This is a genomic window from Nocardia asiatica NBRC 100129, from assembly GCF_000308415.1.
Classification (GTDB): Bacteria; Actinomycetota; Actinomycetes; order Mycobacteriales; family Mycobacteriaceae; genus Nocardia; species Nocardia asiatica.
Genome location: NZ_BAFS01000465.1, coordinates 1 through 45,672, shown reverse-complemented (window position 1 = coordinate 45,672; position 45,672 = coordinate 1). Strand labels below are relative to the sequence as shown.

The following is a 45,672-nucleotide window of genomic DNA, read 5'->3' as shown; positions in this document are numbered from 1 at the left end:
CCGCTGGCGGACCGTCCGTTGTGGCGGCCGGCCGTTTCGCTCCGGCGGCTGCGCTGTCTTCAAAGGATCGGGAAGCTACGTGGGGACAGCAGTTGTCCTCGTGGCGCACCGACCACGGGATGACGCAGCTGGAACTCGCCTCTGCGTTGGTCGATCACGGCAAGGCTCTCGGCATCAGTGTGTCGTGTGATGCCCGGCGCGTCCGTCAATGGGAGACCGAGGGCCGGTTGCCGCGACCCGCGTACCGCCAACTCCTGACGGAGTTGGGCGCCCCAGCTCCCCCGCGTCGCCGCACATCGAGCGTTCTCGGGCGAGTGCCGACAGATGATGAGTCGCGTAGGAAGTTTCTGGGAGAGATCGCAGCAGCGGTCGTCGGCTCCCCTGCCGGTTTGGGGCTGTGGCGTCCACGCTTGCCCAGCAGCCAGGCACGCTTGCCCCTGCACGTGGGGTTGAGTGACGTCGCACGGTTGAGCCAGGCGACCGACCATTTGCGAGACCTCGACAGCAAACTCGGCGGAGGCTGCGCGCTGGATCCTGCCTTGGGCGCGCTGAGCCGGGGCGTCGGGCTGTTGTCCCGCTGCAGCGGCGTTGTGCAGCAGCGCATGCAGCTGGCCCTGGCAGCTTTGTCCGATGTGGTCGGGTGGGCTCATCATGACGCGGGACAGCAGCAGCAGGCGCGCCTACATTTGGCTCAGGGGCTTGGGTGGGCGCTGGACTCCGGCACCTCGGAAGGACTCAGCCTGGCAGCGGATCTGTTGTTCGGCCTCGCACGGGTGGAATTGCATGAACGCGACGCCGAGACCGCGTTGACGATGGTGCAGTTGGGGCAGATCGCCGCTACGAAAGCCGAAGATGTCGGCGCCGCGGCGCAATTGGACGCGACGGCGGCGTGGGCATATGCGTTGATGGGGAAACATCGAGAGGTTATCGACAGTCTGTCGCGGGCCGAGCACAGGATGGGCATGGTGGACGCTGCTTCCAGCGAGCCGTGGATGCAGGTCTTCTTCTCGGCCGGCGACTACGCGGGCCATCAGGCCCTCGTGCACGGCGTGTTGGCCGCCAACACCGACGACACCAAGGTGGCCGCCGCGAGTGCAGTGCGAGCAACCGAACTCACAGCCACCTCGCTGGCGTTGTCCGGGCCGGATCGCCCCCCACGGAGCATTCTGTTCGATCGGATCGTTGCCGCTACGAACCAGTTCCGGGTCGGTGATGTCGACACTGCTGTGTCGCTGACTCAGCGGGCAGTTGCCGACCTCGAGGTGATCGCTACCCACCGCGGACTCGAGCGGATGCCCGAGATCATCGCGGCGGCACAGCCGCACGCCGCTGACAGCACCGTCTCCGGCGCGCTGCACGAGGTCGAGGTTCTGGTGTCGTCATCGTAGATTCGATGGGATGACACAGCTGTCGGATGCACGCGAACACGAGCTGCGATCAGCGCTGCTGACGATCTGCGATGTGGTGGGGCTTGATGCCGAAGACGCCACGCTGATCAAGTACACCAACAACGTCGTCTGGCGGCTGGCGTCGCCCGTAGTCGTGCGAATAGGTGTCGGTGCGATAGGACGTGCACGCGCTCCACGTGTCGCCCGCTTGGCGCGCTGGCTGACCGAACGAGCGGCGCCGGTTCCGCGGCTGATGCCAGAGCTCGCACAACCAGTGATCCTGGACGACTTCGCGGCGACGTTCTGGGAGTGGTTGCCGGGGGCAGACGACCAGTGGGAGGTCACCGACCTGGCGGCTCCGATGCGGGCGATTCATGGTTTGGACGTGCCTGCTGACGTTGAGGCAGGGTTGCCCCATTGGAACCCCTTCGCCGCGGCACGGCAACGGCTCGAGGCCGCCGACCCGATACTGCCCGCCAGCGACCGTGCATGGCTCAGCGAGCAATGGGAGCACGTCGAGGGCTTCTACAGTCAGTTGCCGCCGAGTCCACACGGCATCATTCACGGTGACGCCCACACTGGCAATCTTCTTCGCGATGATCACGGACGCGCCATCCTCTGCGATCTCGACAGCGCCGGGATCGGACCGTTGCCGTGGGATCTCGCGATAAGCGCAGTCGACGCGCTGCGATTCGGACCTCGCCACGACTTCGCACGCCTCACCGCCGCATACGGTCGAGACTTCACCACTGAACCAGCATGGCCGGCGCTTCTGCGTATTCGCGAGCTCGGACTGGTCACCAGCGTGCTACCCGACCTCGCTCGCCGTCCCGACGTAGCCGCCGAACATGCCCGCCGACTCCGCGCCCTGCGCGATGGTGATTCAACCGAGCCGTGGCGACCGTATCAATGAAGACCACTCCCCGAAGATCAGTCGTCCGCGGCCCCGAGTCGGCTTGAACGCCCAACCCAAGGCCCGCCAGCTAGAGGCAACACCTCGCGGGCTGTATTCCATACGCCCTGAGACTTCAGGTCGAGCCGAAAGTGCCGACAAGGGCTGCCGAATAGCCGGTCGAATAGCCGGTGAATGACCTGTCGACAGCCGGATCACCGCTTGTCCGATGGCACCGTGATCGCCACGATCACCTGCGTCGTCACCGATGCCCCGCTCACCAGCCATCGACCACAACCTCGTCGGCGCCTACCAGCAGCTGCGAACACAAACTCGCTCCGATAGTCACACCAGCTGGGCGAACAACCACCCCACCGCCCACGCTGACCGATCAGGATCGACACCACCCGCCGGACACCACGCCACAACCTCACCTACGCACCGAACCGCAGCCAGCCGACTACATCCGCCGCAACCGACGAGGACTTCATGACCAGCGACCCTCCCGACCCGAAAGCTCCAACCCTCAACGACTCACCGCGGTGGTGGCACGTGCGCATTAACGGTGTGGAAGTGCGCACGTTGTTCCCGCCTCCGTTCAGTGAAGGCACCTACGACGGATCCGTCGTCGACGGCGAGCTGACACAGCAGCAACAACGAACCCAACGTGCCGTCCACGAGGCCGGACACGCCGTTGTGGGAATGGCACTGAAACTAGACGTTCTCCGTGCCGAACTCCACGAAACACCGAGGGCAACGCGGAGATTCAGTCAACAGCACCTGCACGAGAGAGGACGCGTCCTGGCCCACACGAATGGGGCACCTCTCGGCGACATCCTCACAGTGCTCGCCGCTGGAGTGCGGGCCGCGCACCGCTGGCTCGAGGACAATGGCCTCCTCAACGAGATCACCGCCTTCGGTAACGACGCCGTCCACGGTTTGAGCGACCAAGCCGCCATGCACGCCGTCGCCTCCGGCCACGCCACCACGCTCACCTGGGGCCAGGGGCGCGCCGACGGCCGCATCGACATCACCGATGTCTACCAGCACGCCGACACCCTCATCACCCAGCATTGGCCTGCCATCACCCGCGTGGCCGACCACCTGTTCACCTACGGCCATGCCAACCAGCACGAACTACAGGCTCTGACGCGCCGCACACAGCACAGCCGCCCGAACATGCCCGAGCTGGCCGCCGCCGCACTCGCCCAACCCGCAGCCGACCGCACAAGCCTCAGACCCGAACAGCAGCCAGCCGAGGACACCGCCGCACCAGACCTTCTCCAACGCCTGGCTGCGCTGTTGGAACGCCGCGACACCCCCACCCAGGCCACCGCCCTCTCACCGGCACAAGCATATGCCCGTTTCCTCGTCAACCTCGACACACCCGACTGGACCAGTTGGTCGACCATTTCCGCCGCCCACGCCGAGCCAACCGACACCCCCGGACTCTGACCCAGCGCCACTCGCGAGCGCCGAAAAACGACTGTGACCGGCCCGAACATCCGCTCCACTACGCTCGCGCACTACAACAGACGCACCGCGACCTGCTTGCCGTCAGGGCCGCCGCCAACACCCCGCACCTGCTTCGTCCGATGAGGACTTCGATCCCGCAATCCGTCACCGGGCTGGCCGCAGAGCTCAACGCACGCTTCGCTGCCGCCGAGGCAGCCTTCACCACCCACCACGAAGTCATCGAGGCCTCGCGCACTGCGCAAGGAAGCACGAACTCCTCGACCGCATCCCCGATCCGGCCCACGACGACCCCGACGAACCGCCCGTCACCGCCAGCGTCTCCCCTCCACCACAAACCGACACCAGCGTAGGCATCTACGTCGACCTCCTACATCCGAAAGAAATTGCAGCACACCATGATCGACACTTCCGCCAGCAGCCATACCCTGCGTGATCAAGGTCGCGGTATCAGCGGCCACGGCTCCGCCCGCCCCCAATCCCGCGTCTGGCTCACTCCACCCGGCCTCATCACTGCACTCGGACACTTCGACCTCGACCCCTGCGCCGCCCCCGAACCCCGCCAATGGAGTACCGCCGCTGCACATATCGCCCCACCCGACGATGGTCTGGCCTCCGCCTGGCACGGCCGCGTCTGGCTCAACCCACCCTATGACCGCACGCTGCCGCACTGGCTGGCCAAACTCGCCGACCACCCCGGCGGCGGCATCGCGCTCACCTTCGCCCGCACCGATACCAGCTGGTTCCACGATTACGTTCTGACCCGCGCCACCGCCATCCTGTTCCTGCGCGGGCGCCTACACTTCCATCACCCCGACGGCACCCGCGCGCCCCATAACGCCGGCGGCCCCTCGTGCCTGATCACCTACACCCGCCACGACGCCACCCACCTCGCTGGATCCGGCCTCCCCGGTCACTACACACCCCTGCGACCCAGGCCCGCGGCAGGAGAAGGCTGAGACACCGGCGAACCGAGCCGGATTGACACTCGGCACTTCCGACGTCGATCCTGCGCCGCCCAGCACTCGCGTCCGAATTGATCCCGGGCGGACCATGCGCGTCTGCGCGGTCTGCACTGTCAGTCGGCACCAAGTTCCGGCATCGTCACGTAATCTCTGGCCAGACCGATCAAGGACAGAGCCGATGAGCGAACCTTCCGACTTCCGCGATGGCCAGCCGGTGACACCGGTCGCCTCACGGGAGCCGTTCGAGATCCGCGTGTGCGCAGACCGCTGCACCACCTGCATACTCCGGCCCGGCAACCTGATGAACCTCATTCCAGGCCGCCTCGCACAGCTGGTTCAGGAAGCTCTCGAGCGCGAGAGTCACATCGTCCGCCACCGGACCTTCGACACCGGCCGCGGCGCCATCTGCCGAGGATTCGCCGACCACCCGGACGCCAACCACCGCAGCCACGCCCTGCGGATCGGCGCAGCGCTGGGCATTCTCACCGAAATCGACCCGCCCTAACCTTGGCAGGCGACGGCGCCGACACAGCTGGGGCGATCTGATCCGGTGCCAAATCCTCAGCTGGACACGAGCATTCCACCATGACCGACGACACCCAGGGCGACACCATCCCGCTGACTGACCCCGCTGCCCCACAACCACCCCGGTGAGGTGGCGCGCATCCACTTGGCACAGCGAGACGGTATGAATCGTGGATAACAACAGTTGCACTCGCATACAACGTGCGCCTACGATGTACCAGAGTTCAAACCACTTCATCCCATATTCATTGGAGCCAGTGTGATCCTGACGCATCTACCTGACAGCTGGCCGCGGGTTCTGGCAGGCGAGCTGACGCCCGAGGAAGCAACCCTCGGTGACTGGTACAACCTCGCGGACAAGCGCATCGAGGAATACGGCGACGTCGTGCTGGGCATCTACGAGAACCGTGTGGTGACCGCCTACAACGTGACGTCATGGCGTCGAGCCGGCGACCGCCGCGTCACCTTCGAAGGTTCGCCCTCCGAAGAGTGGAAACACCTGATAGGCACCCCGAATCCAGGCAAACTCTGGGGTCTGCGTGGCATGGCACGGCCCGTCCAGTACCTCGACACCCGCATCGTTCGAGCCACAACGGCACCGACCGAGCCCAGCACTGAGCACCAGCGGGCCACCGTAGACGGCTTCACCCTCGCTGTCGGACACGACGGCGACGCCGTCCTCACTGTTCCCGCAGGCCGCAGAATCACCATCCAGACAACACCGGGGTGACCTCACGCCCGCCCGCGACATCGCATTTGCCCCACTCCAACCTCCACCCGCCGACACAGCCCTGACCGACCGACCGAAATCGAAAACTCCAGCCTCGCAGGAGCATTGCGCCATGACCGACAACACCGGCCTCTACCCCACCGGCTACACCCCCACCGACTCCGACACCACTTACTACGCAACCTCCGGCGACGCCTCCCCAGAACTCATCGACGCCATCCGCGCCGTCGCCACCATCCACGACGAAGAGCCCTACGACCGCAGCGGCGTCCCGAAGACCTTGCGCTTGATCACCTACCCCGCCTCCGGCGACGCCGCCGACCGCTGGGCGGTGTGGGGCACCGACATCACTACTGGTGAGCACTCGATGAAACTGCATGGCGCCGACGAAGATGCCGCCCGCGCCCGATATCTCGAAGAACTGTCCACCTGGTACATCGCCAACACCACGAACGAACGCGCCACTGCCACCACCCGCCGACACCGCAACGAGCACGAAACGGACACCACCCTCGAAACCCATGAGGACCTCGAGCGCCTGCCCGCGGGAAAGGTCATCGACGATCAAGGCCTGCTGGCGATAAAGACCGGCACCGGCACATTCCTCTACCTCGCCGATGGCCAGCACTGGGAACCAGGACTGCCCGCAGAACTCGCCCAAGCTATCGCGTAACTCCCCGAAGTCCACGTCGACGAATTCGGCAACACCACAGTTCCCGTGGAGTTGACCGACGACAGACCTGGCAAGGTGCACATCCGCCGAACCGACGGCCTCATCGACTACACCGGCGCCTTCAGTCCCATGACCCCCGCGAACACCCTGTCGCTGGCCGCCGCACTCATCGCCACCGTTCTCCACCAGCGGCAGCAGGAAACCCGATGACCGATAACACCGAACTGCCCGCCGAATGGGCCGTAGCGGGCACCACCGTCTACGAACTGCACTGCGGCACCCGCCGCGGTCCCGAGCAGCCGATCAGCCGCGCCGCCACCACGATCGCCCACGCGGACAGCAAGCGTGTGGTGGCGGACAACGGCGGACGCTACCGCGTCAGCGATCGCTCGGCCAGTGGCGAGCACATCCGGTTCTACCGCGACGATCCGGACTCGTCGGCGCGCTACTTCCTGCTCATCGGCCCCAATGATCCCCTCAGGCAATGACCACCGTCCCGCCCGCGCACCGTGGCCACATCACAGTGGGATGGTCCGCAGCCGATCACGGTGTTTCCTCCCCGCAGCGGTGGTGGGCATCGGCCGCGCTGCCGCGGCTGGTGGCCACCATCCGGGAAGCGCAGTTGCCCTGGGCATGCGCGATCGCTTTAACCGCCTACCACCAGCTGTACGGAGTGCCACTGCTGGGCCGCACGCGGGCGGTCTACCGCACCGGCGGCGGGCACGTCATCAAGATCCCGCACACCTGGGAAGGATTGCACGCCAACCATGTTGAAGCAGACCTCGCCCATGCCTCCCACCCCGAGATTCCAATGGCACCGACCGAACTCGTGCCGGTCGAGCATCTGCCAGCGGTGGTCGCCGCCGCTCACGGCCGCAACGCCGGAATCGCCCGGGCACAAGAAGTTGCCCCCGTGCGGGTAAGCGACTACAGCAAATTTCCGATGTGGGTCCGCCACATCGATTGCGCCCAAGTCGGGTACCTACCCTGCGGGCGGCTGGTCGCCTACGACATATAGCAAGTAGCGCCCACCCCGAACCGCAGACCTTGTTCTCCGAGTAACTTCACGACTTCTCAGCTCACCCCGCTGACCTCACACCGAATTCCCGCAGCACCCCGAACCACCGCTCACGACGCGATCACTGCCCTGTCGCGCGGCTCACCAGCCGAACGGAGGAAACTTCAGCCATGAAATGACGAGAGCTCGCCGGCGGGTTACGCGCCGACCGTCGCAGGGCGTGGGCGCTGCAACGACGTCGGCTGCGACGCGGCGAACTGTGCGGCCGTGACCGCCAGCGCGGCTACGACCCCAAAGGCTGCTGCTACCTCGACGCCGTCGGCGTGCAGCATCAAGACGGCTGTGGCCATCACCACGAACGCGAGCACCCGCACCCGGAAGTCCTCGATGATCAGCTCGCGCGGTCCACGCCGCCGCGGGCCGCATCCAAAGCCGTCGATAGGCAGCAGAGCGAATGCAACCATTTCCCAGAACCTTCATTCACTACGTCCGGACCTTCACCGTCGGATCACCAGCGTTCTGGCCTGCCACCCGCGGGTTGCCCTCCGCAGGTCAGCCAGTCGATTGCGCCGACTTCCAGTCTTGCCCATTCGCCCGTTTGCGGCCGCATCGAAAGCGGCTATCGGCGGTAACACTTCGCGCCCGACGAACAGGCACACCTACACGGCGCGCGTGGACTCCACGATTGCCCGTCAACACCCGCGAGCCTTCATCACCGCCGATGTGTTGCCACCACGAACCGCTTGCAGCCGCCGCAGCTGTCGCAGTAGCTAATCCGTCTGCAAAGCAATGCTTTTGGGTCTTCTTCTGAGCCGCAAGCTGGAAAGAAAAGCGTGGCAACACCGACATCGCTGTCCGGGGCGCGTCCGGACTTCCTCGACCCCACCACCCCGGACAGCGATAGTTGCCGGAGTCGGGATCACGCCGATGTAGCCTCCGGGCTGCGTCGGCTCATCCGACGAGAGGGTCGTCCACTACGTCCGGGCGCACTCGACGCCGGTCTACCCGTTGCCCCGGGCAGACCGGCCACCGACACCTACTGCCCGCACTTCGAGCTCGGAGAATGTCCGGCGGCGTAGGCGTATTCCGCGCGCTTCCGACAGGTTGCCGGGCCTGGCCGCAGTGGCGCTCAAGGTCCGAAGGCGATGCTTTGCGGTACGGCCGGAGCGGGCTTAGAACGGCGCATCGCCGACATCCACCCGGGCTTGGTAGGTGCTGGCTTCGCCGAGGGCTGCGGCCAGTTGGTAGCGACTGTCGTAGAGGTGTTCGAGGCCGAGGTTGTCGATCGCCTCGGCGACTTGGTCGCTGCTCCACTGCACCGGGTCGTCGGAGAACGTGTCGAGGTAGTAGCGGAATACGTCGAAGTCCTCGACGACGATGGTGGTGTCGCGGGGAAGGTCGCCGTAGTCCAGGGACGGGACGTCCTGGCCCGGCAGCAGCATGACCAACACCAGGCCGTGGACGTAGCGGCGACGGCCGGTGGAGGCCGAAAGCTGATTCTTCGCGGCCATGGTGTTGGCGAAGACCTGGTCCATCGGGTTGTGGCCATGATCGTTGCCGTAGATGTCGGCCACCCGCCCATCGGCCATCCGCCACGGCCCGTTCGGCGGGATCCGCAGTACGCCGTCCTGGCGGGTTCGGAAGCCTTTGACCTCGACGACCACGCACTGCTGCGGTGTCCACAGCAGTGCGTCGATCTGATGGGTGTGGCCGCGGTTGGGAACGTGGATGTTCAGCAGGGCTACACCTGGTTGGGCGGGGCTCCACTGGATCCACTCGGCGAACCGCTGTTCAGCCGGTGACAGCCGCGAGGCGTTGTTGATCAGCAGCAGCACGACAAGCCTCCCCATTTCGCCAGCCGGCCGCGGGCCCACCCCTGCGAGAAACCGACGGAATTCTCAAGGCTATCTCGCGAATCTGCTCCCCGGCAGCATGTTTCGGACACGCGGCAGGTGTTCGGTCTTCTTCCTTGTGTCAGTGGCAACGGTGACAATGCCCGCCATGGGTCAACTGTGGGTTTCTGTAGAAGAGCATGCCGGATGGGTCCGTGCTGACCAGGTGGTCGAGGTCAGCGCGCGTGAAGTCGATCCGCGTCGAGGGGGGCGTGAGCAGTCGGGCAACGCCGATGTGGTGATCAAGTTGTCCACCACCTCAGGCTCCTGGGACTGGGTCGACGGCGGCCAGGGTGACGGATCCCTCAACCCCTGTCTTTACCTCCTGTGCCGACGCGCCGGGGTGTGAGGCGTACCAGATGGCTTGGCGAGTGACCCCAGCTCTGATCAAGCACGCTGACCGACCTGCTGTGCTGCGCGTGGTCAACGGCGAGCCGAAAATCGTCCCGATACAACGGTGGGACCAGGAGGAAGACCGGCCAACCGTGATCTCGTAGGTGCACATACCTGCCCCAAGCAGGTGTGCCGGCTGAATCGGAGTCATGGCCATCGAGCCACAGTGTCGACACTGCCTGGGTCCAGCGTTGTGAAATCTGCGGCCGCAGGATCGCTGAGTTGGCTACCACTCCCGGCAGCAGCGCTTTCAGATGAGCCGGGCGGCCTGGACACAGGTGAGCCGGAGAGTGCGTCTGTCAACGCAGCCAACCGATCGGTTCAGCTCACCACAGCGCCGTCCAGTAGGTTCGCTCCCCCAGCTTGTGTGCCTTCAGCGAGTGTGGATGGGGCCGATTGTCCCGCCGCAACAGCCCTATCGTGCGGGGCGTCTGAACATCTCATCCACTCCGCAAGGCAGGTTCTATGCCCTCGACCGCTGACGGCGCCGACCTCACTCCGATGGCCGTCACGGAGTACCTGCTGCACACCGGCTGGCACTTCCTCGGGATTCTTCCTGGTACCGATTATGTCACCAGTTGGCGGCATCCTTCCTTCACCGACAGCGGCCTGCTGGCAGCTCTTGCCACCGAGCGCCCGAGCGCGGCAGGGCTATTGCGGCAGGCTGTCCGCCGATTGGCAGACGTGGAGCAACTCGACCACACCGAGACCTTGCGCGCCATCGAGCACCATGCCCGCACCCGTGCCACTGACGATGGCCGTGCCGCCACACCGGACGCAAGTCTTCACCTAAGCATCGCCCCTTCAGGTGAATCGGAGCAGAAACTCCGCCGCGACTACGACACCTTCTACCACCTGACACAAGGTGCGGGGAAGGGCACATTGGCCGACTGGGAAAAGGCCACTCGTATTCGCGATCGCTGGCATGGCCCGGGGGGCGGCGGCGTGTTCGACACCGCCTGGGAGCTTCTGCATGCCACTGTGGTGGCTTCGAGTGTGTACCCCAAAGACACCGCGTTGCTGCTCGCCGCGCTGGCCCGTTATCCCAGATCGGTGGACGGGATGACATTGCGCCATCACTTGCAGGCTCGGCGCCTCACCTACGGACCTCATGCCGCGGCTGGTATCACCCCGGTGGCGCACGCGACCAGGGTGGCGTTTCCAAAGATCACCGAGGCACCGTTTGGTGGTGCGCTGCCAGCGTTGAACGAAACAACACCAACGCGCGCAGCCGACCTGCCTATTACCTACACCGCTGGAGGCTTCGCCGTTTACGGCGAGGATTTCACCGACACGTACGGCAATACCATCAGGGTTCAGGAAGCGGGTTCTCATGCATGGGTGTTCATCGAGGACTTCAATGGCGCATCAGTATCCCTGCACCTTAACGAGAATCAGGCTCGGATGCTGCGCACTCGCCTGGACGCGGCGTTCCCAGGCCTCGATCAGTCCCCGGCGACGCCCGCCCATGAGGCCACGCCTGGCTACTCCGCGGCGGGTGATCTGGATCGAGCTGCTGCGGAAGCGGTGTCCGCGCAGCACGCCAGTGACGCTGATCGGTCTCTGGACGCCTTGACCGCCAGCGACAGCTTTCTACCGGATGGACAAGAGCTCAATACTGTCGGCGAGTCAGGCGAAGCTCCCGCGCTGTAATAGACCGCCCGCTCCGATGGAGGAATCAAGGATGCAATGTAGTGGCATTGCTCGGCCCGCGCGGCGAATCAATCTCAGAGTCAATAATTCTCGTCGGCTCGCGCCGACGATCTTCAAGCTGGGAGTTCTGTGGGCGGCGCTTCTACTTTCGGTGACGTTGCTGACTGGATGCGTGCATGACATCACTGGAGCCGCGCTTCCTGCGATTGCCGACAACGGCCCGTCGAGTTACCGACGGGGATTGAGCGCTGAAGACCAGGCGCGACTGGCAGTGTCTGACCGTGTGCGGGAGCTCGACCCCTGCGGCTTCGTCAACGAGGCCGCGGTGGCGACGCTCGGTGTGCCCATCTACTTCGGGCAGGGCCAGGGCTTCGACAGCTGCATTCTCCGGTTCCAGCCGAGCATCGGACCCAGCCGGATCTACGAGGTTACGATCGACACTGGCCTGCGCGATACCGAAACACCCCCGACGACCATCCACAGTGTGCCTGTACGTCTTCGGCCGGCCGACGGCTGCATGGCCACTGTCCCCTATAAGCCGCGTGACTTCGTCTTCTGGCTGAAGGGCCGGGAGAACTCGAACACGTGCACAGAGGCCGTCGCGTTCGTGCGCGCCGCTCTCCCGATGCTGCAGAGCAGGCCCGTACGGGCGCGCTCGCAGCGCGTGCTCGATACCCCGCTGGCGCGGCTGGACCCGTGTGCTGCGTTGTCGATCATCGGCAAGAATCGCCCGAGACTGGTTGTCGACACGAAGCTGCGGCCCTACTTCTGCACGTTCGCGCTCGACAGCGGCGACACAACCACTGCCCAGAACATCGCATACACCCAGAAGACGCTCGAGATGCTGCAAGCCGCACGCGAGGACGGGAAGGTCCACATCCTCGGCGCCGGACAGATGCACATCAGCACCGGAACGAAAGACAGCTCCACCGGCTATTGCGCCGCAGATCTCTATCTCAACGTCGGATCTCCGCACCGCCGCAACATAACTGGCGATCTCAGCCGCCGCGGACCAGAACACTGGGTTGACGTCGTCAGTATGACGACACTGGCGGGTTGCGTTGCGCTGCGGGATACGGCGACTGCAATCATGCAGTTCTACGGTAGATAGTTGGGCGGAGCAGACAACGCGAGCACCCGCCGCGGCCGCCCTGCATGGTCGTCGACCTCAGTGGGATAGCGGTGACGGCTTGAGAGCTGGGGCGGCGTAACGCATGTAGGTGAGCTGAGCGGCACCGCACAGAGTGCGCACGCCTGCGACGTATCACCGCGGGCCCGCCCGAACCTGGCTGAACGAGTCCCCCGCAGGAAAGGCACCCCTGCGGGAGCGGGCGGCTCGTTCGAACCACAGGCTTATCCCAGCCAGCGACCGCGGGCTCGCTCGAGCTCTGCCCGGGAAAGCACGGCGCCACTCGTTTGGGTACTGATGGTCAGCTCCTCCAGTCCGGCCGGTGCTCCATAGTATGCGTCGGCAGCGGGGGCGTTGATGTCGTCGAGGAGGCGGTCGATCAACACTGCAAGGGTGCGCGGCCCGGCTCCGTCGTAGCCGAAGGACAGTCCGAAGCCGCTGATCTGCGGTGCCGGATACAGCGTGCCGTCGGCGACTCTGACCCACACCTGGCGGCTCAGGATCATCTCGCTCAGAGGTGATGTCGCGGGCAGCCGCCACGGAGACACCGCGCGAATCTTCTGGTTGGTCAGGCGAACGGCGGGTGCATCCGTTTCCGGATCGACCAGGAACTGCTCGACCTTCTCTTGGTCGCTGTCGAGTACCAGCTCGAACGCGGCGGTCAGCCGCTGCGGCGGTTGTAAGCGTGCTGCCCATTCGATGGCGGCTGCATCCTGCTCGGGGTCGATGATCCTGCTGCTGCTGTATGGCAGCGCGGCGCCGCCGTCGTAGGCGACCAGTTCGCGGATTGTGGTCTTGGCCAGTGAGTCGGTTCGGGAGAGGATTTCCAGCCAGCCGGCACGGCGCACGGGGTCGTCGAGCAGGGGCGGTGGTGGCACTGGCATCGGCTCGGCCGCGATCTGCACCCATTTCGCGCGATTGTCTTCAATGATGGCGTCGATATCGGCGCGGGCGTCGCTGGTCGCTTGTTCCTGGACGTGCTGCACCAGTTCAACCAGCACCTGGTGGGCAGGCGTGCCCGAAGGCAGCGCCGCTGCCAGCCGCAGAATCGTGCCCGCGTCGATCTCGGGAACAGCGGCCACGAGCTCGGCGGGCATTCCTGGTCGCCACCGGCGCATCACCCCCGGCACCCGCAACTTGAGACTCCAGTACGGCGCTCGACCCCCCAGCACCTGTGCCAGATCCGCCCACCGCCACTCATCGACCTGCAGCTCCTGCGCGTCGCGTACGAACAGCACCGGGCCAGATGCACCGATCTGCCCGTTGACCTCTACGACCCTGGACACGACGGGCCATAAGCTCGCCGCCTCCTCGAACGACAGGTTCCGCAATGGCAGCACTTTCCACACGATCCGCAAGGGGACTGTCTCGACGCGCCAGTCCTGCACCACACCGCCATGGATTTCTCGCGTGCCGAGGTACTCCACGCGCCCGGACCGTGACCAATGCTCAAGCGGCACCACCGCGGCGAGATCTGGTCGGGTGCCGGCCAGCCATGACCACACCTCAATGGCACTCCAGCAATCTTCTGCGTCGATTCGCCTTGGCGGCGGGAACTCATGCCGTTTTATCTGTTGGCGCACCCAACGCTGGTCCACATCGAACACCGAGCACACCTGATCGAGGTTGAACCACTCCCCCGCATCCGCCATCGCGGTCTACCCCCTTCTGGCATCAGATCGTCTATGCCAGTTCACAATAGGCGCGCCAGGCGCATTGTTAGCTCTGGCCACCCTCAGCCCATGCCGACAAGACCCATCACAGCATCGCGGGTCCGTGCTGAAATCCACACTTGCCGTGCGACTTTGAACAGCGATCGCCGCTGAGATCGATAACGTCGTGCAGGACGTCGCGACAACGAGGCAGCAGTCGTGGCCGCCCGCGCGCCGGTTCAGCGTGCGACGCACCGAGTGGGAGAAGCCGAGTTCATGCACGATGCAGCGCCCGACACGCCCCCTGACGACACGCCTGAGATAGCAGAGCCAGGCCAGGAATGCTTCGACACCGCTCCGCCCCCGAGCCGCGAGGATGTTGCCGTAGAACTCCTGACCAAGGCCCGTCTGTCCGACTTCCGCTGGCTGTAGCGATTTCGGCCTACCTGTTTCGCCGGAACCACACCGACAGCCCAGGTCTGCGATGGTGACCCACGTGGACGACCGGGCCCGGGCCGCCGCAGCGTGGAGTTCACGTCCTGGCTGCCATTGCGTGTCAAGGCAGAGCTGCTGAGCCGAATCATGCTCTTCGCGGCGCTTGAGCTGTCGGTCAGGCGCGTCGGCGGCGGCCAGGACCACTGTCGTGGAGTTCGGTGGCGGTGTCGGCGACCTGGACCACCAGATTCGGCCAGTGGTGAGGTGCGATCATTCCTCGAAGATTGCGCTCCGCTTCCGCACGAAAGTGGTGCGGTTGAGCCGGGTCGTGTGATCGCGCAACGATCATTGCCACCTGTCTGGCGCGGACAGCGATCCACCGTGAATCGATTGCCGCCCTCGACGGCGCAGGCTGAGAGAGAACGCCTTCGATCATCTTCTGCACCGCGTTGTCACCCCCAAGCGCCGTAGATGCCTCGCGCATCCAGTCCGCGCGCCGATCGGTCGCGCTGCGCCGAACATAGGTTTCTGGTCGCGTGATGAGAGCCGCATGCGCCATAACCTTCGCCGTTCGTGCGGGGGTAGTCGGGATGTCGCTGGGCACGGTGAATTCATCGTGCCTGGACTCCACCTCGGAAGTGATCTGTGCGTGCCGACGGGACCACAGCCGTCGCAGCTCTGGATCGACCCCGGCGATCTCACGCACCGGCCGCTCGGTCGCGCCGGCGTCGCGGTCGAGGAAGACCAGCCCCAGCCGTTGCTCCAAGTGATGCTCGATCCGAGTGTTGTACACCTCGCTGGCGGCGACATTGTGGCGGTATATCAATCGTCCATCCAGAGCTCCCCACTGTTCATCGGGTCGTCGAACTCGGTTGGCGACGAACAGGTGGGTGTGCTGGCTGGGGTCGCCAGCCAAGGAGTCCGCGTGTTCCACTGCGAGCGCGACCAATCCGTCGGAACGCACCTGACGCGTCCCTCCCTCGATCCGGGTGAACGCAGCGAACTGCTCGAGATAGTGCAGTGCGTCAGCGACCGCCGCGCGGTGCGCCGCTTCGATCTGTTCAGCGACATCCATGGGCGCCACCGCGAGCAAGGCCGAAACGCTTTTCACAGGGTGGCAGCGGAGTTCGTAGCCAGCTGTCGCCTTCCGCGGTGGACGCGAGGCGACATGAATCCAGCCGGATATCTCCCGGTCGGTGCGCGGGGGCCTGCCGTGCTCCTTTTCGAACATCTGCTTCGCGACCACCAGACGGATTCGCGTGCGCTCGGCCCTTGGCACTGTCGCGTACTCGGCGCGCCCCATGGCTGCGTTCCACTCGGCGTACCCGCGGGCGCATTCACGACGGAAGCTGAACTCTTCCTCAGCGAACTTTTGAAAAGCCTGCCCCAGTCGGGCTTGCACCATGGCGTAGCGGATTGCGCAGCGGATGTCGACGCCGATCCGGAGCTGCTGGCTCATCAAGTCGTCGATGATCGCGTCGGCGTTCGGATGCATTCCCCGGCCGAACAGATAGCGAATCTGGCTGTCTGTCGCCTCCGCGCCCGCGGCGATGCCGAGTGCGGCAAGTCCTGATCCCCACCACCGGGTCGGCTGGTCGGACCTGTCGACTTCTTCGCGGATCCGGGTCAGGCCGATCTCCGCCGATAGTTTATGCAGTGACATCACAGCCGGGACGGTACGGAGAAATTCGCGATGCGGAACTGCGGGCCGCACAGACTGTGTGCTGCTGTCGAATTTCGCACCTTCTCGTGGGGCCGTCTATAGGCGCGTGTCCCACCGCGGGCAACGCACGAACAGAACCCATTTGGCGGTTCTTATCCTCGGTTTCGTCGGATCGTCGCGGTCACGGCGGTGCAACACTGCATCGTTGTCGCGGGGACGCTTTCACTGGCAGGCCGATCGCCGCCGCGCGCTCTGCAGCCGTGTCGGCCGGAGCTGATTCCAGTGTCGCACCTGAGGTGTCAGTCCGTTGTGTCTCGGATGCGCGGCGCCCGAAGGCCAGAGGCGGTTGCGACGCTGCACAGCGAGATCCGAGTTACTCCGCGCCCGGGGTGCATATGTATCTGCAGCGCGGCGACCTGGATGAGTTATGTCTGGTGGCCAGCATCGTTGTCGTCCCCGGCGCCGGAATCGTCAGTCGAGTTGTCCTGCTCATGTTGCGGCAACAGCGGGTGTGGCAGGTGTCCGATGAGCTGGCTGGGATCGATGGCGTTTCTCGTGACTTCGGTGATTGCAGAGTAGTCGATTGCATCGCCGATCGAGTCGCGCATGATCTGGGTGACTGCGGAGCTATCGAAGAGGTCAGAAAGGTCGATGTGAAAGGTGGTCTTGCGTGTGTTGCCCGCTCGCCTGCTGCGTCGACGCTTCCAACGTCCGCGGTCCGGGTCCTCGGGTAGGGCCTCGATAGAAGTGACTGTCAACGCTTCCATTTCATCTGTGGCGGTGACCCGCAGGATTCCTGAGATACGCAGGATTTTCGAGTGCTCCCGCGTGGCACCCGCTTGGTCGACTGCCTCGATGTCGACCTCGGTATCGAGTGTGAACCGCGCTGTCCAAGCGTCGCCGCCGCGGCCGGCGGCGTCGGTAAGCAGCCATTCTGTGAGTGGCTTCTCCGCACACCCCACCACCTCAGCTGCGGATGCGAGGAAGGGCAACGCGACCGATGCAGGATCCACCTGGTAGCCGAGCATTCCGTTGACCAATAACTCCCACGCTCGCCCTTGCGCGAAACGGGCGGACCGCTCCCGCAATTGCTGCGGTGTCAGAGGTGCGCACTCGGAAGCGAGGTGCGCTTCCAGAATATCGAGCTTTGTGACGTAGCGAACGCGGTCAGCAAGTCCTCGCTCATGCAGTTCCCGGACCAACGACGGTTGCAATTTCGCGGGCACTGCGTCCGAATCGATTTTCTCGGCGCCGAAGTCCCCGGTATTGGCGCTCCCCAGCCACACTTCCTGGTCCGGATGGCGTTCGGCGATGTCCAGCAGAGTGAACCAGATCAAGGTGTCGCGGTAGCCGTCCTTGGATTTGACCGTGTATGGCGGAATAGTCTCGGAGGCGCGGCGGGCGATCTCCATATGCGGGATCGCGGGGGTTGGGACAACTTGCACCCCCGCCTCACCAAGCCGTGCGGTGAGCCACTCGTCGAAACCAGCGTTGTGGGCATCGAGCGTCTTCTTGACCGTATCTCCCAGCTCGGGAAGGCCGAACCTGCCCAAGCTCTCCAGATGTTTCCGTAGTGCTTGTATGTCGCGACGTACGACGTTGATCGTCTCCATCACCACCACCTCTGCGGTCATCAGCTGCAGCTCCCAGTCGGTGGCGTGTTCGATGAGCGACTTCCAAGCGGCGCTGGACAAACCTGGGCAGCGACACACCGCGTTCGTGTCGACGACGATGATCGGCATGGCCACCACGCTATCCGTCGAACTCGTGTCGCCGGCCGTTCTCGCCCAAACAATCGGCTTCGCCGGACGGGTGGATGTCAGATCGCGCTGATGCCCTCGCCGTTGTCCGCCTCCACGATCGTGGGCTGCGCCGTCGGTTGGTCATGCGACTCCTGGCCAGGTGGCAACGCCGCAACAGGCAGTGCTGCGACGGCCGCCGACACGGCGGCCAGCAGTGCCGCGGATTGCGGCTCGCGCGCTGCTGCATCGTTCGTCGAGGACGCGGTGTGTTCCGCGACGGTATCGAGGCGTTCGGCGCTATGGCTTCGCCGAGCGATCTCGGTGAGCAAACCGGTAACCATGCTGGTGGCTCGGTGCTGCGCTGGCCCATTGGTGGTGTCGGCCCAGTTGGCCAGTGTCACCGTGAGTCGCTCTGTCAGCTCGGCGGTCGACATTTGACGCCATGGCGACACGGGGTTGTCACCCGGAATCTGAGCGCGGAGGTTTTCGGCGTGCGCCACCAGTTGCCGCCACACGCGAGGTTCGCCCGGTAGCAGCGGGATGGCCTCGTGGGCGACCCGGTGAAGTGCTGGAAGTATCTCCCGCGGCGCCCGCAGGATGGTCACTGCCAGTTGTGTGGCGAAGGCAAACGCCTCGTCAGGTGGAAGCGGTTGTTGCTGCGCTCGCTGGATTTCTGCGACCAGCCGCCGCTCGTGTTCGTGGACGATTCCTCCGACCGGGATGCTGGTCATGTACACCGCGAGTGCGTTGCGGCGTACGACGGCAGCGAAGTGGCCGAGCCCTTCTTCGAAGAACGCGGCGGCCCGCTGCACCCCGCGGCGAGATATCTCGTGGGTTTCGGAGGAGATCCGCTGACCGTGTCCCCGTCGGAGTACCTGGTCGGTGTAGCGAGCCAGGACCCCGTACTCGCTGAGCGCACCATGCACGGCGACGAATACCGCTTCGATGCGGTACGGCGTTACGCCGGCGGGCAACTCGGCATCTTGGATTCGTCGGCAGATGTCCTCGAACTCAGCAGGGCTGGCCGCAGCGGACTCGAGCAGGATGTCGGCGTGACGCGCAAGCGCGTAGTCCTGGGCCTGCCGCCACCACAGTTCTCCGTCAGGGCGTACCAGCTGATCAGCCTCGGTGGGTCGCTCGGACTGCCAACGGTTGTAGTCGGGGTGGAATGGGTTGTAGAAGTCCATGTTGATCCAGGCGACCCGGCGGTTGTTGCGTTCCAGAGTCTCCCGGATCAGCGCGGTGATCGCGGTCTTACCGGCGCCTGTCTGCCCGACGATCATCACAGCGACAGGCGTCGAGCGTGGTGTCATCGACGCCAGATACGCGGGCACGATCTCCTCTGTGAAGATGCGCCGGTTCTCCTCCAGTGGCAGCTGCCCTTCGGGCAAGGGCGCAGTCACGCTTCACTTTCGAGGTCGGCGCGAATCTCGTCGCACATTCGGTGCGCGGCGGTGATACCGGAAGGATCGGCTGGAGACAGGTCATGCTGGCAAGCTGCCAGCTGCCGCTGGTACATGCGTAAGGTCTGCGCCCGCTCCACACCGGCCCCTGACAATGCCGCCGACACTTTCGCCAGGGTTGCCAACACGTCATCGGATGCGGCTTCGTAGCTTGTGCCCCACTGCCCGTCGTCTGGTAGGGGTTCGAGGCGGGAGACGATCGGATCGTCGTCGCGGTTCATCGCTTCACTTCCTCGGGAAGGTGATCGGTGTTCGACCACTCGGTGACGCGGAGGCGACCGTCGTCGGATTGCCACCGCGAGATCGATCCGTTCGATACCACGTCCAGTTCTGCGGGTGGCAGTGCGCCGACGCCTGCTGCTATCTGCCGGACCGCCGCTGCTACGGCATCATGGGCGATCATCAGCACCCGTATGGCCCCGCACGTGCGGTCCACTTCATTGAGGATGTCGCGGATCCGGAGGCACACGTCAGCCAAGGACTCCCCGCCGGGCGGCCGGTAGAACCATTCACCGACTCGATCGCGACGTTCGACCTCGTTCGAGGCGATCACACGGATCGCTGCGGGTGGATGCAGCTCGAACACACCCATTTCACGGTCCCGCAGTCGTTCGTCGATCAGGGTGCGGACCGATCCGGATCCTGGATTGATCGCTTCTGCGGTGCGCGCCATCACAGCCCAGGTCTGGCGTGCTCGCAGGTAGGGCGAGCACACAGTCAGCTGCGGCCGTTCCGATTCGTCGAGTCCGGCCAGCCAACCGCCCAATGCGACGGCTTGCTCGTGCCCCAGCGAAGACAGTTTGACCTCCGCATCCCGCCCCGGCAGTGGTAGGTCGGTGTTCGGGCTGGCGAAGGCGACATTCGCGGTGCTCTGTCCATGCCGGATCACACGCAAGTCGGTGATGGCGTACACCGGTGCGATGCCGTCGATGAGGTTCGGCACAGGCACCGACGGGCGTTCGGATTGGTGATGGCCCGAGCTGAGCCCACCGACCGTCGATGTCATGGTTCATCTCCCTGATGAGCAGCGTGTCGAAAGCTTGCCTCGTCCAGAATGCCCTACGGCACAGACACATTCGATGACCCGCGCGGCGAGCCGCTGATAGCGGTGGCCCGAACCTGGGCCTCAACCGCTGCGGACGGCCCCAGGTCGGCGAGGATTTTCAGATCAGAACTTGCGATGCGGCTTCGCTGACGACGTTGCCAGGCCTCACATGATGTGCCAGCGCAGGCTGACGCGACCAGGAGATGTCTGCAACCACCACAGGGTGTAGGCACACCACGCGTGGGTGGCGGCAGAGGATTCGGCTTCCGAGCGGCAACGATGACGCCATGACAGACGACTCCGGCTCAAGGTGGGGCACCGCTGCGGCTGGTGGCGGTACTCACTGCACGTCGGCTGACTGCACTGCGCCGACGGGCACAACCGGCTACGTGCTGCGAATCCGTGACCTCACAGACAGAGTCCACGTGCTCGTCGACCCTCACGTGTTTATCGATCGGCCGACCGCGACCCAACCTGCTTTCATCCGAACTCACTCTCTGGAGAACCATGAGCACCATCGACCCGGTCCGTACTCGGCCCGCCACCATGACGCAGGGGACACCTGCGGATGTTCTCCCCACGGATGCCAGCGATTTGCTCAGCGAGGCGCGCGCCGTGGTCGCCCCGGCATTGCGCCTGTGGGTCGCGACGCTGCCCTACACGATCCGGCGCATCGCCAACTACCACTTCGACTGGACCGACCACGACGGCAGCCCCAATTCCGGAGGCAGTTGGGGTAAAGGGCTACGCGCCGCGCTCGTGCTGGCCTGCGCGCGGGCAGTCGGCGGCCAGACTGCGGCAGCGGTGCCCGCCGCGGCCGCGGTCGAACTCGTACACAACGCCAGCCTCATCCAAGACGACGTCTTCGACCAGGACACCATGCGACGCCACCGGCCCTCGGTCTGGGCCGCTTACGACCCCGCAGCGGCCGTGCTCGTCGGCGATGCGTTGTTCTTCTCCTCGATCGAGGCCCTGCTCTCCTCCCCGCATTCGGTTCCCGCGATCGGCACGTTGATCGATGTCGTGAAGCGGCTGCTCGCTGGTGAGCGCGCCGACATCGAGTTCGAATCCCGCCGGGATGTATCGCTGCCGGAGTGCATGGCGATGACTGCCGCCAAGACCGGCGCACTGATCGAGGGTGCCTGCGCGCTCGGCGCGCGCTACGGCGAGGCCACCCCCGAGCAGATCGGAGCGCTCGGTTCTTTCGGCCACCACCTGGGCATCGCGTTCCAGCTGGTCGACGACTATCTCGGGATCTGGGGTGTCGAAGGCGTGACCGGCAAACCTGTACTGGCGGACCTGCGGCGGCGCAAGAAGAGCCTTCCGGTGGTGGCCGCATTGCAGGCGCGTACTCCGGCCGCGACCGAGCTGGCGAGTTTCTATTTCGACGAAGGGCCGATGACCGACGCACAGGCCATGCGGGCCGCGAGATTGATCGAGCAGACCGGTGCTCAGGACTGGGTGCTCGCTGAGGGTCGGACGCATGCCGCCAAGGCCCTCGAAAAACTCGTCGAGGCACGCCCGACAGTTGAGGGAAAAACACAGCTTGCTGCGCTCGCCCGCCTCGTCACCGATCGCTGCGCCTGAGCCCGGGAGGACTGCATGACCATTCCGCACACCATCGACGTAATCCCCGACCACGTAGACACTGCCGCGCACCCGACCGGGGGACTCACGGTGTACTGCCCGTTTCCCCTCCGCTCCCATCCATGCGACGTGCGCGCTGTCGATGATCAAGCAGTCGTGTGGTGCCTCTCGCAGGGCGTGTGCGAGCCCGGCGCTATCGCAACTCGGATGGGGTGCGCGGCGGGAATCGCGCCAGCTCTGCCGCATGCCCCCGACTCCACCATCCTTGCCGCGACGAAATGGTTCTATCTCGGCGCGCTGCTGGATGACCATTGGGACGCCCACCCGCACCTGGAGCAGAACGTCGCGCACGCCGGCACCCTTCATGCGGTGATGACCGACGGCCCCGAGGTTTCTCTGCCACCCGGCGATCGGTGGGCGGCCGCGCTGCAGGACTTACGTGGCGAGCTCGAGAGCGTGCTGACCGACACCGAAATACTGTGGTTTCGTCTGGAATTCGCGGCCTGGTTGAACGGGCAGTTGCGCTACACCGCGTTGCAGCGACAGGCGACGCCGCCGACCCTCAGCCAGTACATGCAGACTCGGTGGGCGAAATGTGGTGTTGGCACACTGCTTCCGTTCACCCCGGCAACCATGGGCTGCGAGGTGCCGCTACGCATCCTCGACGACCCGCCGGTGCGGGCATTCGTGAAAGCCACGATGATGGCCACGGTTCTGCTCAACGACCTCTACAGCGTCGCCAAGGAGCAGAGCGCCGGGACCGCCACCACGAATCTGATCGCTGTCCTCACCTTTCACCATGACCTCGATCCGGCTACCGCGGTGACGGAGACTTGGCGACTGTACGAACGGACCGTGGCGCTTGCCTGGCATCTGCAGCGCCAGCTGCGCACGGACCCGCGGCCAGCGGTCGCGCGGCTGGCGCTCGACCTGCCCAACTGGATCCCCGCTGGCATTCACTGGGCGGCGACAACCCCCCGCTACCACGAGCGCGCCGGCGGCACGCCAACGAACCCTGCTCCTGCACAGGTGGTTCTTTCGCACACACCGGCATTGGCCGATCCGGATGACCTGACACCACCGCCGTATCCGGAGATCGCCGGTTGGTGGAAGTACGCGACCAGCGGAAGGCGATGATGAGCGAGACCACCACTGTGCTGCTGGCGTCGCCGCGCAGCTACTGCGCGGGCGTGGAGCGGGCGATCGAGACCGTCGAGCGTGCTTTGGCGCACGCCCGTGGCCCGGTGTTCGTCCGCAAGCAGATCGTGCACAACTCCCACGTCGTCGCCACCCTCGAGGCACGCGGCGCCATCTTCGTCGAGGAACTCGCGGATATTCCCGACCCTGCGCCGGAGGATGCCACCGTGGTCTTCTCCGCACACGGTGTGTCCCCGGCCGTGCGCGCCGAAGCTGACCGCCGCGGTTTGACGGTCATCGACGCGACCTGCCCCCTGGTTCGCAAGGTCCATCATGAAGCCGAGCGATTCGCCCGCCGCGGCGATCGAATCGTCCTGATCGGCCATGCCGGGCACGAAGAGGCGGTTGGAACGCTCGGGGTGGCGCCGGACGCCACGGTGCTCGTGGAGACAGCCGAGGACGTGGCCTCGCTCGAGCTGCCCGATGACAGCGGGGTGGCGGTGCTGACGCAGACGACTCTCGCACTGGACGAGACCACCACGGTGATCGAGGCGCTGCGAGCCCGATACCCCGGGTTGAAGGAGCCCCCGTCCGAGGACATCTGCTACGCCACCACCAACCGGCAAAACGCGGTGCGCGCAGTCGTCGACGACGCGGACGTTCTGCTGGTCATCGGTTCGCGCAACTCCTCCAACTCCCAACGCCTCGTCGAGCTCGCTCGCCGCTCAGGCACCGCCGCCTACCTGATCGACAACGCCGGAGACATAGACCAGGCGTGGCTCGAGGACGCCGAGACCATCGGCGTGACCGCCGGCGCCTCCACCCCGCCCGAACTGGTCGGCCAGGTCGTTGAGCAACTCCGCGCCCGCGGTCCCGTGGTGGTGGTCGAGCGCGAGATCACCACCGAGACGATGCGGTTCGCGCCGCCCCGACAACTGCCGATCGCCAGACAAGAAGAGATGTCATGACCCCGCCACACGCCGCGCAGGCCACGACGCCGGGTGTACTGGCTTCTCTGTCGGGACCACAGGACATAGCCCTTCTCGACGCAGCGCAGTTGGGCGCGCTGGCCGACAAGGTTCGCGCGCACATGATTCGAGAAGTGACCGCCACGGGCGGACACTTGGGAGCGTCCCTCGGTACCGTGGAGCTGACCATCGCCCTCCACCGCGTTTTCTGCTCCCCTGACGACCCGATCCTCTTCGACACCGGGCATCAGGCGTACACACACAAGATCCTCACCGGCCGCGGCGGGCAATTCCATACACTCCGCAGGCGCAATGGGCTGTCGGGATATCCGAGCCGCGCCGAATCGGTGCACGATTGGATCGACCACTCCCACGCCTCGGTCAGCCTCGCCTGGGAGCACGGCATCGCCGCCACGCTGGACCGCTCGCGCGACCACCGTGTGGTCGCCGTCATCGGCGACGGCGCACTCACCGGAGGTGTCGCATGGGAGGGGCTGATCAATCTCGGCTACACCGATCAGCCCGTCGTGATCGTCGTCAACGACAACGCACGCTCGTATGACAAGACCGTCAGCGCACTGGCAACACATCTGGCGCAGCTCCGCCGCGGCGAATCACACGCTGGAAACCTGTTCACAACGTTGGGATTCGCATACCTCGGCCCGGTCGACGGGCACGACATCTCGGCCACAATCGAGGCGCTGCAGCGCGCGGCCGCGATGGGCCGACCGGTCGTGGTCCATGCCGTGACCGAAAAGGGCCGGGGATATCCACCCGCCGAAGCGGATGAGGATGATCGGATGCATGCGGTCGGCGCAATCGACCCCGCTACCGGTCGACCACTGGCACCAGCCCAGCCGACGTGGACCGACGTGTTCGGCGCGGAATTGCTGTCGATCGCCGACAGTCGCGGCGACGTCCACGCTCTCACCGCCGCGATGCGACTGCCAACCGGGCTGGGCCCGATGTCGCGCACGCATCCGGACCGGGTTCATGACTTCGGCATCGCCGAACAGCATGTGGTCGCGGCGGCGGCCGCGATGGCCAGCGTCGGCCGGCACCCCGTGGTCGCGATCTATTCGACGTTTCTGGCGCGCGCGTTCGACCAGGTCCATCTCGACGTCGGCATGCACCAGGCGCCAGTCACACTGGTGCTGGACCGAGCCGGGATCACCGGACCCGACGGTCCGAGTCATCACGGCCTGTCGGACATGGCGCTGCTGTCCTGTGTCCCCGGCATGCAGATCGCGGCGCCGCGCGACCCCGCCCGTCTGCGCGAACTGCTGCGCGAAGCGGTCGAGATTCCCTCCCCGACCGCCATCCGCTATCCGAAAGCCGCAGTCGGCGAAAATATTCCGGCAGTGGCGCAGATCGACGGCATCGACATCCTCTTCCGCAGCGCACATCTGCCCCTGGATGTGCTGATCGTCTCTGTGGGCGCACTGGCTGACCAGTGCCTGCGCGCGGCCGCGATTCTCGAAGCGAAAGGCTGCGGATCGACCGTCATCGACGCGAAATGGGTATGGCCGCTCAACCCCGGACTGTTCACCCTCATTGCCCGCCACCGCATCACATTGAGCGTCGAAGACGGCATCGTTAACGGTGGCATCGGGGGCCGCCTCGTGCAGGCGGTGAGCGAACGGTCACCACGCGCCGCAGCCATCCGAGCGCTGGGGATCCCCACCGAGTACGTGCCCCACGCCACCCGGTCCCAGCTTCTGGCCCACTACGGGCTCACCGGCGAGGCAATCGCGACCGACTGCGTGGCATTGCTGGAGGCGCTGCCCGACCAATCCCCAGCGGGCTCGGTGCCCGCCGACACCTGGAGTGCGCCGTGAACGTGCATACCCCGGTCATTCTTCCCATCCCAACCCCGCCACCGCCGACGCTGCACCCACGACGAAAGACCCGACAACTCCGCGTAGGCACCGTCGGCGTGGGCTCCGACTCCAGAGTCTCTGTCCAGTCCATGACGACGACCAAGACGCATGATGTGAACGCCACCCTGCAGCAGATCGCGGAGTTGACCGCGTCGGGGTGCGACATCGTGCGGGTGGCGTGTCCGCGTCAGGAGGACGCGGACGCGTTGGCCACGATCGCGCGGAAGTCTCAGATTCCGGTGATCGCCGATATCCACTTCCAGCCGCGGTACATCTTCGCAGCCATCGACGCCGGGTGCGCGGCAGTGCGGGTCAACCCCGGCAACATCAAAGAGTTCGACGGCCGAGTCAAGGAAGTGGCAAAAGCCGCAGGCGCCGCAGGGATTCCCATTCGTATCGGCGTGAACGCCGGCTCGCTGGACATGCGGATGATGCAGAAGTACGGCAAGGCCACACCCGAAGCGCTGGTGGAGTCGGCGCTGTGGGAGGCGAGCCTGTTCGAGGAACACGGCTTCGGCGATATCAAGATCTCGGTCAAGCACAACGACCCGGTGATCATGGTGGAGGCATACCGCCAGCTGGCCGCGCAGTGCGACTACCCGCTGCACCTCGGCGTCACCGAGGCGGGCCCGGCCTTCCAGGGCACGATCAAATCCGCCGTCGCGTTCGGCGCGCTGCTGGCGGAGGGCATCGGCGACACCATCCGGGTCTCGCTGTCCGCGCCGCCCGTCGAGGAGGTCAAGGTCGGCGGACAGATCCTGCAATCGCTGAACCTGCGCCCGCGCAAGTTGGAGATCGTGTCGTGTCCATCCTGCGGGCGTGCGCAGGTGGATGTGTACACCCTGGCCAATAGGGTGACCGCGGGCCTGGAAGGTATTGCGGTGCCGTTGCGGGTGGCTGTGATGGGCTGCGTCGTGAACGGGCCTGGCGAGGCGCGCGAAGCCGACCTGGGCGTGGCCTCCGGCAACGGCAAGGGCCAGATCTTCGTCAAGGGCGAGGTCATCAAAACCGTCCCGGAGGCCCAGATCGTGGAGACGCTCATCGAAGAGGCGATGCGCATCGCCGAGGGCGCGTAGAAACCATGACGCCCTCGACTCGCTCGCCCCGGTACTCAGCGCGACCAGTGACCGTGCGCTGAGTCGGGGCCGGGCACCGCCACCGACAGGTTCAGGTCAGCTGTCGTCATGGGTGGCAGCGGCGATTTCGGAGATAAGCGCGGTGGCGGCGGCGCCGTGCAGCGCCAAGTCCTGCAGAAGCACGAAGACATCGTCATATATCGCAATTTCGGAGGGACGCGTGACGGTGAGTTCGGCGCTGACCGTTTCGACCATGACGCTGTCGCGGTCGAACATGATGAATCCGTGGGAGGCGACGAGCGAGTTCGCGGCCAATGGGAGGATCGCGAGTTCGATGCGGGGGTTGGTGGCGTGATCCAGCAAGGCATACAACTGCTCGCGCATGAGCGCAGGACCGCCGATGCGCTGGTGTAGGGCGGCCTCGGCGATGATGAACACGAACCGTCGCTGTGTGCGGAGGATCTTCTGACGAGTCATGCGGATGGCCACGGCTTCGTCGACGTCGTCCCGCCCTCCGGGAATCACGCCTCGGCAGGCGGTGAACACCGCTGCTGCGTAGTCCGGGGTTTGAAGTAGGCCAGGGATCACCCAGGTCTCGAACCAGCGGATGCTGCGGGCACGATGCTCGATGTCCAGCGACTGGCGTTGCCGGTGCGCGCGGCCTCCGGCGATGATGCGCCGCCATTCCAGGTACATCGAGCGAAGATTGCGCAGGTTGGCGATGAGGTCGTCGTAGACCATCATGGCGTCGGTGGCGCGGCACCACGCGAGCAGGTCGTCCTCGCTGGGCTGTTGGTGTCCGTGCTCGAGCCGCGACACCTTGGCCGGATGCCATCCGCAGGCGGCGGCGAGTTCTTTGCCGGACAGGCGCGCGTCGCGACGCAGCTCCCGCAACCGCGCTCCCAGCGCCGCGCGCGCCTGTCCGACACTGCTGCTCACCGGGCCGCGTGCTCCGATCTGCGGTAGTCGGCGTGATCGATGCCGTGGCGCCACAGCCGATGCCACGCCTCGGTGCACACCCGGGCGATGGCAGGGTCGGTGGTGACCGCGAGCCCAGCCGCGTCCCCGGTGTCGTCGATGGTGTTGAACGCGACGGTCTGTTCATCGAACAACCAGTAGTCGTCAGCTGGCACTTCATCGGCGAGGTGGCGTGGCAGCCACCTAATCTGCTCCCCCGCCGCGGCATTGGGTGCGCAAGCATCCACCAGCCAACGGGTGTACTCGGTGTGTGGCACGCTGACCACTCGCACCCGTGCAACGGTTACGCCGCGAGCGGTGGTCTCAGTGACCAGATCGCACCACTGTCGCCCCCCGTCGGTTTCGATGATCTCGCCGGTTTCCCGCCATCGCTTGAGGGGTGCATATTCGTCGGGGACCTGGTAGGAGTCCTGCACTTCGAGGTGTACGGCGGTGGACCGAGCCGATCGGAAGAACTCGGCGTAAATGCCTTGCCCCGCGAGTTCACCGGTCACTGCGCGCATCGCGGCACCTCCACGGCGGTTTCGTCCGGGTCGAGTGTGAGTCGCGTGCGAATGTCGTCGGTGATCCGGTCCCCGGCGATCAGCACGACGCCAGGGGTGGTCGTGGTTTCGACGTTGAGAGTGAGTCCAGGTTCTGCCCAATTCAGCAGCGCATGCGGCACCAGCACCGCGTTGCCATCGCGTGTGGCGATGCCCTGCACGATGAGGGTGCCGCTGTCGGTGGCGTACAGAGCTGGGCAACCGCCATCCTTCGATCCGGATCCGAGTAAGCGCAACGCGGCCATGGGCAACTCCAAAATTGCGTTCGAGTAATGACTACAGCTGCGATCGTCGCAGTCTGGCTACCGGATTGCAGGAAGTTGCGTCGCAATTTGCCGCAATCGTGAGGCAGGGCTCGGCCGCTGGTTCCTAACGTCTTGAGACGGCGCTCGGGGCCGGTGGGCTGCACCGTCGCCCGCCCTGAATCGGGCGGAGTCGGCAGCCGCAGGCCCGGCCTCGAGTTGCCGACCATGCAGATCAATCACAGGAAGGCCAGCGATGGGACTGCCGAGGGCAGTTGGTTACGTGCGCCGCGATATCTCCGGGGCAAGCCAGGCGTGGCATGAGACCCAGATCCGCAGCCTCGCACGCCGGCTCGGCTACGACCTCACCAAAACCGTGGTGTTCAACGCATCTACCAGTGCAGCTGTCCAACGGCTGATCAATGTAGTGCAGGAGCTTCGCATCGAAGCGGTCCTCACGCCCGGACTTCAGCATCTCGGTTCAGGCGACGTTCCCAAGGACCTGGTCGCCGTCGTCGACGTCATCACCGTGAACCCTGAACGCACATATGCCCGCTGGCCGATCACCGAATCTGCAGCAGCCCGCTCAGACGAAGGACGGAAGCGGGATCTCGAGACAGAGACGTAGTGGCCGTGTCCCACGCGCTCACGGTGGCCCCATCCGCAGCGGACTGCTGGCGACGGACGACCGAGCCTGGCAGCAGTACCGCGGAACACTGACCGAACTCTCCGGCTCCTCCAAACGCGTCAACGTGACCGAACGAACCGACGTAGCGCTGCGCGCCATCGCGGAGTCTGCGTCCGGCGTCGACGTCTCATCCGATGTTCGAGAGAGCGCCGACTCGGACCTGTCGGTAACGGCGCGCGACGCCCACAGATGTCGTGAGAGCTGGCCCGCCAGGCATGCACCGGCCGCGTTGATCAGCACGTCGTCGACCGATGAGTGACGGCCGATAGCGAGGGCGAACTGTGCAGTCTCCACCGCGATCGAAGCTGCTGCCCCCGCCAACAGGATGCGGGACGAGCGGGCGAACCAGGGTCGGCGCACCGGCAACAGGAAGCCGAGTGCGGCGAAGACCAACAGATTCCCGCCGAACTGCTCGATAACCCGGTCGTCGGCCAGTTGCTCGGCCAGATCACGAAGCGGCACGAGATTACCGAACGACCTCTTCCGGTCGGCGTGAGAATCATCCACAACCACGGCGCGGTACCCGTCACCATCCCTACATCGCACAGCGCCGCCCGCCACCCGCGCCGCCCAACCAGCCACCAGGCCACGAGACCGGCTACCGGTATCGCGGCGACCGCGGCGACCGCGGCCACCACGACCCGACCCCACGCCTCCCACGTCCCGTTCACACCGCAAGTATCACCCAACTCACAGCGCCACAGACCCGGCCGAAATCCCCATCCACAATGGACGCGCTCGAATGGGTGGCTGATGGGCCAGTCCGATGCGGTTCAGGGTCTATCGGCCGCCGCCTGTCCCTCCGCCCCCTCGAAGGCGGCGCAGCCCCTCGGTATCCAACACCACGGCAGCGGCGACGAGAGTCCCCGCCAGAATCGTCGGAAGCGAAATCTGGGATCGGTCTACCACTCCCACCACCGCAGCGGCGACCACCGCTTCGTTCAATCCGAGCACACCAGCGGTCGAGGGGCTTAGGTGTTTCATCGCACGCCAGTACAGGAAAAACCCGGGGCCCAGCGTCACCGATCCGAGCGCCACTTCCGCGACGGCATGCCTCCAGTCCCACGCAGAGATCGTCAGCAGCGGTGTGGTGACAAGCGCAGCGATGGCCAACTGCAGTCCCGCCGACATGGCCGGATCACGATGGCGGGACTGCCTGGCTACCAGAACGATGAGGGCCGTTACGGCCCCCGCACTTCCCAACGCCAGAACACACCCGACCAGCGCGGTGCCTGTGACGGTTCCGGTGCCGGGTCGAGCCGCGACAATGGCGATAGCGCCGACAAGAAGCATGCCCTCGACCACCAGCCGAGTGCTCACCGTCCGCACTCCCGTGAGTACCGCACGAGCAACAAGCAGCAGCGGGGACGCCAGGTGTAGTGCGACGACTACTGGTGCCGGGCCGAGTGCCAGCGCGGCGACATACAGCGAGATGTTCACCGCTTCGAGCGCGCCCAGCCGCAGGTAGAGCTTCTTGTGGGTGCGCAGCTCCTGATCGGGCCGCCGGCCGGCAGCCGCCGCGATCGCCAGCAGTGGGATCGCCGCGCCGAGCGATACCAGTGGTCCAGCGTGCCGGGAACCCAACAGGGCCAGCCCTGCTGAAAAGCATCCCCACAACGTCGTCGCCGCGACGAGTAGCGCCACTGCTGTCGCCTGGCGCGCTTCACACGGCTTCTCCGCATCCGCCGCGAGGTGAGTCTCTACTGCCCTTTCGCGGGTCTGCTCCTCGTGACCGTCCACGCGTCTACGCTACGAAAGATATTCAGCGCCACAGTGGTTCCCCGCACACGAGGTGGGTGTGCTGGCGCTGGGGCGTCAGTTCGGTGGCATGCGCACTTCCTCGGCGAGGCGACCGGGTAGCAGGCCGCGCCAGACCGCATGCCGTAGCCCACCGGAAGTACGCTCGCGGTACTCGACCGCACCGACCAGCACGGGCCTGAGCCATGTGACGCAGCGGCGGGTCCACAGCGGCGGATCGACGTCCAGTGGACAGTCCTCGACCGTGAGCTCGTCGAGCTGCGCCTGCAACTGCCGCCGGCCAAGCGCGCTGAATCCAGAGCCGACGCTGCCGAGTAGGACCAGCGCTCCCGCGGCGTCAGGATCATGGGCCGCGACCAGCAGAGATCGAAATAGGGATGACTGATTTTTGTCCCATCCGGCGAGCCAGCCCACCAGGACGACGGGGCAACTCCTGCGCAGTGGAATCTTGATCCAGGCCTTGCTGCGCACACCGGGCCGGTAGAGGGAGTCGAGGCGTTTCAGCATGACACCCTCGATGTCGTGCTCGGCGGCGACTTCGAGCATTCGGTCCAGCGGCACGTTCACCCAGTGCGGTGGCACCACCACGCCTGGCGCGGATAGCCGCAGCTGCGTGAGCCGGTTGCGGCGCTCGATGTAAGGCAGCCCCATCGTGTCGACGCCGTCGACATCCAGGACATCGAACACGAACGCTTGCGCGGGCAGCTCGCTGATTAGCTTCGCCCCCGGATTGCGCATTCGGATGCGGCGAGCGATCCGGTTGAACCTCGGCACTCCGGCCGCGTCAGGTGCGACCAGTTCTGTGTCGAGCACCAATTCTCGACCTTCGGCTGCTTGACGTAGGGCTCCACAGAGGTCTGGAAACGCGTCAGCGAGATTGTTGCCGCCGCGGCTGAGAATTCTGCATTCGTGGCTGGTGACACCCACTACCCCTCGGACGCCATCCCATTTCATTTCGGCGGCCCACCGTGGTGGGTCGCCATCGATCGTGGGCGCGGCGCCAGCGGTTGCCAGCATCGGCCGGGGAAGCCGAGACGGCAGCGACACCTAGTCAGCATATTCCCAGCAAACGCCGGCTTCAGCCGTTCCTTGAGACTATCTGCACGGTGCGGACCATTGCCGCACTCCGCACGCTCACGACCGCGGATCCCCCCGCAGCACTACTCGCCATCCACTTGTTCGCGCTTCCCGCCGTGGTGTGCACCCACGTCGAGGCCGTTGAACAACTCTGCGATGTCGACGCCGAGGGTGTCTGCGAGCGCGAACAGGTTGTCCAGGGAGATGTTGTGCTGGCCCGATTCGACGCCGGAGTAGTAGCCGCGGGCCAAGTCTGCCGCCGCCGCTGTTGCCGTCTGGCTCAGTCCACGATTCTCGCGCAGGCTTCGCAGGCGTTTGCCGAATGCTCGGCGGCGGGCGAGGAGTAGTTCGTCGGCTGGTTCCGGCACTCCTGGACTGTAGAACATCGCAAACTGTCACATATATCGAACGCTCCGCTGTACGATATATGTGACAGTTCGGTTCGATCCAAGGAGTTCGCCCGTGAGCACCCCCGCCGTTCGGGCCAATACCCTCCCACGTCCAAGCGGTGCCGATGAAGCGCCAGAACGTGCGGCCGTGCAGCCGACGTCAGCGACAGGCGCAGACACGTTGCTGACCGAAGGCACAGCGGTTCTCACCCCGCAAGGTCCGGGCACCGTGTTCACCGTCCACGTCGACGCACGCAGTGCTGTCGCGCTGGTGCGTGGCGAGACCGGGCTGCGACCATGGGCTTTCCGCGACCTCACCTACCCCGACGGGTCACCGATCGTGACCACACTGCGGGACGGCCCGCAGCAGGCCCACGGCGTCGATCATCGCGAACAACTGATCCAAGCGCACAGCAGCGACGGCATCGACGTCGGACAGGGCTTCCGGCTGGCCGAACTGAATACGTCCGCCGGGCATGGGTGGATCATCGACGCCACCGGCGCGCGCGTCGCATTCGTGCGGGCTCGATACGGCGAGGACAACCAACGGCGCTGGTGGCTACAACGCCTCGACGGTGGCGCTCCATTTGATTCGGCCCACCCCGAGCAACTCAGGTCCGACCAGCCGCACGCTGCGGTGCGCGCAGCCCGACGCGCAGGCTGGTACCTGCGCGGAGACGCGACGGAGCCCATCCCACCCCACCGGGCCGCGCGTCAGGTCACCCTGACCCTGCCGCGGGTACGCGAACTGCGCAGCCTGCCACCAGCAACCGCACCCTTCACCGGCCAGGCTGTGTCCGCGCCGGAGTGGCATGATCGGTGGCGCCGCTACCGGCTCACCGTCGAGCAGATGACCGCGCTGGCCGATGCCGCCTCCCGGGCGGTCGCGACCGAGCCGCACGACACCGCGCAGCAGCGCCGCCGTGGGAGAGTACTCACCGCCGCAGCAGAGCAACTGCGGTTTCAGGCGTTCGACACGGCCCGCCACTGCGCCACAATCGCCACACCAGGCGATGCCGACCCCTACGACGCCCCCTACGTCGCACGATCCGCCGAGCAACCGATCACAGCTCTCGATACCTGCGACGTCGAGGCAGAGTCGCACGCACCATCGAGCCACGGCATCTCGCAATCCGAAGACCAGGTTCCGCAGCCCCAACCACCAGCGCCATCACTCGAGGCCCGCAACGCGGGCACCACCGAGCAGGACTGTCTGACATACTTCTTGGGCTCTGCGAATCCAGCGTGGCTTGCTCGCGCCGGAGTGCCCTTGTTCGTTTCCGACGCGCGACTGCGGCACCGCAAAAAGTTGCCGCGTGCAATCGCGCCGTGGGCGCTCGACAGTGGCGGGTTCTCGCAGTTGCAGCAGCATGGCTTTTGGACGTTCACCGCAGCCGAATACGTGCAACGAGTACGCCGATACCGCGACGAGATCGGCGGCCTACTGTGGGCAGCTCCGATGGACCACATGACCGAAGACGCGATCATCGAAGGCGGCGTCTACAAGGGACAGAAGTTCGTCGGCACCCGCCAGTTCCTCGACCCGGACCATTCGATGACTCTGGAGGAGCTGCGCGCGCTGCACCAGCGGCTGACTGTGGAGAACTTGGTCGAGCTGCGGGCCCTGGCACCAGATGATCTGCACTTCATCCCGGTCCTGCAAGGCCAGACGACCGACGACTATGTCCGCTGCATCCAGTTGTACCGCGAGGCAGGAGTGGACTTGACTCGCGAACCGCTGGTTGGCTTGGGTTCGGTGTGTCGCCGCCAGAACTCGGATGAGATCTTCCGGATCGTCTGCGCAGTGCGCGCCCAAGGGGTGAAATACCTCCATGGATTCGGAGTGAAGGTCCTCGGCCTCAGGCGGTATGGCGATCTGTTGTCCAGTGCTGATAGTTCAGCGTGGTCTTTCGGTTACAGGTACGAAGACGGGCCAGTGTGCGGCGAGGTCCACCCACGGGGGGCGAAGAACTGCGCCAACTGCTTACCCGCAGCACTCGCCTGGCGAAAGCGAGTCCTCGCCTCCTGCAACGCCGCGCCCCGCTCGCTGGCCCTATGGGACGTCGCAGTGGCGTGACCACCTCCAGCAACCTCAACAGACCCCCAGACTCTCGGACGGCTAAAGGTACACCATCCCGCTCGCCACCACGTGATCCGACCGGCGCCCTGCCAGCACCGACCGAGACGGGCGTCGTGGCAGTACTGCGTCTCCGGGGCACTCGAGGCAACGCTCGACCACTGCACTCTTGGTGACACCCTCGACCGACTCGCAGGTTGACAACCGTGGCGAATCGACAGACAGGCGTGTCACCCGATGGACACCGAAATGGGCTCGTTCCGAGAAACGCCAGGTCACCGGACCGAACCAAGCGTTTGTCAGCGTTCACCGAGAGCCGCAGGACAGATTGTGGCACAATACATTTCGTGTCTCGCTCGGTCAATGGCAATTCTGCGGCAATGGTGACGCCGCAGTTCTGTGCGACCGCGATTCCGGCTCGGATACATGCAGGCGCTGCTGTCCGGCCGAACGAGCAGGCCGCCCGCTTCGTCGGCGAAACCGACGGTGGAGCGCGGCGTCAGGAACTTCCCGCCGCGCTCCTGCGGTCCCCCCGGAACCGGTTTCCGCGTGTCGGCCCGGCGCCGCGCGGAGCCCGAAAGTTGCTGCGCCCGTGGCGGAACGAAACATGCCGTGAAGGTGAGGGTGTTTTGAGCTTTGACGGGTGATCGACCGACTTCCATGTTTCCGATCGCCGGCTACGTCTGCGTAAACGTGCGGCTACCGCTGGCTCTGGTGCGTCGAAGTCCGCGCGATGGCCTCGGGTATGCCCAACGGTAGATGACCAGCCGCTGGGATCGGAAGTGAGTAGGAGGCGGTTATGGGTACACACGGGTCCAAGGAACGCACATCGCTGGCGGAGGTTCTCCGGCACGGCGACGCAGCGTTCCCCCAGCAGCTGCAGAAGATCCTGACCAAGCCGGAGTTCCGCGTCACCGAGGACATGAGCCAGGTGCAGCGACGGCAGAACGCGTATGACCAGTTGGAAGACCTGGTCAACGAGATCGGTGCCCGCGATGTCGCGACCGATCTTCCCAAGTTGTTTGCGGTGTTCGACCAGACCGCAGTACTGACACCTGACCTTATTCCGTTGATCTCCGGCCACTACAACTTGGCCTCGGGCAGCCTGGCCACCCTGACCGACCTCGACTCCGCCAAGCCGTACCTCAAGGATCTCGATGACGGGACCAGCGTCGGCGTCATGCTGCTGACCGAGTACGGGTGCGGCTCCAACATCGGCTTCATGGAGACCACCGCGACGTGGGATGGCGAGGGGTTCGTGATCAATACCCCCCATCCGCTGGCGCAAAAGTTCATGCCGAGTCTGGGCATCCCGGTCGCTAGAGTCTGCGTCATCGGCGCGCGGCTGATCGACGCACAAGGCGTCGATCAGGGCGTGCACCTCTTCGCCGCGAGGCTGCGCGACTCCAACGGCGACCCGGCTCCCGGCGTAACGATCACCCAGCTCGGCCGCCAGCAACTGGTCATCATGGACAACGCGATCATCAGCTTCGACAACCTCCGGGTCGAGCGCAGTGCCTGGCTGAGCAACAACCTGGCCACCATCGACCGCAACGGGGTGCTGACCTGGGCCGACGAGGACAGCCGGAAGCGGGCATTCCCATCAGCGATCAGCCAACTGACCGTCGGCCGACTGGCTCTGTCCTCCTGCCTCAACGCAACGGCTCGAGCCTCGCTCTACATCGCGCTAAGCTACGCCACCAAGCGGCGCGTTCCGCTGACGCCGGACGCCAAACCACTGATGATCGACATCCCGCACGTGAAGGACACTCTGCTCACCGAATTGGCTGGTACCGTCGCCCGAACCATCTACGGTAACGCGGTCAAGACCTTCCTCGCCGACGCCCAGCTCACCTACCGCGGCACCGTCGTGGCGGTCATGGCCGCCAAGTACTTCATTCAGGACCACGCCTTGGCGACAGTCACCGACTGCCGCCTGAAAATGGCTGCGCAAGGCATGTTCAGCGACAATCGGGTCGCCGACTACATCGGAATCTGCCATGCCGCCATCACTGGCGAGGGCGACACCAAAGTGCTGGGTAGCGTGGGTGGGCGCGTGTTGGCCAAAGAACTCGGCGGCACACCGCCACCCGAGCCGACACTTCACGATCCCGCCGACCCCACAGACCGCAAGCGCCTACTCCACGCACGCACCCTGACAATCGCGCACGAAGCACAGGCGCTCCTGAGTGACCCAGCATTGGAAGCTCGACTAGATGTCATCCCGGATGCGCTTGCACTCATCGATGCCTATTGCGCCGAGCAAACCCTGCAGTTGCTCGACGACCTCGCCGAGCGCCACCCCGAGATCGCCGCTGTACGCGACGTTTTCGCTTTGGATCAGATCGACCAGCATGGCTCGTGGTATCTCACTCATGGTCTGCTCGACATCGCTGCCGTGAAGTCGCTGAAGCAGCACGGCCGTAGAGGGGTTCTTCCCAGGGCGATCGACAACCTCGTCGTCCAGATGCCCGCACTGCTGGAGGCCTTCGACTTCGACGACGAGATCCTCGGCGCACCGGTACTGTCCGACGATCTGCCTGGCGCATGGGACTCCCGCTTGCGTCATCAGCACCATCACTGACACGGCCGCGGCACGTCCATGGGTTGGGCGCCCTGCCTGGGCGCCCAACCCGTGTCGTATCGGACGCGTAACCCGTGCGACGGACACCGCCGATGCGGCGGAATCTTGTTGGCAGGAAACAACATAGACGAGCCGACGATCTTCGCCTTCGGTACTATGCTGCCGCAACCGACACCAAGGAGACTACGTGTATCCGCAGCACACGCATCAGGGTGCTACCGCGACCGACTCGATGTCATCGATCGAGAGCATCGGTCCTCGAATCCCGATCTACACCCCGCAGTTCGCGGCCGATCCGCACGGATTCTACAGCCGGATGCGTAGAGACTACGGACCGCTGGTGCCGGTCGAAATGTGGCCAGGAGTGCCCGCAACCCTGGTGATCAGCTATCGCACCGCCGTGCGCATCCTCAACGACGACGACCACTTCCCTGCCGATCCGAGCATGTGGCAGAGGACCGCACCCGCCGGAATCCCGATCATGCCGATGATCGAGGCACGACCCAACGCGATCCGAACCAGCGGCGAGAAGCACGCACGATACCGCGCTGCGTTGACCGACGCCCTGGACGGGATCGACCTGAACTCCCTGCGCTCCATGGTCGAGGAATCCGCCATCCCGATCATCAACACCTTCTGCGAGACCGGCCAGGCCGAGCTGTTGACCCAGTATGTGCAACCGCTGGTCTTCTCGGTCTTCTGCCAGGTACTCGGTTGTCCACCGGACATCGGCGAGCGAGTCGCGCAAGCCAGCGCCGCGATGTTCGACGGCGTGGATACCGAAACAGTGAACATGATCATGGGTCAAGCGCTGCTCGACCTGACCGCGCTGAAGCGCGAGCACCCCCAAGATGACGTCGTCACAAGGCTGGTCCAACATCCTGCCAAGCTGAACGATGAGGAGATGGTGCACCAGCTGGTTCTGTTGTTCGCCGCCGGTGTCGAACCGCCACTGAACCTCATCGCCAACACCCTGCTGTTGATGCTGACCGACACCCGCTTCGGCAATAGCCTCCATCTGTCGACCAAGACCGCGCTCCACGAGCGGCTTGCAACCGACCCGCCGATGGCGAACTATTGCATCACCTATCCGCGCCAGCCGATCTTGATCGAGGATGTCTGGCTGCCAGCGAATCAGCCGGTGATCATCAGCATGGCCGCCTGCAACACGGATCCAGCGATGAACACAGGGGAATTCCTGGACAACGGATGGAATCTAGCTTTCAGCACCGGCCCGCACGCCTGCCCTGCGCACGCTCGGCCGTACGGGCTTCTGCTCGCACAGGACGTCATCGATCAGCTCCTGGACACTCTCCCGGAGTTGCGACTGGCCGTGCCCAAAGACGAGCTTGTGTGGCGCCCCGGCCCGTTCCACCGAGCATTGGAAGCGTTGCCGGTGGTGTTCCCTCCTTCGGCTCCGTTCCGCCCCTGACGGTGTAGCTCCACATCCGCAGGAACGGAGAGCCAGCCGCAGCCGCCTGCCGGGTTAGCACTCCACAGGGATTCAGCAGATCGTTCGCGGGCGGTATCGGGCTTTGCCTGTCTTCGCAACTGTCTCATCGAACGCTCGGTCAGCGAACAGCGTGCTGATCTTCGACCCCACGGGCCGCCTGCGGGCGCCCGCTGGGGTCCGACAGCAACTGCATCCGCACAGCTGGCGCAGGAGTCGTTCGGCAGGTTCTTACGTCGCAGACCAACCTCTTCAACTGCCGGCAGTGCCTCCGTGGGCAGCGACAGCTTGCACCAGCTGGCGGCCGCGCACAATGGGCGACCGGCGCGCGAGGAACCCGCAGCTCCGTTGAAAGCGACCGCAGTGGACGAGAACTGACCACCTCTGTCCCGACCCAGCGGACCCACCATGCTCACGAACTCCATGTCTGGACCTCCGAACACCACCCTGACGGCAGTGGTTGCTTCCGAGATGTCGCCCAGATCGACGCCCATACACCGCAGTTTCTCGCCTCTGAGCCGCGTGGCATCGCAAAAGCGCCCGACTGTCCACCGATGGCTGAATTATTCTCCGGCGCCGCAGCTTTCGACCGATGCGAGCCGCCCGCGGCAGCCCTCAAACCCGAACTGCCGTTCGTAGGGACCTCGTAGGTACTTCCCTATTCCGCTCATAAGGCCACCGGTGGGAAAGTCTGGCTGTTGGCACCAGGCAAGCCCTATTGCGGAAGTCGGGGGACATGGCTTCATGCAACCCGCCTTCGTGTGCGATTCGTGGCCATCTGGGTGTCGAGCGGGTAGGAGGGAATGGGCCTTGAAGAAGCGCGCATGTACCAGTCCGACGTTCATCGCGGCCGGCTATCAGGTCGGCTCCGCGCAGGCGGGGCAGAGCATCAACTGCTGGCCCCTCCGCAGGGACATCTTTCACCACACCACAGCCCCCGCTGCACACCATTGGAACTGGAGCGTGCCCTGCCAGTCCGGATCCCCACCGAGGTGGGTGCTCCGTGCGCTCAGCTGTACACGACGTTCGGCACCGACACGTATCGCGCACACCACTGTCCCCGCGGCACCGTCACTGACCATTGGGCGAGGAGGACACCTTGCGATAGTTACTTGAAACGAAGGCAGCAACTGTTGTGTGGTAGCGGCGCCTTGATGATCGACGCAGAGCCATGTGAAGCATCGGTCGCGCCATACATTTCACCTTTCCAGTGCCGTCAGTAATTCGAAATATGTGGCGGCATCCACCTCGGCATCCGTTCCATGCTGCCGGGCCATGATTCGGCGTGCAGAAAGGGTTATCATGTACATTTCCAAATTGCGTGGCCTAGTTGTGATCGTCGGGGCTGGCCCGTCGGGGTTGACGCTGGCGTTTCAGTTGGCACGTCTGGGTATCAGATGCCGAATAATCGACAAGCGGAAAGCTCCTTCCGATAAGTCGAAATCCTTTACACTGCAGGCGCGCACGCTGGAACTTTTTGATATGGCTGGCATTGCCCACCTCTTCGAGGAGCGAGGTATCCCATCAGATTCCATGGATTGGCACTTCTCCGGATATCAGGACGTCGCGCGGCTGGATTACACAACGCTGCAGAGCCGTTATCCCTTCGTGCTCATCATCCCGCAGAACGACACTGAGACAGTCCTGCGCGATCACCTTGCGTCGTTGGATACCCACGTAGAATGGGAAACCGAACTCGTCTCCGCGAAAAATGATGATGACGGGCTTGTTACCGCCCGTTTGGTTCATACCGACACCGGTCGTGAGGAGATAGTCCGTCCAGATTGGCTGGTAGGGTGCGACGGGCTGCAGAGCAGAGTACGCGAACAGCTCGGCGTATCTTATGTGGGCGACGAGTATTCCGGTCAGGCGATGAAAATGATGAACGGGCCAGTCTCGGGGCTCGAGGACTACGATAGCAATCGCATCCACTACTTCATCAAAGAAAGCAACATGCTGCTGGTGACAGCACTGCCTGATGGCAACTGCCGGGTTCTGATCAGTGAAAACTCTGAGGTCGACTCGGCTGAAATGACTCTTGCAGCCTTCCAATCAGTCGTCGACGACCACTTCCCCCATCGTCGAGTCACGCTCGGCGCGCAGGCCGAAAACAGCGTGTTCTCCATCTGGAGACGAATCAGCGGAACGTACCGGATCGGACGAATTCTACTGTGCGGCGACGCGAATCACATCAATTCGCCAGCGGGTGGCCAAGGCATGAATTGCGGCATCCAAGACGCTTTCAATCTGGGCTGGAAGCTCGGAATGGTTGTGCGCGGATATGCGGATGAGGCGGTCCTCGAAACCTACGAACTGGAACGACGGCCCGTGGCTGAGCTGGTCCTTGCGGGCTCACACGAGTTGACCAAGATACTGATGGATCACGGCACGCCGATCCCTGAACGGATCGCGAAGACTCGCGAGCCAGGATTCAACGAGCGCATGGTGGGACTGATCTCGGGCCTGTCCTTCAGCTACCGCGACGTGATCTCCACACCAGCAGGGCTGACGGGACCGGCCGATCTGGCCGTCGGCGACCGGGTGCCGCTTCACCTACATGAGTTCCTGCGGCATCCGTTCTACACAGTGGCCGCGCTCGAGCGGCGTGATCCGCAGGCGGCTGCGGCGAACGCTGCGTTGAAAACGCGTCTTGAGCGGCGTTTTGGTGAGCGTGTGAAGTTCGCGTCCGTGCCGGCGTCCAGCTTGGGTGGTCGAGCACTGAGCGGGGCATGCGGCGAGGCCGCCGATCGCAGCCACGACGCTGACACCGCCGTGGCGCTGATCCGCCCGGACGGACACTTCGGCGCCCTGGGCAGCACGTCGGAGCAGGCAGCGCTGTTCGACGCGCTGGATGCGGTGTTGACCCCCGCTTGAGTGCGGACGTTGCCCCGCTTGGCCGCGCGCGGCGCGGTCGAGCGGGGCGGACATGAGGAGTGGCAGGGGTCATCGTCCCCGGGCAGTTACCTGCCAACAGCCACGTCTTTGGACGCTGCAGCCTGACAGCACGTTTGTCCGCACTGGGTGGCCGCTTGTTGGTCGGCGACCATATGGTCACGCTGGTCGTGGCGTGCCCCGCATCTACAACCAGCAGTGATATCAATATGCTATGAATTTGTCGTGTAGGCGGCGGCGCGCGAACAGGCCCCCAGCTACTGGAGGACTGCGATGACAAACCCCCATTCGGTTGTCTCGATGATCGTCGGCCTCGAGCCCCCGGTCGATCGAATCTCTTCCAAGGAATCGGCTCCCCCGATCGACGTGGAATTGACGGAAGGCCGCCACGCGCAGCTGGATCCTGACGATCCGCGAGCGGTCGGCTACGCGCGAGTCCTCGATGGGCTGCGAAGACTGCGATTGCCTGTCTATCTCGAAATCGACCCGGCGACATCAACGATCACTCGGTTACTGATCCCGCATGTCACGAGAATCGACCGTATCCAGCCCCTATCCGTCGGGGCCTACAGCGTCGTACTGCAGCGTTCTCACGCGCAACATGTACTACGACGAGACACTTCAGGATTCACCGACATGGTGAACCTGCTCCGCGGTGCGGCCGACAGTGGCGCCGCGGTGATCGTCACCGAGAATGACGTGCACGAGATCATCGACGTCCGCGCCTACATCCCCGATCCCAATGCGCCTCCCCTGCCACCTATTCCCACGCCGATTGTCCCGCAACCCAACCTCATCGCGCGGATTCTGGAGCTGTTGCGACGCCTGCGGCTGTTGGCCCTGGTGACGTGGTTGTTTGGTGCGATATCCGAAGACCGAGCCCGGCAAGCCTTCGACATGGTCAACGCGACGAGTTGTGATCCGGCTACCGTCCCGCCGCCTTGCATCCCGTTTCTGTATCCCGACGACGGCTGCTGGGCGCGCGCTCACGAGATGTGCAGGCTCATGATCGCGACGGGCCTACGTCCGAGAAAAGTGTGGATCCGCGCCCACACGATGTTGTCGGTCGACACGAAGAACAATCCCAACTGCATCGTCTTGTGGGGATGGCATGTCGCTGCGACACTGCGTGTCCGCGGCCCCTACCCTCAGGTGCGCGTCATGGTGATCGACCCCTCGCTCTTCCAACAACCCGTGACCGAGCAGACATGGAAGAGCGTGCAGGGCGATCCGAACGCCGCATTGATTGCCACCGACGCGTCGATCTACATCGCGAACATGACAGATCCGAACTACACAGAGACGAACAAGGACCTGGCTTTCTATCGGCTCCAGCTCCAGACGCGCACCGCGAATTCCGGCCCGCCACCCTACGCACACTGCCCGTAAGTCGCTGCGTGGGTCGGAGTCGGAGCGGACCAGTGGCGCAGGGTGGCCCTCACTGCGGCCGTGTACCAGTACGCCAGGAATATCGGCCAGCGCGCCGGCAGAGCGCTCCCGACACCCCCGGGCGCCCGCGCCGACCTCGCGCGTCTGGACAGGTTCCGGCTGCGGTGTAGCCCCGTTTTCGGCACTGCACGGGGGCCGTCTTCGCTGATCTGTCCCCCCATGCGCAGCAGCCGAGTCCACGGCAGCCGAGCGCGTCAATCCCTGGCCACCCTTGGCGCGGGCCTTTGCCATGCCTTCGCGGGTGCGCAGGTGGCCTAGGTTGGCTTCGAATTCGGCGACCAGCACCGAAATCGGGCCACTATCTGCGTGATCACCTATTACGGGCAACCGAATATCCTCGCCGTGCTCGTCGCACAGCGCGGCTCCTGGTGGTGGGATCCGATCGCGCAGCCGCTCGCCCCGGGGATCAGCTGATGGGCCGACCTCCGGGGGCGAACTCCCCTGCATGTGCGGGGCGAATTCGATCCCGCCTGGTGAGTGTTCGCCGGTGTCCCGCTGATCCCCTGCATGTGCGGGGCGGCTCGGAGGCTTTCTCCGATGTGGTACCGCGGGAACGGCTGATCCCCTGCATGTGCGGGGCGGAACAGTCTCTGGCCTGGATCGAAACTTGGGTGGCACGCTGATCATAGAGCGCATTCGTGTTCACAGTCATCGCTCGTGCCTGCACTTCAGTCCCTGGCGTAGGGCCGGGTGAGCAGGAGTCCACAGCCCCATGACTTGGCGCGTCCGATGCCGTGGATGAGGGCGTGGCAGTGGGTGTCGGGGTCGGTGATCTCGGCGACGCCGTGATATGTGACGGTGGTGTGGGCGAACACTGCGGCGTGGATCGGGCGTTCGTCGGGCGGGAGGGACTTGGTCGCGGAATCCAGCCTGCTGATGTTGGAGATCGTCAACTCGCGCACGGTGAGGCCTGCGCGTCTGGTGAGTACATTCTTGCCCCAGGCGAGGTGTTCGTCGGTGGGCAGTGGAACGCGGCGGCCACGCGCGCGGCGACCGGGGGTGATGTTCGGGACGGGGGGCAGGTTGCGAGTCGGAGCGGCGGTGAGCTGGAACTCGATCGCGCCATCCAGGGGCGCGAAATGCTGTCTGGCGACAGGGGCTTCGGTGGTCGTGCCCGGCGCTAGCTGCCAGTGTGGCTCGACTGCGGCTTGTGTGACGACGCGCACGGTGCCGGATGTGGTGAGGTCGAGGGCGTAGAGAATGGCGAGTTCCGCGCGGATGCCTGGTTGAGGCGAGTCGGCCTGTCGCCAGCCTGTCATGATCAGCCGGTGCATCAGTTGGACGTCGATCAGTGCGGCACGCACGCCTCGATGGTTGGCGTCGAGAGTGAGATAGCTTCGAGGGAGCAGCACACCGCCGGCCGAAGCCGGTCTATCGGCGGTCATGTCGGCTCCGGAGGGGAGAAGAAGTCGACCACTTCGACTTCGGGTGTGAAGGCTCGGGCTGGTCCTGTTCGGACGCGGATCTCGACGCGCGGGCGGTGTCGGCGGTCCTGGTAGCTGGTGGGCTGGTCGGTGACGATCCGCGCGGCCGGGTCGTGAGCGTCGACGGGGTTGGCATCGGCCCACACCGGGCGCGGCCCGTCGATCGCACGTGGGGCGGGCGGCGCGGTGGTGAGCACTTGCTGCGGGTCGGTGTCGTCGACCACATACGGGTTGAGCGGCTGAGAAAGGGGGTAGGCGCGGCGGCCGAGGAACAACGTCCGCGCGGGTGTGGTGAGCGCTGCCGCGATCTGGTCGATTATCGACCGATCGCCGGTGAGAGCAGCGGTGAAGACGGCATCGGCGAGGTATGCATCGCGGGTGAGGATCGCGGCCTCGCGTTTGCCCGTCAAGGAGTCGCCGTGCCTGCGGATGTTTTTCGGTGCCGCGTACGCCCGTGGGCGCACACTGCCGTTCGCGGCGGCTCGGGCAGTGACCCGATCGGCGAGAACCTCGGCGGGTAGCAGCGGGAATGATCCGGCTCCGGCGGTGTGGAAGTCGACTTCGACGGTGCCGGTTCGGTCACCGCGAACCGCGTAGCGCAGCGCGGCGAGATCGCTGATGTCGTCCCCGCGGTCACGGCCGAGTGCATTGGCGACCAACCCGAGCACTCCAGATTTGGTGGGATGGTCCTGCGTGGGGCGCACCGCGCGGCGCGGCATCGACGACCACGCCTGCTGCGGCCC

At 65.1% G+C, this 45,672-nt stretch carries 41 protein-coding genes; 24 read left to right on the top strand and 17 right to left on the bottom strand.

Annotated elements, in window-relative coordinates; all coding sequences use genetic code 11:
• The 10 genes from ON27_RS36470 to ON27_RS36430 all read left to right on the top strand — a co-directional run.
• Nucleotides 1-1,388, top strand: a 1,388-nt coding sequence (locus ON27_RS36470; protein ID WP_218003103.1) for a helix-turn-helix domain-containing protein, incomplete at its 5' end; no start/stop codon positions are given.
• Between the two features lie 10 nt (nucleotides 1,389-1,398).
• The gene (locus ON27_RS36465) at nucleotides 1,399-2,301 is read left to right on the top strand and encodes a phosphotransferase enzyme family protein (RefSeq protein WP_043738121.1); all 903 of its coding nucleotides are present in this window, start codon (nucleotides 1,399-1,401) and stop codon (nucleotides 2,299-2,301) included.
• 468 nt (nucleotides 2,302-2,769) lie between these two features.
• On the top strand, nucleotides 2,770-3,735 hold the full coding sequence (locus ON27_RS36460; protein ID WP_157227812.1) for a hypothetical protein: 966 nt from the start codon (nucleotides 2,770-2,772) through the stop codon (nucleotides 3,733-3,735).
• 416 nt (nucleotides 3,736-4,151) lie between these two features.
• Entirely contained in the window at nucleotides 4,152-4,712 is a 561-nt protein-coding gene (locus ON27_RS36455; protein WP_051047421.1) for a DNA N-6-adenine-methyltransferase, read from the top strand.
• Between the two features lie 184 nt (nucleotides 4,713-4,896).
• The gene (locus ON27_RS40550; RefSeq protein ID WP_051047420.1) at nucleotides 4,897-5,223 is read left to right on the top strand and encodes a hypothetical protein; all 327 of its coding nucleotides are present in this window, start codon (nucleotides 4,897-4,899) and stop codon (nucleotides 5,221-5,223) included.
• Between the two features lie 279 nt (nucleotides 5,224-5,502).
• Nucleotides 5,503-5,973: a hypothetical protein gene (locus ON27_RS36445; RefSeq protein WP_043738117.1), complete on the top strand. Its 471-nt coding sequence runs from the start codon at nucleotides 5,503-5,505 to the stop codon at nucleotides 5,971-5,973.
• Between the two features lie 112 nt (nucleotides 5,974-6,085).
• Nucleotides 6,086-6,646: a hypothetical protein gene (locus tag ON27_RS36440; protein ID WP_043738115.1), complete on the top strand. Its 561-nt coding sequence runs from the start codon at nucleotides 6,086-6,088 to the stop codon at nucleotides 6,644-6,646.
• A gap of 45 nt (nucleotides 6,647-6,691) precedes the next feature.
• On the top strand, nucleotides 6,692-6,856 hold the full coding sequence (locus tag ON27_RS43670) for a hypothetical protein (RefSeq protein WP_157227810.1): 165 nt from the start codon (nucleotides 6,692-6,694) through the stop codon (nucleotides 6,854-6,856).
• Nucleotides 6,853-7,134, top strand: a complete 282-nt coding sequence (locus ON27_RS36435) for a hypothetical protein (protein ID WP_043738113.1) — start codon at nucleotides 6,853-6,855, stop codon at nucleotides 7,132-7,134. The genes ON27_RS43670 and ON27_RS36435 overlap by 4 nt, the downstream gene beginning before the upstream one ends.
• Nucleotides 7,131-7,664, top strand: coding sequence for a hypothetical protein (locus ON27_RS36430; RefSeq protein WP_051047419.1), 534 nt, complete (start codon nucleotides 7,131-7,133; stop codon nucleotides 7,662-7,664). Before ON27_RS36435 ends, ON27_RS36430 begins: the two co-directional genes overlap by 4 nt.
• A gap of 197 nt (nucleotides 7,665-7,861) precedes the next feature.
• On the opposite strand, the gene ON27_RS36425 is transcribed toward ON27_RS36430, so the two are convergent.
• Nucleotides 7,862-8,128 carry a hypothetical protein gene (locus ON27_RS36425; protein WP_043738110.1) on the bottom strand — a complete coding sequence of 89 codons (267 nt, stop codon included), beginning with the start codon at nucleotides 8,126-8,128 and terminating at the stop codon, nucleotides 7,862-7,864.
• Between the two features lie 708 nt (nucleotides 8,129-8,836).
• Nucleotides 8,837-9,514 (bottom strand): nuclease-related domain-containing protein, encoded by a 678-nt coding sequence (locus ON27_RS36420; protein WP_083888079.1) that lies wholly within the window; start codon nucleotides 9,512-9,514, stop codon nucleotides 8,837-8,839.
• Between the two features lie 151 nt (nucleotides 9,515-9,665).
• On the opposite strand from ON27_RS36420, the gene ON27_RS43665 reads away from it, so the two are divergent.
• The 3 genes from ON27_RS43665 (at nucleotide 9,666) to ON27_RS36410 (ending at nucleotide 12,713) form a co-directional block, all read left to right on the top strand.
• A complete protein-coding gene (locus ON27_RS43665) occupies nucleotides 9,666-9,905 on the top strand; it encodes a hypothetical protein (protein WP_157227808.1) in 240 nt (79 codons plus the stop codon).
• Between the two features lie 509 nt (nucleotides 9,906-10,414).
• A complete protein-coding gene (locus tag ON27_RS36415; RefSeq protein WP_043738106.1) occupies nucleotides 10,415-11,602 on the top strand; it encodes a hypothetical protein in 1,188 nt (395 codons plus the stop codon).
• 151 nt (nucleotides 11,603-11,753) lie between these two features.
• Complete coding sequence (locus ON27_RS36410; RefSeq protein WP_157227806.1) at nucleotides 11,754-12,713, top strand: hypothetical protein; 960 nt, start codon at nucleotides 11,754-11,756, stop codon at nucleotides 12,711-12,713.
• Nucleotides 12,714-12,955: 242 nt separating this feature from the next.
• Here ON27_RS36410 and ON27_RS36405 read toward each other — a convergent pair whose 3' ends face one another.
• The 6 genes from ON27_RS36405 to ON27_RS36380 form a co-directional block, all read right to left on the bottom strand.
• Complete coding sequence (locus ON27_RS36405) at nucleotides 12,956-14,383, bottom strand: hypothetical protein (RefSeq protein ID WP_157227804.1); 1,428 nt, start codon at nucleotides 14,381-14,383, stop codon at nucleotides 12,956-12,958.
• Nucleotides 14,384-14,993: 610 nt separating this feature from the next.
• Nucleotides 14,994-16,481, bottom strand: coding sequence for a MobF family relaxase (gene mobF / locus ON27_RS36400; protein ID WP_043738100.1), 1,488 nt, complete (start codon nucleotides 16,479-16,481; stop codon nucleotides 14,994-14,996).
• A gap of 425 nt (nucleotides 16,482-16,906) precedes the next feature.
• The gene (locus ON27_RS36395) at nucleotides 16,907-18,223 is read right to left on the bottom strand and encodes a PIN domain-containing protein (RefSeq protein ID WP_043738098.1); all 1,317 of its coding nucleotides are present in this window, start codon (nucleotides 18,221-18,223) and stop codon (nucleotides 16,907-16,909) included.
• 77 nt (nucleotides 18,224-18,300) lie between these two features.
• A complete protein-coding gene (locus ON27_RS36390; RefSeq protein WP_157227800.1) occupies nucleotides 18,301-19,626 on the bottom strand; it encodes a zeta toxin family protein in 1,326 nt (441 codons plus the stop codon).
• Nucleotides 19,623-19,907 (bottom strand): hypothetical protein, encoded by a 285-nt coding sequence (locus ON27_RS36385; RefSeq protein WP_043738093.1) that lies wholly within the window; start codon nucleotides 19,905-19,907, stop codon nucleotides 19,623-19,625. Before ON27_RS36385 ends, ON27_RS36390 begins: the two co-directional genes overlap by 4 nt.
• Nucleotides 19,904-20,692 carry a histidine phosphatase family protein gene (locus ON27_RS36380; protein WP_174377919.1) on the bottom strand — a complete coding sequence of 263 codons (789 nt, stop codon included), beginning with the start codon at nucleotides 20,690-20,692 and terminating at the stop codon, nucleotides 19,904-19,906. The genes ON27_RS36385 and ON27_RS36380 overlap by 4 nt, the downstream gene beginning before the upstream one ends.
• 546 nt (nucleotides 20,693-21,238) lie before the next feature.
• On the opposite strand from ON27_RS36380, the gene ON27_RS36375 reads away from it, so the two are divergent.
• The 5 genes from ON27_RS36375 to ispG are packed head-to-tail and all read left to right on the top strand — an operon-like array spanning nucleotide 21,239 to nucleotide 27,379.
• Nucleotides 21,239-22,318, top strand: coding sequence for a polyprenyl synthetase family protein (locus tag ON27_RS36375; protein ID WP_051047418.1), 1,080 nt, complete (start codon nucleotides 21,239-21,241; stop codon nucleotides 22,316-22,318).
• A gap of 15 nt (nucleotides 22,319-22,333) precedes the next feature.
• Nucleotides 22,334-23,455, top strand: coding sequence for a terpene synthase family protein (locus ON27_RS36370; protein WP_169334576.1), 1,122 nt, complete (start codon nucleotides 22,334-22,336; stop codon nucleotides 23,453-23,455).
• Nucleotides 23,452-24,423 (top strand): 4-hydroxy-3-methylbut-2-enyl diphosphate reductase, encoded by a 972-nt coding sequence (ispH, locus tag ON27_RS36365; RefSeq protein ID WP_051047423.1) that lies wholly within the window; start codon nucleotides 23,452-23,454, stop codon nucleotides 24,421-24,423. Before ON27_RS36370 ends, ispH begins: the two co-directional genes overlap by 4 nt.
• Nucleotides 24,420-26,261, top strand: a complete 1,842-nt coding sequence (locus ON27_RS36360) for a 1-deoxy-D-xylulose-5-phosphate synthase (RefSeq protein ID WP_083888078.1) — start codon at nucleotides 24,420-24,422, stop codon at nucleotides 26,259-26,261. The genes ispH and ON27_RS36360 overlap by 4 nt, the downstream gene beginning before the upstream one ends.
• A 2-nt stretch (nucleotides 26,262-26,263) precedes the next feature.
• Entirely contained in the window at nucleotides 26,264-27,379 is a 1,116-nt protein-coding gene (gene ispG / locus ON27_RS36355; protein WP_043738141.1) for a flavodoxin-dependent (E)-4-hydroxy-3-methylbut-2-enyl-diphosphate synthase, read from the top strand.
• A 96-nt stretch (nucleotides 27,380-27,475) separates the two neighbouring features.
• Here ispG and ON27_RS36350 read toward each other — a convergent pair whose 3' ends face one another.
• The 3 genes from ON27_RS36350 to ON27_RS36340 are packed head-to-tail and all read right to left on the bottom strand — an operon-like array spanning nucleotide 27,476 to nucleotide 29,144.
• On the bottom strand, nucleotides 27,476-28,318 hold the full coding sequence (locus ON27_RS36350; RefSeq protein ID WP_043738089.1) for a helix-turn-helix domain-containing protein: 843 nt from the start codon (nucleotides 28,316-28,318) through the stop codon (nucleotides 27,476-27,478).
• Nucleotides 28,315-28,860: a DUF6879 family protein gene (locus tag ON27_RS36345; protein ID WP_051047417.1), complete on the bottom strand. Its 546-nt coding sequence runs from the start codon at nucleotides 28,858-28,860 to the stop codon at nucleotides 28,315-28,317. The genes ON27_RS36350 and ON27_RS36345 overlap by 4 nt, the downstream gene beginning before the upstream one ends.
• Nucleotides 28,848-29,144, bottom strand: a complete 297-nt coding sequence (locus ON27_RS36340) for a hypothetical protein (RefSeq protein ID WP_051047416.1) — start codon at nucleotides 29,142-29,144, stop codon at nucleotides 28,848-28,850. Before ON27_RS36340 ends, ON27_RS36345 begins: the two co-directional genes overlap by 13 nt.
• Before the next feature lie 253 nt (nucleotides 29,145-29,397).
• On the opposite strand from ON27_RS36340, the gene ON27_RS36335 reads away from it, so the two are divergent.
• Nucleotides 29,398-29,769, top strand: coding sequence for a hypothetical protein (locus ON27_RS36335; protein WP_051047415.1), 372 nt, complete (start codon nucleotides 29,398-29,400; stop codon nucleotides 29,767-29,769).
• A gap of 18 nt (nucleotides 29,770-29,787) precedes the next feature.
• Here ON27_RS36335 and ON27_RS40950 read toward each other — a convergent pair whose 3' ends face one another.
• From ON27_RS40950 to ON27_RS36315, 4 genes are all read right to left on the bottom strand, one after another.
• Nucleotides 29,788-30,390 carry a VanZ family protein gene (locus ON27_RS40950; RefSeq protein WP_218003101.1) on the bottom strand — a complete coding sequence of 201 codons (603 nt, stop codon included), beginning with the start codon at nucleotides 30,388-30,390 and terminating at the stop codon, nucleotides 29,788-29,790.
• Between the two features lie 219 nt (nucleotides 30,391-30,609).
• On the bottom strand, nucleotides 30,610-31,569 hold the full coding sequence (locus tag ON27_RS36325; protein ID WP_043738087.1) for an EamA family transporter: 960 nt from the start codon (nucleotides 31,567-31,569) through the stop codon (nucleotides 30,610-30,612).
• A 75-nt stretch (nucleotides 31,570-31,644) separates the two neighbouring features.
• Entirely contained in the window at nucleotides 31,645-32,604 is a 960-nt protein-coding gene (locus ON27_RS36320; protein WP_043738085.1) for an ATP-dependent DNA ligase, read from the bottom strand.
• A 143-nt stretch (nucleotides 32,605-32,747) separates the two neighbouring features.
• A complete protein-coding gene (locus ON27_RS36315; RefSeq protein WP_063711445.1) occupies nucleotides 32,748-33,032 on the bottom strand; it encodes a helix-turn-helix domain-containing protein in 285 nt (94 codons plus the stop codon).
• 169 nt (nucleotides 33,033-33,201) lie between these two features.
• On the opposite strand from ON27_RS36315, the gene ON27_RS44540 reads away from it, so the two are divergent.
• The 5 genes from ON27_RS44540 (at nucleotide 33,202) to ON27_RS44105 (ending at nucleotide 43,445) form a co-directional block, all read left to right on the top strand.
• Nucleotides 33,202-35,130 carry a deazapurine DNA modification protein DpdA family protein gene (locus ON27_RS44540; protein WP_218003100.1) on the top strand — a complete coding sequence of 643 codons (1,929 nt, stop codon included), beginning with the start codon at nucleotides 33,202-33,204 and terminating at the stop codon, nucleotides 35,128-35,130.
• Between the two features lie 799 nt (nucleotides 35,131-35,929).
• Nucleotides 35,930-37,714, top strand: a complete 1,785-nt coding sequence (locus tag ON27_RS36305) for an acyl-CoA dehydrogenase family protein (RefSeq protein WP_043738083.1) — start codon at nucleotides 35,930-35,932, stop codon at nucleotides 37,712-37,714.
• A gap of 553 nt (nucleotides 37,715-38,267) precedes the next feature.
• A complete protein-coding gene (locus ON27_RS36300; RefSeq protein ID WP_306306980.1) occupies nucleotides 38,268-39,146 on the top strand; it encodes a cytochrome P450 family protein in 879 nt (292 codons plus the stop codon).
• Nucleotides 39,147-40,466: 1,320 nt separating this feature from the next.
• The gene (locus ON27_RS40545; protein WP_157227796.1) at nucleotides 40,467-42,038 is read left to right on the top strand and encodes an FAD-dependent monooxygenase; all 1,572 of its coding nucleotides are present in this window, start codon (nucleotides 40,467-40,469) and stop codon (nucleotides 42,036-42,038) included.
• 318 nt (nucleotides 42,039-42,356) lie between these two features.
• A complete protein-coding gene (locus ON27_RS44105; RefSeq protein ID WP_043738081.1) occupies nucleotides 42,357-43,445 on the top strand; it encodes a protein-glutamine glutaminase family protein in 1,089 nt (362 codons plus the stop codon).
• 728 nt (nucleotides 43,446-44,173) lie between these two features.
• On the opposite strand, the gene ON27_RS36285 is transcribed toward ON27_RS44105, so the two are convergent.
• Together ON27_RS36285 and cas5e are read right to left on the bottom strand one after the other, a co-directional pair.
• Nucleotides 44,174-44,890: a type I-E CRISPR-associated protein Cas6/Cse3/CasE gene (locus tag ON27_RS36285; protein ID WP_043738079.1), complete on the bottom strand. Its 717-nt coding sequence runs from the start codon at nucleotides 44,888-44,890 to the stop codon at nucleotides 44,174-44,176.
• Nucleotides 44,887-45,672, bottom strand: a 786-nt coding sequence (gene cas5e / locus ON27_RS40540; protein WP_051047411.1) for a type I-E CRISPR-associated protein Cas5/CasD, incomplete at its 5' end; no start/stop codon positions are given. The genes ON27_RS36285 and cas5e, both read right to left, overlap by 4 nt.

Excerpts from the sequence above, each read along its gene's own strand:
- ON27_RS36465 (WP_043738121.1), top strand. The coding sequence starts at position 1,399 with ATGACACAGCTGTCGGATGCACGCGAACACGAGCTGCGATCAGCGCTG.
- ON27_RS36460 (WP_157227812.1), top strand. The coding sequence starts at position 2,770 with ATGACCAGCGACCCTCCCGACCCGAAAGCTCCAACCCTCAACGACTCA.
- ON27_RS36455 (WP_051047421.1), top strand. The coding sequence starts at position 4,152 with ATGATCGACACTTCCGCCAGCAGCCATACCCTGCGTGATCAAGGTCGC.
- ON27_RS40550 (WP_051047420.1), top strand. The coding sequence starts at position 4,897 with ATGAGCGAACCTTCCGACTTCCGCGATGGCCAGCCGGTGACACCGGTC.
- ON27_RS36440 (WP_043738115.1), top strand. The coding sequence starts at position 6,086 with ATGACCGACAACACCGGCCTCTACCCCACCGGCTACACCCCCACCGAC.
- ON27_RS36435 (WP_043738113.1), top strand. The coding sequence starts at position 6,853 with ATGACCGATAACACCGAACTGCCCGCCGAATGGGCCGTAGCGGGCACC.
- ON27_RS36430 (WP_051047419.1), top strand. The coding sequence starts at position 7,131 with ATGACCACCGTCCCGCCCGCGCACCGTGGCCACATCACAGTGGGATGG.
- ON27_RS36425 (WP_043738110.1), bottom strand. The coding sequence starts at position 8,128 with ATGGTTGCATTCGCTCTGCTGCCTATCGACGGCTTTGGATGCGGCCCG.
- ON27_RS36420 (WP_083888079.1), bottom strand. The coding sequence starts at position 9,514 with ATGGGGAGGCTTGTCGTGCTGCTGCTGATCAACAACGCCTCGCGGCTG.
- ON27_RS43665 (WP_157227808.1), top strand. The coding sequence starts at position 9,666 with ATGGGTCAACTGTGGGTTTCTGTAGAAGAGCATGCCGGATGGGTCCGT.
- ON27_RS36415 (WP_043738106.1), top strand. The coding sequence starts at position 10,415 with ATGCCCTCGACCGCTGACGGCGCCGACCTCACTCCGATGGCCGTCACG.
- ON27_RS36405 (WP_157227804.1), bottom strand. The coding sequence starts at position 14,383 with ATGGCGGATGCGGGGGAGTGGTTCAACCTCGATCAGGTGTGCTCGGTG.
- mobF (WP_043738100.1), bottom strand. The coding sequence starts at position 16,481 with ATGTCACTGCATAAACTATCGGCGGAGATCGGCCTGACCCGGATCCGC.
- ON27_RS36395 (WP_043738098.1), bottom strand. The coding sequence starts at position 18,223 with ATGCCGATCATCGTCGTCGACACGAACGCGGTGTGTCGCTGCCCAGGT.
- ON27_RS36385 (WP_043738093.1), bottom strand. The coding sequence starts at position 19,907 with ATGAACCGCGACGACGATCCGATCGTCTCCCGCCTCGAACCCCTACCA.
- ON27_RS36380 (WP_174377919.1), bottom strand. The coding sequence starts at position 20,692 with ATGACATCGACGGTCGGTGGGCTCAGCTCGGGCCATCACCAATCCGAA.
- ON27_RS36375 (WP_051047418.1), top strand. The coding sequence starts at position 21,239 with ATGAGCACCATCGACCCGGTCCGTACTCGGCCCGCCACCATGACGCAG.
- ON27_RS36370 (WP_169334576.1), top strand. The coding sequence starts at position 22,334 with ATGACCATTCCGCACACCATCGACGTAATCCCCGACCACGTAGACACT.
- ispH (WP_051047423.1), top strand. The coding sequence starts at position 23,452 with ATGATGAGCGAGACCACCACTGTGCTGCTGGCGTCGCCGCGCAGCTAC.
- ON27_RS36360 (WP_083888078.1), top strand. The coding sequence starts at position 24,420 with ATGACCCCGCCACACGCCGCGCAGGCCACGACGCCGGGTGTACTGGCT.
- ON27_RS36345 (WP_051047417.1), bottom strand. The coding sequence starts at position 28,860 with ATGCGCGCAGTGACCGGTGAACTCGCGGGGCAAGGCATTTACGCCGAG.
- ON27_RS36340 (WP_051047416.1), bottom strand. The coding sequence starts at position 29,144 with ATGGCCGCGTTGCGCTTACTCGGATCCGGATCGAAGGATGGCGGTTGC.
- ON27_RS36335 (WP_051047415.1), top strand. The coding sequence starts at position 29,398 with ATGGGACTGCCGAGGGCAGTTGGTTACGTGCGCCGCGATATCTCCGGG.
- ON27_RS36320 (WP_043738085.1), bottom strand. The coding sequence starts at position 32,604 with ATGCTGGCAACCGCTGGCGCCGCGCCCACGATCGATGGCGACCCACCA.
- ON27_RS36305 (WP_043738083.1), top strand. The coding sequence starts at position 35,930 with ATGGGTACACACGGGTCCAAGGAACGCACATCGCTGGCGGAGGTTCTC.
- ON27_RS40545 (WP_157227796.1), top strand. The coding sequence starts at position 40,467 with ATGTACATTTCCAAATTGCGTGGCCTAGTTGTGATCGTCGGGGCTGGC.
- ON27_RS44105 (WP_043738081.1), top strand. The coding sequence starts at position 42,357 with ATGATCGTCGGCCTCGAGCCCCCGGTCGATCGAATCTCTTCCAAGGAA.
- ON27_RS36285 (WP_043738079.1), bottom strand. The coding sequence starts at position 44,890 with ATGACCGCCGATAGACCGGCTTCGGCCGGCGGTGTGCTGCTCCCTCGA.